At 71.0% G+C, this 55,627-nt stretch carries 51 protein-coding genes and 3 tRNA genes (2 of these 54 cut by a window edge); 26 read left to right on the top strand and 28 right to left on the bottom strand.

Features of this window, described 5'->3' with window-relative positions:
• The 5 genes from trpS to ACGFIE_RS05405 all read left to right on the top strand — a co-directional run.
• A protein-coding gene (gene trpS / locus ACGFIE_RS05425) for a tryptophan--tRNA ligase (RefSeq protein WP_393291202.1) crosses the window boundary here: on the top strand, positions 1–242 show its end. Its footprint begins 817 nt before the window's first position; the window shows 242 of its 1,059 coding nt (coding positions 818–1,059); its start codon lies off the left edge, out of view; the stop codon is at positions 240–242.
• Positions 243–319: 77 nt separating this feature from the next.
• A complete protein-coding gene (locus ACGFIE_RS05420) occupies positions 320–1,522 on the top strand; it encodes a low temperature requirement protein A (RefSeq protein ID WP_393291199.1) in 1,203 nt (400 codons plus the stop codon).
• Between the two features lie 104 nt (positions 1,523–1,626).
• Positions 1,627–1,971, top strand: a complete 345-nt coding sequence (locus tag ACGFIE_RS05415; protein WP_393291315.1) for a YciI family protein — start codon at positions 1,627–1,629, stop codon at positions 1,969–1,971.
• 2 nt (positions 1,972–1,973) lie between these two features.
• Positions 1,974–3,227, top strand: coding sequence for an RNA polymerase sigma factor (locus ACGFIE_RS05410; RefSeq protein ID WP_393291197.1), 1,254 nt, complete (start codon positions 1,974–1,976; stop codon positions 3,225–3,227).
• A gap of 26 nt (positions 3,228–3,253) precedes the next feature.
• Positions 3,254–3,844, top strand: coding sequence for an HAD family hydrolase (locus ACGFIE_RS05405; RefSeq protein WP_393291195.1), 591 nt, complete (start codon positions 3,254–3,256; stop codon positions 3,842–3,844).
• Positions 3,845–3,848: 4 nt separating this feature from the next.
• Here the strand turns inward: ACGFIE_RS05405 and ACGFIE_RS05400 are convergent, their stop codons facing one another.
• The 4 genes from ACGFIE_RS05400 to ACGFIE_RS05385 form a co-directional block, all read right to left on the bottom strand.
• On the bottom strand, positions 3,849–4,820 hold the full coding sequence (locus ACGFIE_RS05400; protein WP_393291192.1) for a zinc-binding alcohol dehydrogenase family protein: 972 nt from the start codon (positions 4,818–4,820) through the stop codon (positions 3,849–3,851).
• Between the two features lie 176 nt (positions 4,821–4,996).
• On the bottom strand, positions 4,997–6,064 hold the full coding sequence (locus ACGFIE_RS05395; protein ID WP_393291190.1) for a WxL protein peptidoglycan domain-containing protein: 1,068 nt from the start codon (positions 6,062–6,064) through the stop codon (positions 4,997–4,999).
• 54 nt (positions 6,065–6,118) lie between these two features.
• A complete protein-coding gene (locus ACGFIE_RS05390; protein ID WP_393291187.1) occupies positions 6,119–8,092 on the bottom strand; it encodes a fibronectin type III domain-containing protein in 1,974 nt (657 codons plus the stop codon).
• 143 nt (positions 8,093–8,235) lie between these two features.
• Entirely contained in the window at positions 8,236–9,453 is a 1,218-nt protein-coding gene (locus tag ACGFIE_RS05385) for a HupE/UreJ family protein (protein ID WP_393291185.1), read from the bottom strand.
• 181 nt (positions 9,454–9,634) lie between these two features.
• On the opposite strand from ACGFIE_RS05385, the gene ACGFIE_RS05380 reads away from it, so the two are divergent.
• The gene (locus ACGFIE_RS05380; RefSeq protein ID WP_393291183.1) at positions 9,635–10,297 is read left to right on the top strand and encodes a hypothetical protein; all 663 of its coding nucleotides are present in this window, start codon (positions 9,635–9,637) and stop codon (positions 10,295–10,297) included.
• Between the two features lie 271 nt (positions 10,298–10,568).
• A complete protein-coding gene (locus ACGFIE_RS05375; RefSeq protein WP_393291180.1) occupies positions 10,569–12,017 on the top strand; it encodes a non-reducing end alpha-L-arabinofuranosidase family hydrolase in 1,449 nt (482 codons plus the stop codon).
• A gap of 117 nt (positions 12,018–12,134) precedes the next feature.
• On the opposite strand, the gene ACGFIE_RS05370 is transcribed toward ACGFIE_RS05375, so the two are convergent.
• The gene (locus ACGFIE_RS05370; protein WP_363680555.1) at positions 12,135–12,791 is read right to left on the bottom strand and encodes a response regulator transcription factor; all 657 of its coding nucleotides are present in this window, start codon (positions 12,789–12,791) and stop codon (positions 12,135–12,137) included.
• Positions 12,779–14,005, bottom strand: coding sequence for a sensor histidine kinase (locus ACGFIE_RS05365; RefSeq protein ID WP_393291178.1), 1,227 nt, complete (start codon positions 14,003–14,005; stop codon positions 12,779–12,781). Before ACGFIE_RS05365 ends, ACGFIE_RS05370 begins: the two co-directional genes overlap by 13 nt.
• Before the next feature lie 170 nt (positions 14,006–14,175).
• Between ACGFIE_RS05365 and ACGFIE_RS05360 the strand changes: the two genes are divergently transcribed.
• Positions 14,176–14,394 carry a hypothetical protein gene (locus ACGFIE_RS05360; protein ID WP_393291176.1) on the top strand — a complete coding sequence of 73 codons (219 nt, stop codon included), beginning with the start codon at positions 14,176–14,178 and terminating at the stop codon, positions 14,392–14,394.
• Between the two features lie 17 nt (positions 14,395–14,411).
• Here ACGFIE_RS05360 and ACGFIE_RS05355 read toward each other — a convergent pair whose 3' ends face one another.
• Positions 14,412–14,987 carry a DUF3455 domain-containing protein gene (locus ACGFIE_RS05355; RefSeq protein WP_393291174.1) on the bottom strand — a complete coding sequence of 192 codons (576 nt, stop codon included), beginning with the start codon at positions 14,985–14,987 and terminating at the stop codon, positions 14,412–14,414.
• A 199-nt stretch (positions 14,988–15,186) separates the two neighbouring features.
• On the opposite strand from ACGFIE_RS05355, the gene ACGFIE_RS05350 reads away from it, so the two are divergent.
• Positions 15,187–16,680, top strand: a complete 1,494-nt coding sequence (locus ACGFIE_RS05350; RefSeq protein ID WP_393291171.1) for a sulfatase — start codon at positions 15,187–15,189, stop codon at positions 16,678–16,680.
• A gap of 73 nt (positions 16,681–16,753) precedes the next feature.
• On the opposite strand, the gene ACGFIE_RS05345 is transcribed toward ACGFIE_RS05350, so the two are convergent.
• Positions 16,754–17,584 (bottom strand): AraC family transcriptional regulator, encoded by an 831-nt coding sequence (locus ACGFIE_RS05345; RefSeq protein ID WP_393291168.1) that lies wholly within the window; start codon positions 17,582–17,584, stop codon positions 16,754–16,756.
• A gap of 96 nt (positions 17,585–17,680) precedes the next feature.
• Between ACGFIE_RS05345 and ACGFIE_RS05340 the strand changes: the two genes are divergently transcribed.
• On the top strand, positions 17,681–18,364 hold the full coding sequence (locus ACGFIE_RS05340; RefSeq protein ID WP_393291165.1) for an alpha/beta fold hydrolase: 684 nt from the start codon (positions 17,681–17,683) through the stop codon (positions 18,362–18,364).
• A gap of 26 nt (positions 18,365–18,390) precedes the next feature.
• Here ACGFIE_RS05340 and ACGFIE_RS05335 read toward each other — a convergent pair whose 3' ends face one another.
• A complete protein-coding gene (locus ACGFIE_RS05335; RefSeq protein ID WP_393291162.1) occupies positions 18,391–19,998 on the bottom strand; it encodes a serine/threonine protein kinase in 1,608 nt (535 codons plus the stop codon).
• 268 nt (positions 19,999–20,266) lie between these two features.
• Positions 20,267–21,202, bottom strand: coding sequence for a hydroxymethylbilane synthase (gene hemC / locus ACGFIE_RS05330; protein ID WP_393291160.1), 936 nt, complete (start codon positions 21,200–21,202; stop codon positions 20,267–20,269).
• A gap of 130 nt (positions 21,203–21,332) precedes the next feature.
• On the opposite strand from hemC, the gene ACGFIE_RS05325 reads away from it, so the two are divergent.
• The 6 genes from ACGFIE_RS05325 to ACGFIE_RS05300 all read left to right on the top strand — a co-directional run bounded on the left by ACGFIE_RS05325 (position 21,333) and on the right by ACGFIE_RS05300 (position 27,648).
• Positions 21,333–21,911: a hypothetical protein gene (locus tag ACGFIE_RS05325; RefSeq protein WP_393291159.1), complete on the top strand. Its 579-nt coding sequence runs from the start codon at positions 21,333–21,335 to the stop codon at positions 21,909–21,911.
• A gap of 6 nt (positions 21,912–21,917) precedes the next feature.
• Positions 21,918–23,123, top strand: a complete 1,206-nt coding sequence (locus tag ACGFIE_RS05320; RefSeq protein ID WP_393291157.1) for an efflux RND transporter periplasmic adaptor subunit — start codon at positions 21,918–21,920, stop codon at positions 23,121–23,123.
• Positions 23,120–23,809, top strand: coding sequence for an ABC transporter ATP-binding protein (locus ACGFIE_RS05315; RefSeq protein ID WP_393291154.1), 690 nt, complete (start codon positions 23,120–23,122; stop codon positions 23,807–23,809). The genes ACGFIE_RS05320 and ACGFIE_RS05315 overlap by 4 nt, the downstream gene beginning before the upstream one ends.
• Positions 23,806–25,035, top strand: a complete 1,230-nt coding sequence (locus ACGFIE_RS05310; protein ID WP_393291152.1) for an ABC transporter permease — start codon at positions 23,806–23,808, stop codon at positions 25,033–25,035. Before ACGFIE_RS05315 ends, ACGFIE_RS05310 begins: the two co-directional genes overlap by 4 nt.
• A 73-nt stretch (positions 25,036–25,108) precedes the next feature.
• On the top strand, positions 25,109–25,807 hold the full coding sequence (locus tag ACGFIE_RS05305) for a response regulator (RefSeq protein ID WP_393291150.1): 699 nt from the start codon (positions 25,109–25,111) through the stop codon (positions 25,805–25,807).
• Positions 25,804–27,648 carry a sensor histidine kinase gene (locus tag ACGFIE_RS05300; RefSeq protein ID WP_393291148.1) on the top strand — a complete coding sequence of 615 codons (1,845 nt, stop codon included), beginning with the start codon at positions 25,804–25,806 and terminating at the stop codon, positions 27,646–27,648. Before ACGFIE_RS05305 ends, ACGFIE_RS05300 begins: the two co-directional genes overlap by 4 nt.
• A gap of 37 nt (positions 27,649–27,685) precedes the next feature.
• Here ACGFIE_RS05300 and ACGFIE_RS05295 read toward each other — a convergent pair whose 3' ends face one another.
• The 5 genes from ACGFIE_RS05295 to ACGFIE_RS05275 all read right to left on the bottom strand — a co-directional run bounded on the left by ACGFIE_RS05295 (position 27,686) and on the right by ACGFIE_RS05275 (position 33,722).
• Positions 27,686–28,249: a dihydrofolate reductase family protein gene (locus ACGFIE_RS05295; RefSeq protein ID WP_393291145.1), complete on the bottom strand. Its 564-nt coding sequence runs from the start codon at positions 28,247–28,249 to the stop codon at positions 27,686–27,688.
• Positions 28,250–28,253: 4 nt separating this feature from the next.
• Positions 28,254–28,736 (bottom strand): SRPBCC domain-containing protein, encoded by a 483-nt coding sequence (locus ACGFIE_RS05290; protein ID WP_393291143.1) that lies wholly within the window; start codon positions 28,734–28,736, stop codon positions 28,254–28,256.
• Positions 28,733–29,107 carry an ArsR/SmtB family transcription factor gene (locus ACGFIE_RS05285; protein WP_393291140.1) on the bottom strand — a complete coding sequence of 125 codons (375 nt, stop codon included), beginning with the start codon at positions 29,105–29,107 and terminating at the stop codon, positions 28,733–28,735. The genes ACGFIE_RS05290 and ACGFIE_RS05285 overlap by 4 nt, the downstream gene beginning before the upstream one ends.
• Positions 29,108–29,255: 148 nt before the next feature.
• Positions 29,256–30,824 (bottom strand): alpha/beta hydrolase, encoded by a 1,569-nt coding sequence (locus ACGFIE_RS05280; RefSeq protein WP_393291137.1) that lies wholly within the window; start codon positions 30,822–30,824, stop codon positions 29,256–29,258.
• A 69-nt stretch (positions 30,825–30,893) separates the two neighbouring features.
• Positions 30,894–33,722, bottom strand: coding sequence for a BTAD domain-containing putative transcriptional regulator (locus tag ACGFIE_RS05275; RefSeq protein WP_393291135.1), 2,829 nt, complete (start codon positions 33,720–33,722; stop codon positions 30,894–30,896).
• A gap of 157 nt (positions 33,723–33,879) precedes the next feature.
• Here ACGFIE_RS05275 and ACGFIE_RS05270 point away from each other — a divergent pair, with 157 nt between their 5' ends.
• A complete protein-coding gene (locus ACGFIE_RS05270) occupies positions 33,880–34,017 on the top strand; it encodes a hypothetical protein (protein WP_393291132.1) in 138 nt (45 codons plus the stop codon).
• A 188-nt stretch (positions 34,018–34,205) separates the two neighbouring features.
• On the opposite strand, the gene ACGFIE_RS05265 is transcribed toward ACGFIE_RS05270, so the two are convergent.
• Positions 34,206–34,841, bottom strand: coding sequence for a response regulator (locus tag ACGFIE_RS05265; RefSeq protein ID WP_393291129.1), 636 nt, complete (start codon positions 34,839–34,841; stop codon positions 34,206–34,208).
• Positions 34,842–35,043: 202 nt separating this feature from the next.
• On the opposite strand from ACGFIE_RS05265, the gene ACGFIE_RS05260 reads away from it, so the two are divergent.
• Both ACGFIE_RS05260 and ACGFIE_RS05255 read left to right on the top strand, forming a co-directional pair.
• A complete protein-coding gene (locus ACGFIE_RS05260) occupies positions 35,044–36,333 on the top strand; it encodes a sensor histidine kinase (RefSeq protein ID WP_393291126.1) in 1,290 nt (429 codons plus the stop codon).
• 162 nt (positions 36,334–36,495) lie between these two features.
• Positions 36,496–38,655, top strand: a complete 2,160-nt coding sequence (locus ACGFIE_RS05255; RefSeq protein ID WP_393291124.1) for an MMPL family transporter — start codon at positions 36,496–36,498, stop codon at positions 38,653–38,655.
• A gap of 297 nt (positions 38,656–38,952) precedes the next feature.
• Here the strand turns inward: ACGFIE_RS05255 and ACGFIE_RS05250 are convergent, their stop codons facing one another.
• The 4 genes from ACGFIE_RS05250 to ACGFIE_RS05235 all read right to left on the bottom strand — a co-directional run bounded on the left by ACGFIE_RS05250 (position 38,953) and on the right by ACGFIE_RS05235 (position 40,267).
• A complete protein-coding gene (locus tag ACGFIE_RS05250; RefSeq protein ID WP_393291122.1) occupies positions 38,953–39,294 on the bottom strand; it encodes a hypothetical protein in 342 nt (113 codons plus the stop codon).
• Positions 39,295–39,316: 22 nt separating this feature from the next.
• Positions 39,317–39,646, bottom strand: a complete 330-nt coding sequence (locus ACGFIE_RS05245; protein ID WP_393291120.1) for a hypothetical protein — start codon at positions 39,644–39,646, stop codon at positions 39,317–39,319.
• Between the two features lie 422 nt (positions 39,647–40,068).
• Positions 40,069–40,141: transfer RNA gene (locus ACGFIE_RS05240), tRNA-Arg, on the bottom strand.
• A gap of 35 nt (positions 40,142–40,176) precedes the next feature.
• A tRNA-Ser gene (locus ACGFIE_RS05235) sits at positions 40,177–40,267 on the bottom strand.
• A gap of 538 nt (positions 40,268–40,805) precedes the next feature.
• On the opposite strand from ACGFIE_RS05235, the gene ACGFIE_RS05230 reads away from it, so the two are divergent.
• A complete protein-coding gene (locus ACGFIE_RS05230) occupies positions 40,806–42,020 on the top strand; it encodes a hypothetical protein (protein ID WP_393291118.1) in 1,215 nt (404 codons plus the stop codon).
• 4 nt (positions 42,021–42,024) lie between these two features.
• On the opposite strand, the gene ACGFIE_RS05225 is transcribed toward ACGFIE_RS05230, so the two are convergent.
• Positions 42,025–42,795 (bottom strand): CPBP family intramembrane glutamic endopeptidase, encoded by a 771-nt coding sequence (locus tag ACGFIE_RS05225; protein ID WP_393291116.1) that lies wholly within the window; start codon positions 42,793–42,795, stop codon positions 42,025–42,027.
• Between the two features lie 144 nt (positions 42,796–42,939).
• Between ACGFIE_RS05225 and ACGFIE_RS05220 the strand changes: the two genes are divergently transcribed.
• Positions 42,940–44,055, top strand: a complete 1,116-nt coding sequence (locus ACGFIE_RS05220; protein WP_393291113.1) for a globin domain-containing protein — start codon at positions 42,940–42,942, stop codon at positions 44,053–44,055.
• Positions 44,056–44,125: 70 nt separating this feature from the next.
• Here ACGFIE_RS05220 and ACGFIE_RS05215 read toward each other — a convergent pair whose 3' ends face one another.
• Positions 44,126–45,655, bottom strand: coding sequence for a peptide deformylase (locus ACGFIE_RS05215; protein ID WP_393291111.1), 1,530 nt, complete (start codon positions 45,653–45,655; stop codon positions 44,126–44,128).
• 332 nt (positions 45,656–45,987) lie between these two features.
• Here ACGFIE_RS05215 and ACGFIE_RS05210 point away from each other — a divergent pair, with 332 nt between their 5' ends.
• Positions 45,988–46,764 (top strand): IucA/IucC family C-terminal-domain containing protein, encoded by a 777-nt coding sequence (locus tag ACGFIE_RS05210; protein ID WP_393291313.1) that lies wholly within the window; start codon positions 45,988–45,990, stop codon positions 46,762–46,764.
• 86 nt (positions 46,765–46,850) lie between these two features.
• On the opposite strand, the gene ACGFIE_RS05205 is transcribed toward ACGFIE_RS05210, so the two are convergent.
• Entirely contained in the window at positions 46,851–48,680 is a 1,830-nt protein-coding gene (locus tag ACGFIE_RS05205) for a hypothetical protein (RefSeq protein ID WP_393291109.1), read from the bottom strand.
• A 211-nt stretch (positions 48,681–48,891) separates the two neighbouring features.
• Here ACGFIE_RS05205 and ACGFIE_RS05200 point away from each other — a divergent pair, with 211 nt between their 5' ends.
• Complete coding sequence (locus ACGFIE_RS05200) at positions 48,892–49,602, top strand: class I SAM-dependent methyltransferase (RefSeq protein ID WP_358097835.1); 711 nt, start codon at positions 48,892–48,894, stop codon at positions 49,600–49,602.
• 68 nt (positions 49,603–49,670) lie between these two features.
• On the opposite strand, the gene ACGFIE_RS05195 is transcribed toward ACGFIE_RS05200, so the two are convergent.
• Positions 49,671–50,213, bottom strand: a complete 543-nt coding sequence (locus ACGFIE_RS05195) for a YbhB/YbcL family Raf kinase inhibitor-like protein (RefSeq protein ID WP_363680605.1) — start codon at positions 50,211–50,213, stop codon at positions 49,671–49,673.
• 143 nt (positions 50,214–50,356) lie between these two features.
• Here ACGFIE_RS05195 and ACGFIE_RS05190 point away from each other — a divergent pair, with 143 nt between their 5' ends.
• Entirely contained in the window at positions 50,357–50,512 is a 156-nt protein-coding gene (locus ACGFIE_RS05190) for a hypothetical protein (protein WP_393291107.1), read from the top strand.
• Between the two features lie 3 nt (positions 50,513–50,515).
• Here ACGFIE_RS05190 and ACGFIE_RS05185 read toward each other — a convergent pair.
• A tRNA-Ser gene (locus tag ACGFIE_RS05185) sits at positions 50,516–50,605 on the bottom strand.
• 293 nt (positions 50,606–50,898) lie between these two features.
• Here ACGFIE_RS05185 and ACGFIE_RS05180 point away from each other — a divergent pair.
• The gene (locus tag ACGFIE_RS05180; protein WP_393291104.1) at positions 50,899–51,876 is read left to right on the top strand and encodes an NAD(P)H-quinone oxidoreductase; all 978 of its coding nucleotides are present in this window, start codon (positions 50,899–50,901) and stop codon (positions 51,874–51,876) included.
• On the opposite strand, the gene soxR is transcribed toward ACGFIE_RS05180, so the two are convergent.
• Both soxR and ACGFIE_RS05170 read right to left on the bottom strand, forming a co-directional pair.
• Complete coding sequence (gene soxR, locus ACGFIE_RS05175; protein ID WP_363680611.1) at positions 51,859–52,314, bottom strand: redox-sensitive transcriptional activator SoxR; 456 nt, start codon at positions 52,312–52,314, stop codon at positions 51,859–51,861. The genes ACGFIE_RS05180 and soxR overlap by 18 nt on opposite strands.
• Before the next feature lie 48 nt (positions 52,315–52,362).
• On the bottom strand, positions 52,363–53,070 hold the full coding sequence (locus ACGFIE_RS05170; RefSeq protein WP_393291101.1) for a glycosyltransferase family 2 protein: 708 nt from the start codon (positions 53,068–53,070) through the stop codon (positions 52,363–52,365).
• A 124-nt stretch (positions 53,071–53,194) separates the two neighbouring features.
• Here ACGFIE_RS05170 and ACGFIE_RS05165 point away from each other — a divergent pair, with 124 nt between their 5' ends.
• Positions 53,195–55,393 (top strand): glycosyltransferase family 39 protein, encoded by a 2,199-nt coding sequence (locus ACGFIE_RS05165; protein WP_393291099.1) that lies wholly within the window; start codon positions 53,195–53,197, stop codon positions 55,391–55,393.
• Positions 55,394–55,540: 147 nt separating this feature from the next.
• On the opposite strand, the gene ACGFIE_RS05160 is transcribed toward ACGFIE_RS05165, so the two are convergent.
• Positions 55,541–55,627, bottom strand: the final stretch of a protein-coding gene (locus ACGFIE_RS05160; protein WP_393291097.1) for a hypothetical protein. Its footprint extends 519 nt past the window's final position; the window shows 87 of its 606 coding nt (coding positions 520–606); the start codon falls outside the window, past its right edge; the stop codon is at positions 55,541–55,543.

Below are 55,627 nucleotides of genomic sequence, written 5' to 3'. Positions count from 1 at the left end.
TCAAGGAGCGGCTGGTCGTCGCGCTGGAGACGTTCCTGGCGCCGATTCGGGAGCGTCGGGCCGCGATCGAGGCCGACCGGGGCCTTGTCGACCGGCTGATCGTCGAGGGCACCGAGCGGACCCGGCAGGAGGTGCGCCAGACCCTGGCGGAGGTGCGCCGGGCCATGGGGCTGACCGGGGCGTACCAGCAGATACGGCGACGGGCCGAGCGGAGCCGGCGGCGGACGGACGCGCCGGCCTGAGGCACGCGGCCACGATCGGGTCTCCCCATCCGGATGGGGAGACCCGACGTGTCCTCCGGAGGGCGCAGAATGCCAGGATGAGGGGGATTCGTCCGGTGCCGGCCGGTGACGCGCACCGGACGACGATGTTCGAGATCTTCTTCGACCTGGTCTTCGTGTTCGCGCTCACCCGGGTCATCACGTTCATGGCGCAGCCTCCGACCGCGCTCACCCTGGCCCAGGGGCTGCTCCTCCTCCTGTTGTTGATCTACTCCTGGGGCCCGTACCTCTGGTTGGGAAACCTGGTCCGCGCGGACGTCGGCCCGGCCCGGGCGGCCACCCTGCTGGCGATGGCCGCGATATTCCTGGCCGCGCTGGTGCTGCCGGACGCCTGGCGGCAACGCCCGGGCCTCTTCGACCCGCCGCTCACCCTCGCGCTGGCCTACCTCGTCACCCGGGCGGTGCAGCTCGTGGTGCTGCTCTGGGCGAGCGCCGATGATCCACAATTGCGCTCGACCCTGCGGTTCTTCGTCGTGCCAGTCACCGCGGCCTGGCTTCCGCTCGTCGTCGGCGCGCTGCTCGGTGGCGTCGCCCAGACCGTGCTCTGGACGGTCGCCTTCCTGGTCGACATCGGCGGTTCCCGAGTGGCCTCCGTCTACCGTCCCTGGCCACTGCGCAGCCTGGACCACTTCACCGAACGGTTCGGTCTGGTGCTCATCATCGCGCTCGGCGAGGCGTTGATCGCCGCGGGCACCGGGCCGAGGACGATGGCGCCGACCGGGGCCGCCCTGGTCGCGGCGCTGCTCGGCCTCGTCGTCACGATCTGCCTGTGGTGGCTCTACTTCGACCGGCTGGCACCCGCCGCCCGGCAGTCCGTCATGCGCGTTCCCGCTGAACGGCGATCCCACGTCGCCGGCGACGCGTACGGCCTCGCGCACGCCCCCCTGATCATCGGCACCATCTACGTCGCGCTCGGCATCGAGCAGGTCCTCGGCCAGCTCACCGAGGAGCCGGCGCACACCGCCCGGTTGAGTTGGCCCTCCGCCGCCGCCCTCTACGGGGGCGCCACCCTCTACCTGCTCGGACGGCTGGTCTTCCGCCGGCTCACCCTCCGTGCCGTACACCCGGGGCAGGGGGTCGCCGCGCTGCTGCCGCTGCTCCTGCTGCCGGTCGCGCGGTCGCTGCCCGCGCTTGCCGAACTGGCCCTGCTGACCCTGCTGCTGATCGCCGTAACCTGGTACGAGCGGCGGATCGACAGGCGTGGCGAGCTGGTCGAACCGGCGCGACAGGTGCGCCCCTGAGCCTCGGAAAAGTTCCAGCTGCCGTGTCGACATCCCGGGCTCTCGTTCGTCGTCATGCTGTACGGCGATCCCGCCGCACCGAGAGGAGCCGAGACGTGAAGTACATGCTGCTGTTCATGAGCCCCGCGAGCGCCGGGGAGGCCGGCAACGGGTGCACCTTCGAGGACTGGATCCGCTACGACCGGGAGATGAAGGACGCCGGGATCTGGGTCTCCGGGCACCCGTTGCAGGACCTGACCACCTGCACGACGGTGCAGGTCGGCCCGGACGGCGAACGCACGATCACCGACGGGCCGTTCGCCGAGACCCGCGAGGTGCTCGGCGGGTACGACATCATCGACGTGCCGAATCTCGACGTCGCGCTGGAGTGGGCGGCCCGCAGCCCCGGTGCCATCGCCAGCGGATCGGTGCAGGTGCGCCCGGTCGCCGAGATCGAGGTCGAGGGCTGACCGTGGCGGGCGCGGAGGCGGCAGCCGGGTCCGTGGAGGCGGTGTTCCGGGAGGAGCACGGCCGGCTGCTCGCCTCGCTCGTACACCGCTTCGGCGACCTCGACCTGGCCGAGGAGGTCGCCTCCGAGGCGATCGAGGCGGCGTTGACGCACTGGCCGGTCGACGGCGTCCCGAGCCGGCCCGGCGCGTGGCTGCTCACCACGGCCCGCCGCCGCGCCGTCGACCGGTTGCGCCGCGACCGCGTGCTGGCCACCCGGCTGGCCGTACTCCAGGCGGAGGCCGAGCGGGCCGACCCCGCGCCGCCCGCCGACGCGGACCCGGACCTGCCCGACGACCGGTTGGCGCTCTTCTTCACCTGCGCCCACCCGGCCCTGCCCGCGCAGGACCGCGGGGCGCTCACCCTGCGCTTCCTCGCCGGGCTCACCACGGCGGAGGTCGCGCGGGCCTTCCTGGTGCCGCACGCGACGATGGCCCAGCGGCTCGTCCGCGCCAAACGGAAGATCCGCGACGCCCGCATCCCGTTCCGGGTGCCCGGCGCGGACGAACTGCCCGGACGCCTACCCACGGTGCTCCAGGCCGTCTACTCGGTCTTCACCGAGGGGTACGCCGCCAGCTCCGGCCCCGAACTCCAGCGGACCGACCTCGCCGAGGAGGCCATCCGGTTGGCCCGGATCCTGCGCCGGCTGCTGCCCGGCGAGCGGGAGGTCGCCGGGTTGCTCGGACTGCTGCTGCTGGTCCACGCGCGGCGTGCCGCTCGGACCGGGCCGGACGGCGCGGTGGTCCTCCTCGACGACCAGGACCGCGCACTGTGGGACCACGAGATGATCGACGAGGGGCGCGCGCTGGTGCTCGTCGCGTTGACCGGCCCGACGCCCGGGCCGTACGGCGTGCAGGCTGCCATCGCCGCCCTGCACGACGAAGCGGCCGACGTGGCCAGCACCGACTGGCCCCAGGTGGTGGCGCTCTACGACGTGCTGCTCGGCATGGTCCCCTCGCCTGTGGTGGCGCTGAACCGGGCCGCCGCCGTGGCGATGCGGGACGGGCCGGACGCCGGGCTCGCCCTGCTGGACGGGTTGGCCGACGACCCACGTCTGCGCGGCTATCACCTGTACCCCGCGACCAGGGCGGACCTGCTGCGCCGGCTGGGCCGCCTGGACGAGGCCGCGACGGCGTACCGGGAGGCGTTGGCGCTTGTCGGCACCGAGCCGGAACGGGTGCACCTGCTGCGCTGGTTGGCATCCGTCACCGAGGACTGAGCGGACGCCCGCTGTACCCTTCCCCGATGACTCTGCCTCTGCCGCCCGGTGAGTTCGCCGCGTACCTGTTCGACTGCGACGGCACCATCGTCGACTCGATGCCGCTGCACTACCTGGCGTGGCAGCGGGCGCTCGACGAGTGGGGCTGCGAGTTCCCGGAGGACCTCTTCTACGCGTGGGGTGGCCGGCCGACCGCCGACATCATCGTCGCGCTGAACGAGCGGCACGGTCTCGCGATGCCGGTGGCGACAGTCGTCGAGAACCGCGAGCGCATCTTCCAGGAGTTGCTTCCGCAGGTCACCGCCGTGCCCGAGGTCGTGGCGCACATCCACGACGCCCACCGCCGGGTGCCGTTCGCCGTCGTCTCCGGCAGCACCCGCGCCACGGTCACCGCCTCCCTCGACGCGCTCGATCTGCTGGACCGCTTCGACGTGCTGGTGTGCGCCGAGGACTACACGCGGGCCAAGCCCGACCCGGAGGCGTTCCTGCTCGCGGCCCGGCAGCTCGGCGTACCCCCGGGCTCCTGCCTGGTCTTCGAGGACACCGACCTGGGCATCCAGGCCGCGACGGCGGCCGGCATGGCGTCGGTACGCGTGCCGCAGCAGCGCGTCGGCTGACGTCTCAGGCGATCGTCAGCAGCAGCTTGCCCAGGTAGGAGGTCTCCAGGCGCTTGTGCGCCTGGTGCACCTTGCCCAGCGGGAACTTCTCGGCGACGTGCACCACGAACGGCCCGGCCTCGATGAGCTCGTTGAGGCGCTGCAACTGTTGGCGGTTGGCCACACCGTCGTACGCCCGGACCGTCACACCGGACCGTTCGCGCGGTTCCGGCCGCACCCCATGGGCGTACGCGACGACCGCGCCGTCGGAAAGCGTCTCGGTGAGCCGGTCCAGCGTCTTGCCGCCGGCCATCGCCAGGATGCCGCCCACCCCGCCCGGGGCGGCGTCCCGGATCGTCGCGAGCACCTCGGCGGGGTCGGCGTGCCCGTCGAGAGACACGTCGGCGCCGAGGCGGGTCACCAGCGCCACCCCGTCCGGGCCGGAGGCCACCGCTATGACGTTGAGGCCCTGCCGCTTGGCCAACTGCACGGCCAGGTGGCCCTGCCCACCGCTCGCACCGAAGATCAGCAGCCAGGCGCCGCCCGGCAGGCTGAGGGTGTCCAGCCCGGTCAGCGCGGTCAGCGCGTCGGTGGACATGGCACCGGCGTGCTCGGCCGGCACACCCTCGGGCACCTTCGCGACGTACTCGGCCTTGACGGCCGCGTACTCGGCGTAGAACCCGCCCTTCGGTCGGGTGGTGGCCGAGACGTAGACCAGGTCGCCCACCGCGAGATCGGTCACCTGGCTGCCGGCCGCGATGACGGTTCCGGCGCCGTCCGAGCCGGGCACGATCGGAAACTCGGTGCCCTCGGGCACCAGCACGCCCTGTCGCTCGTACACGTCCCACACCCCGACGCCGGCGCTCAGGACCCTGATCAGCACCTCGTCGGCGGCGGCCTCCGGCACCGGAAGTTTCCGCAGGGTGATCACCTCCGGCCCGCCGAACTCGTCCAGGGCCGCAGCCTGCATCCGCTCTGGCACGTCCGCGTCAACCATGTGGGCTTCCTCTCCGGGCCGGCGTCACCGTCGCAGCATGCCGGGTCGACGGCCGACCCGACCCGGTGCTGAGTGCCGTTCACCCACAAGGGCGACCGTGGTGGTGGCGGGTCGCCGTCGACCTGATCCGACGCGCGGTCCCGGCCGCCGGAGGTGGCGGCGCTGGGAAGAGGCGCTCAGGACGTCTTCGGCTCCCGACCGCCGAGGGCCTGCGCGACCGCGTCGCGCACCCGGGCGTCCTCGCGCGCCCGGCGCTGCGTACGGCTGCGGCGGCGGTACAGGTACGCCCCGACGACCAGGGCGATCAGCACGACGAGCGCCAGGACGACAGTCCACGGCAGGGCCCAGCCGTGTGCCGTTGCCTCCACCGTCTTGAGCGAGGTGGTGGAGCCCGACGCGTCGGTGAGCAGCGGAGTGACGGTGGCGGTCGCCGCGAGCCGGACGGCGGGAGCGACACCGCGTACGGGCACCGTCACGTCCCAGCTCTCACCCGGGAGCAGCTGCGGCGGCGCGGCGATGTCACCGGCTCGGGCGCGCAGTACGCCGAACGGACCCGAAACCGAGACTGCCTGCTTCCCGGACAGGGCCGCGTTGCCGGTGTTGTGGATCGTGTAGGCGACTGTGGCGTCGCCCTTGGCGAGCGGGTTGGACGACCCGTCGTACGTCACGTGGAGGTTCTCGATCGCGAGGTTCGGCTTCAACTCGCCGCCGACCCGCAGCGTGATCCGGATGCCGAGGCGGCGGTCCACGTTGATGCCCTCGGCCTGGTCGGGCTGGGTCAGCGTGGTGAGGATGCCGCCGACGTGGTCGCCGGGCGTGGCATTGGCGGGGACGTTGATCGTGAAGGGGACCTGCGCGGTCTTTCCGGGCTGGACCACGACGCTGCCGGCGCTGGCCTTGACCCAGGCGCCGACCGCCACGGACTTCTTGTCCCTGGTGAGCAGGTCGAGCTGCCCGGCGTCGGTGGTGAAGCCGTCGGCGGCGTACACGGCGAGGGTAAGCGGCGCCGGGCCGCGGTTGGCCACCACCATGGCGTCCTCGACGGTCCCACCGGGGTTGACGTTGTAGCTGTAGCTGGACCGGGCTTCGCCGTAGCTGTTCGAGGCAGTCCGAACCGTCCAGGCGACGTTGCCGTCGGCCGCTCGGGCGGGACCGATGCCGACGCCGGCTGCCGCGACGACGGCGAACAGGGACAGCGCGGTGGTACGAGCGAGTGTCTTCCAGCGCGTTACGGACGGTTGCATGTCGGATCCTTGAGGTGATCTTGGGAGTGGGCTAACCGGTGGAAAAGGTTCTTCTCAGCTGCTCAGCGCAGTGATCGTGAGGGTGGTGCGGTAGCTGCCCTTGGCGATGCTGTCCGGGATCTTCAGGTCCAGGTCGGCACCGAGCTTGGCGCCGCCGCGGGGGTGACCCTGAACGGCCGCGCCGAGCCCGCTGGAGGCCGAGAGGCCCTTGCCCTGGTCGTCGAGGGACGACAGGACGGCGGCACCGGCCTGAGCGCCCGCGCCGGCGTCCAGGACGTACGGGGTCCAGCCCAGGTACGAGCCGGAGAACGTCTTGTCGGCGTCGGAGAAGTCGCCGACGCTTGCCGAGATCGACCACGGGGCGAGCGAGCGGCGGCTGTCCGACACCACGATCGGGTTGATCTTGCCGGTCGCCTCGAAGTAGGTGCCGTCGCGCTCCTGCGCGGTGCCCAGGTCGACAAGACCGTTGTAGCCGTCGATCGTCCAGCCGAACTCGCCCGGCGCCGCGTTGGGAACGTTCACCTGGATGGCCTGGCCGTCACCGTGGTACGGGTGCACCGTGACCTTGTCGACGATCGAGCCGACCGGCTGACCCTCAGGCGTGTTGACGCAGGAGAGGCCGTTCTCGACTGCCGCGTTCGGGGCCGCGCAGGTGCCGCTGCGGACGTTCGCCAGGACCAGCTTGTCGCCGCGCACCTGCACCTTGACGTAGCTGCGGACGTGCTCCTGGTTCTGCACCGAGTTGTACCAGTACTTGTTCGGGTCCAGCGGGTCCGCGCCGTTGCCACGGATGCCCGTGCCGGTGTCGTCGGGCTTCTTGATGTCGTAGTACTTCGAGCCGGACGCCGAGTTGGCGGTCACGTAGATGACGCCACCCGGGCCGGGGTAGACCTCGGGCGCACCGGGCTTCTCAGCCGGGTTCTCCTTCTGGCCGTTCTTGATCGAGTAGCTGCGCGAGTAGCTGTGGTCGTGACCCTGGAGCACCATGTCGACGCCGAGGTTGGAGAAGGCGGTGGTGAAGTCTTCCCGCCGCTGCTTGTTGTCGGTGTCGGTCGCGTGGCTGGCCGGGGAGTAGATGGAGTGGTGGTAGACCAGCACCTTCCACTTGGCCTCGGAGCCGTGCTTCTTGATGACGTCGGTGACGTACGCGACGTGCGCCGCGTCGCCGCCGGCCGAGCCGTCCGCCGGGTTGGCGTAGCTGTTGCTGTTCAGGTCGATGAACAGCACGTCCTTGTGGATGAACCAGTAGTCGCCACCGGACCGGGTCGCCTGGTCCCCGTTGTAGTACTGGGCCGAGCGGTCGGTGTTCGGGGTGAAGTGGTGCTGCTCGTAGGCCTTGCCACCGACGTCGTGGTTACCGATGGTGGCGACGAGGGGGACCTGACGCAGCTGGTCGGAGGCCAGGAACGAGGTCCACTGGCCCTCGTCGTTGGCGCTCTCCACGTGGTCACCGGCGGAGACCAGCAGCTCGGCGTTCGGGTTCGCGCCGGTGGCGACCTTCAGGGTCTCCTCCCAGCCGGCCTGGTCCTTGAGCCGGTCACCGGAGGAGCCGATCTGCGGGTCACCGAAGAACAGGAAGTCGTAGTCGCCCTCGAAGTCCTGGGTCTTGAAGGCGTACGCGGGCGACCAGCTGCCCTCGGCGCCGACCCGGTACGAGTACGCCGTGTTCTCGCGCAGGTTGCTGATCGTGGCGTGGCGGTTGAAGCCGGTCGTGGAGGTGTTCGCCGCGCCGACCGCGTCGAAGCTCACGGCGCTCGCCGGGAACTCGCCGTTGACGATCTCGGCGGTCGGGGCGAGCTGGATCTTCTGGGCGGTGTCGGCGGAGGAGTACCAGGACACGATGCGCTGGGTCTCGTTGGCGCCGACGCCGAGGACGACGCCGGACACCGTGGTGGGGTCGGCGGCGCTGGCGGCGGTCAGCAGGCCGCTACCGAGGGCCGCGCCCATTCCCAGGAATCCGGCTACGACCCCGGCGACAACGCGTCGCCGCACGGGCCCGGGGACCCGTGTCGAGGTGCTCAATGTCATCGACATTGTTCCCTTTTCGAATAGAGAAATGGATTGTTCTTCACCCGACGCCGGGGAAGCAGATCAAAACTTTCTGCGGCCGATGAACCCGCCATGAACGTGATCTTGCGAATGGCTGCACTTCACAAAGTGGTTAGCCGTACTCAGGATCCGGTGACGCGCTGAACAAACCAGATCAGCCCCATGATGGACACCGCCGCCGAAACAGCACCGGTCACCCAGAGGCCGGCTTTCGGCGCACGACGACGCAGCACGAACAGCAACGGGAAGACCGCGGCGATAATCGTCAACTGGACGACCTCGATACCGACGTTGAACACCAGCAGCGACCACAGCAGGGTCCACGACCACGCCTCGTCGATGCCCAGCGCGCCCGCGAAGCCCAACCCGTGCACGAGCCCGAAGCAGAAGACGACCCCGAGGCGGATCCAGCCCCGGCGGTCCAGGCTGAGATGACCGCGCCCGGCCGTCTCCAGATCGCCCGCGTGGTCACCGCGCCGCCAGATCCCCCACAGGTGCCAGCCGGCCACGATGGCGATCGACAGCGCGATGACCGGCTCCACGACCCGCGCCGGCACCTCGACCAGGCCGAGGGCGGCGAGTAGGAACGTCACCGAGTGCGCCAGGGTGAAGCTGGTGGCCGCGAGCACGATCTCCCGTAGACGCCGCGACCCGGCGATGAGCGCCAGCAGGAAGAGGATGTGGTCGATGCCGGACAGCAGGTGCTCGGCGCCCAGCAGGAAGAACTCGCCGAACCGCTGGTAGGCGGTCTGGGCCGTCGAGAAGGACGGATTGGCGGCGTCGAGCGCGGCGCTGCCGGAGCGGCCGTCGATCTCGTAGGTGACGATCGTCTTGGTGCCCTTGACGTACGCCTCGTCGTCCGGGAAGAGACCGCTGCGCACCTCGTGCTCGTCGGCGCGCTCGGCGCAGGTCCAGTCCAGCAGCAGGTCCGCGTACGGCACCCCCTCGCGCGCGCCGATCGTGGCGTCGCGCACCTGGGTCGGCCGGCAGGCCGTGCCCCGCGCGGTCACCGAGAGGCGGTCGGCGACATACCGCAGGACCGTCGGGGCGTGCGCCTTCAGGGCGGCGGCCTGCGCTGCGGAGTCGCCCGCCTCGAAGGCGGCGGTTCCCACCCGAAAGAGCGGATCGTCGTCACCGGAATCGGCTGCCGACACGACCAGGAGGTCGTATTCGAGCTCCACCTCGGAGCGAATGTGACCCTCGTCTCCGGCGGTAATTTTCGCGTACACGGTCGACGAGAAGCCGTGCGCGGACGCCGGTCCGCCGCCCAAAAACGGGAGCACCGTCGCAAGAAATGCGACAACGGCGACGACAACGGTACGGCGGATGTGCACCAGCATGCGACTCCCTCGGTTGGCCAGTGCACGCTGCACCCCGCGGGTGAACACCAACCCGCCCGCCGACGAACCGATGGCGAACAAACAGCCGGGGCAACCGTCCACGGATTGTCGGCGTTCGGATCTGGGATAGGAATACGAGGCGTACGCGCACCTCCCACCGCCACCCGAAAGGACGATCACCTTGCGCCCCCCGCTTCGGGCCGTCGCCCTGTTGGCCGCGACCGCCGCGCTCCTCGCCGCCTGCACCTCCGGTGGCGACTGGTCACAACCGCGCCCCGCGCCCAGTGCCGTCGGCTCGCTCGGCCCCGGATTCGTCGACCCCTCGACGCCGCCCGCCCCGGAGGCGACCATCACGCCGCGGCCCGGATCGTGGGCCGACGTCCACCCGTCGAAGGACTACCGGGTGGTGCTGCTGACCGCCGGCACGGACGCCCCGACCAAGGCCCTCGTGACGGCGGTGCGGGACTGGGCCGACGACGAGCACATCGACCTGAGGACAGTCGTCGTCGACAACGCGCACGATGCCGTCCCCAGCATCAGCAAGGCCATGGAGATGGGCCCGGACCTCATCGTCAGCGCGGGCAACGAGCTCATCGACGCCCTCGCGCTGGTCACCCCCAACCATCTGGACGAGAAGTTTCTGGTGATCGGCGCGGAACTGGCCGAGCCCACCCACAACGTCACAGCCGTCGACTGGGACGGAGCCTCGTACCGTGGCGAGGGGCTCGGCATGTCCTCGTCGTACGACGCCGGCTCGTTCACGGCCGGGCGCTGCGCGGACGCCATCCGGGCGGGCGTGGCCGCCGTGCTCAACGACCTGACCGGGATCGTCGTCTGGCTCTGACGCTGTCTCGGCCATTGGTCGATGACTATGTTATCGATAACCCTCGTCCCTCCCGACGAGCGCGACGGTCGCCGGGGTGACCTGGCGCAGCGCACCGGGCCGACCCCACTGACGTGCCCGAACGGCCGCGCGGCTGCGCCCGTCCGCCTTCAAGGCATCGAGGTTGATGGTTTGGGAGCGCTCCCGTAACATGGCCGACGCGGCTGTTAACGCTCACCTAACAATGACACCCACGAATGTGGAGGCCGCCGTCCCGTCAGGAGGGTGCTTGATGACCATATTCAGACCAACCAATGTGGGCCTCGTCTCGGCCGGTGTCGCGTTGCTGGCGTCGGCCACTGTCGTCGTGGCAATGCCGGCCGGTGCCGCCGCCGCCGGCTGCTCGGTGAACTACGCCGTGTCGTCGCAGTGGCAGGGCGGGTTCGGCGCCAGTGTGACGATCACCAACCTGGGCGATCCGTTGAGCAGTTGGGCACTGACGTGGTCGTACGGCGCCGGGCAGACGGTCACACAGTCGTGGAACACGGCGTTGACGCAGAGCGGTGCCGCGGTGACCGCGCGCAACGCGAGCTACAACGGATCGGTCGCGACCAACGGCACTGTGTCGTTCGGCTTCAACGGGTCGTGGACGAGCAGCAACCCGGACCCGACGAGCTTCGCCCTGAACGGCGTGACCTGCAACGGTGGGACCACGCCGACGCCACCGGTGACCGACACGCCCGCACCGCCGACGAGCCCACCGCCCACCAGCGCGCCGCCCACGACCCCACCGCCCACGACGCCACCGCCCACGACGCCGCCACCCACCACGTGTGACCTGCCGTCGTCGTACCGGTGGTCGTCGACAGGCGCGCTGGCGCAGCCGAAGTCCGGCTGGGTGTCGCTGAAGGACTTCACCGTCGCCCCGTACAACGGCCGCCAGCTCGTCTACGCCACCACCCACGACTTCGGCAGCCGGTGGGGCTCGATGAACTTCGGCCTGTTCACCAACTGGTCCGACATGGCCTCGGCCAGCCAGAACACCATGAACAGCGGCACCGTGGCGCCCACCCTGTTCTACTTCGCCCCCCGCAACATCTGGGTCCTGGCCTACCAGTGGGGCGGCACCGCCTTCTCCTACCGCACCTCCACCGACCCCACCAACCCCAACGGCTGGTCCGCCGCGCAGACCCTGTTCACCGGCAGCATCTCCGGCTCCGGCACCGGCCCCATCGACCAGACCCTCATCGCCGACAGCACCAACATGTACCTGTTCTTCGCCGGCGACAACGGCAAGATCTACCGCGCCAGCATGCCGATCGGGAACTTCCCCGGCAGCTTCGGCAGCAACTACACCACCATCATGAGCGACTCCACCAACAACCTGTTCGAAGCCGTGCAGGTCTACAAGCTGCAGGGCCAGAACCGCTACCTCATGCTCGTCGAGGCCATCGGCTCCCAGGGCCGCTACTTCCGCTCCTTCACCGCCACCAGCCTCGGCGGCACCTGGACCCCCCAGGCCGCCACCGAGAGCAACCCCTTCGCCGGCAAGGCCAACAGCGGCGCCACCTGGACCAACGACATCAGCCACGGCGAGTTGATCCGCACCAGCGCCGACCAGACCTTCACCGTCGACCCCTGCAACCTGCAACTGCTCTACCAGGGCCGATCCCCCAGCTCCAACGGCGTCGACTACGGCCTGCTGCCGTACCGCCCCGGCCTGCTCACCCTGCGCCGCTGACGCTCCACCACCAATGACTCGGGGCGGGTCCGGCACCATGCCGAACCCGCCCCGGGTCGCGTGCCGGGCCGTTCGTCCCCGGCGGCCGCGACCTGCTTGGGCAAGCGTCGACGGGTGCTACCGCTGGCCGCCGTCCAGGTAGCGCAGCACGGCGGTGACCCGGCGGTCGGCACTGTCGTCCGGCGGCAGCTGGAGCTTCGCGAAGATGCTCCGGATGTGCTTGTGCACCGCACCGTCGGTGACGAACAGCCGCTCGGCGATCGCCGTGTTGCCGAGCCCTTCGGCCATCAGCCCCAGGACCTCACGCTCGCGCGGCGACAACTCGCCCAGCGCCGTGTCCGGCCGGCGGTTGCGGGCGAGCAACTGCGCCACCACCTCCGGATCGATCACGCTGCCGCCGTCCGCCACCCGACGCAGGGCGGCGAGGAACTCCTCGACCCGGCCCACCCGCTCCTTCAACAGGTAACCGAGCCCGGCGGCGCCGACCGAGAACAGTTCGGTGGCGAACGCCTGCTCCACGTACGCCGACAGGACCAGCACCGCGAGGCCGGGCCGGCGTCGCCGGGCCTCCACCGCGGCCACGATGCCCTCGTCGGTGTGGGTCGGCGGCATCCGTACGTCCACGATCGCCACGTCCGGCGCGTGCTCGTCGACCGCGACCAGGAATTCGCCCGGGGTGCCCGCCGTGGCCACCACATCCAGCTCCTCCGCCCGCAGCAGCAGCGCCAACCCCTCGCGCAGCAGCGGGTCGTCCTCGGCGATCACGATCCGCATGGCAGCTCCACGTGCATCCTCGTCGGCCCTCCCGTTGGGCTGGTCAGCGCCATCCGCCCGTCGTACGCCTCGACCCGCCGGCGGATGCCGGTGAGCCCGGATCCACGTGCCTCGTCGGCGTCGCCGCGCCCGTCGTCCTCGATGGTGACCAGCAGCCGGCCGTGCTCGCGGCGCACTGTGACATCCACCCGGCTCGCCCCGCTGTGTCGCACCACGTTCGTCAGCGCCTCGGCCACCACGAAGTACGCCGTGGCCTCGACCGACGCCGCGCAGCGGACGGCCACGTCCACCGCGAGCCGGCACGGCACCGCGCAACTGCCGGCCAGACCCGTGAGCGCCCCGGCGAGGCCCCGGTCGTCCAGCACCGGCGGCAGGATGCCGCGCACCACCGTCCGCAGTTCGCCGAGCGCCTGCTCCGCCGCGTCCTGGGCCTGCCCGAGGATCTCGTCGGCCCGGTCCGGGTCACGCCGTACCGCCCGGCGCGCGGCCCCCAGCAGCACGTTCACCGCGACCAGCCGATTCTGCGTACCGTCGTGCAGCGAGCGTTCGATGCGGCGCAACTCCACGGCGTGGGCGTCCAGCGCCGCGGCCCGGGTCGCGGTCAGCGCGGCGACCCGCAGCGACAGGTCGACCCCCGGCGGCGGGGACAGCAGCCACCGGCCCGGCCAGGACTGGAAGCGGGCCAGCGCCGGGCCGAACCCGATCGCGGCGAACAGCCAGCCCACCCCGAGCACGCCGACCACGAGCGCCTCGGAGAGCCCGTCGATGCGCCACCAGAAGAACCCCGGTGCGCCGTCCTCGGGCCGAGCCAGCCGGTACCACAGCGGGAACGTGATGTCCTGGAGGGCGTAGAGCGGCAGGGCGATGCCGACCAGTCCGGACACCAGGCCGGTGATCGAGTGGAGCGTGACCCAGCCGAGCTCCCGGCGGACGAACGGGTCGCGTACCGCCTCCCGTAGCTCCTCCGGCACCGGCCCGGGCGTCGGGATCGGCGTGCCCCGACGGGACAGCCTGGCGCGCTCCCGGTCGGCCACCGAGCGCACCGCCCGCAACGCGCCGGGCGCCAGCCGCAGGCCCACCCCCACCAGGCAGGTCACTGCCACGACCACCGCCCAGAACAACGCGCCCAACGCCAGCAACGCGGTGCCCAGCCCGCCGACGAGGTGTTCGACGGCGTCCACCGACGCGCGCATCCGGCCCCGCACGTACGCCATCGCCGCCCACCTCCCGGGCCAACATAGGCCAGGGCGAGCACGGCCGGCAGCGTCCGCGGCGGAAAGTACAGCCTGCTGTACCTGGGTCGTCGAGCTGGCGGGATCGTCCCCGCCGCTGTCACCCGCCTAGCGTCAGTGGTGTCGTCGAAACGTCATCGAGGGAGACAGTCATGACCGATCCGTACCGCAGCACCGAGGCCCCGGCCGCCGCGCCGGAGCGGCCCGGCGGCCTGCTACGCCCGCTGCTGTGGCTGGTGCTCTTTCTGGCCGCGGCCACCAACGCCGTGTTCTCGACAGTCGTGGACAACCCGTGGATCGGCTCGGTGTTCGGCCTGGTCGCGGTGCTCTGCGCGGCGGCGCTGATCGTCCACCACCGCCGCAGCAGATGACAGACCGGTCGGCGCGGCTACCGCTTGGCGGCCCAGAAGACGTACAACGCGCCGTACGGCACTGCCGTCGTCGCGCCGTCGACGCAGGCGCCCGCCGGGGCGATGCCACCCGAGGTCAACAGACGGCTGACGTACGCGACGTTGCCGAGAATGCCACTGCCGGCGTGGGTGTCCACAGTCAGCAGCAGCTCGGGGATCGTCCCCGAGCGCGGGCTCTCCGCCGTCTTCTTCGCCGTGATCAGCGAGCCGTCGCGCTCGGACTGCCAGCTCGGCCCCTTGAAGTGGTGGACCCGGCCACCGGTGCCGATGAGCTGGGCCTCCGGCACGGACGCGCCGGTGAACACGCCACCGGCGCACGTGTAGGTCTGCGTTCCGCGAGTAACGACGTACGCGCCTACCGGACGGGATCCCGCCGGCGGCTTGATCGACGAGGCGATGCGCGGGATGTCGACCCGGGCGTTGGCGCTCATGGTGGCGCCCTCGGCGACCTCGGCCGCGGACGCCTGCCGGGTCACCGGGCCGATCGCCGCCAGGACACCGGCCATCCCGATGACCGCGAGCGCTCGGACCCGGGAACGAGACGTGCTGATCATGCGATTCCTCCGATCGAGGCAGGCGCATCCGCGCCCACATGAGTCCTCACGGAGAGAATGCGCAACGCGATCAATTTCGCGCCGAACTTGAACGGTCACTCACCTGATCGAGGTGACGGCGGCTCCGACGAACGGCATTTGATCGGATCATCACCACCTGTTCAATAGATGCTGACAAATTTCGATAAGCCTTGGTGGCATGGCTATCACCAAGCGCCGCCTCCTCGCCACCGCACTCGCAACAGGGCTGGCCCTGCTCGCCGCGTGGGCACCGGCACGCGCAGCGGAACCCACCCCGACACCCACCGCCACCTCGCCCAACATCATCTTCGTCCTCGTGGACGACCTCGCGTGGAACCTCGTGCAGTACCTGCCGCAGGTCAGACAGCTGCAGAGCGAGGGAGCCACCTTCACCAACTACACCGTCACCGACTCGCTGTGCTGCCCGTCGCGCTCGTCGATCCTCACCGGTCAGTTCCCGCACGACACAGGCGTGTTCACCAACGGCGGAGCCGACGGCGGGTTCGCCGTCTTCAAGGGCCGAGGCAACGAGAACCGGACGTTCGCGACTGTGTTGCAGGGCAAGGGCTACCGGACCGGCTTCCTGGGCAAGTACCTCAACGGCTACCTGCCCGCGGACACGCAGGGAGGCGCGCTGCCGTACGTCCCGCCGGGCTGGTCGGAGTGGTACGTGGCCGGCAACGGGTACCCGGAGTACAACTACGACCTCAACGAGAACCACACGGTCGTCCACTACGGCAGCCAACCGGCCGACTATCTGACAAACGTCCTGTCCCGCAAGGGCAAGGACTTCATCCAGCGCTCGGCGGCCGCCAACACGCCCTTCCTGCTGGAGGTCTCGACCTTCGCCCCGCACAGCCCGTTCACCCCGGCCAACCAGGACCTCGACGACTTCCCCGGGCTCACCGCCCCGCGCACCGCGGCGTACGACCGGCTGCCCACCAACCCGCCGTCCTGGCTGGCCGACAACGGACCGCTCACCGCGCAGGAGAAGAGCACCCTGGACACGAACTTCCGCAAGCGCGCCCAGTCCGTGCAGGCGGTCGATCGGCTGATCGGCAACCTGCGCGCGCAGCTCACGACCAGCGGCATCGCCGACAACACCTACGTCGTGTTCAGCTCCGACAACGGCTTCCACATGGGCGAGTACCGGTTGACAGGCGGCAAGCAGACCGCCTTCGACACCGATGTGCGGGTCCCCCTCGTCGTGGCCGGGCCGGGCGTCGTACCCGGATCGCAGCGCGCCGAGATCGTGCAGAACATCGACCTGGCGCCGACCTTCCAACGCATCGGCGCGGCCGACGTCGGCACGCACGTGGACGGGCGCAACCTGCTGCCGCTCGCGCAGGGCGAGGCGGCAACGAACTGGCGTACCGGGGCGCTGATCGAGCACCACGGCCCCAACCAGGCCGCGGACGATCCCGACGCCCAGGACCGCCGCAACGGCAGCCCGATCACCTACGAGGCTCTGCGGACCGCGACCTACACCTACGTCGAGTACTCCAACGGCGAACGGGAGTACTACGACCGGACCGTCGACCCACACCAGCTCAGCAACATCGCCGGCGGGCTTTCGGCCACGCGGCGGGCCGCGCTGCACGATGCCCTGGCGGCGTACGTCGCCTGCCACAGCCACTCGGCGTGCTGGACGGCCGGTCACGTGCCGGCCTGACGACGGACTCAGTGGGGCCGCTCGTCCGACGAGCGGCCCCACCGCCGCGCGCGGGCCTGCTGGCGGGCCGACATCACCCCACTGACGTGGCCCCCGGCCGGGGTGGAGCTGAGCGACCGGCTCGGTAACGGCCCGGCGTCGTGCCGACGATCGCGGTGAACGCCGCGATGAAGCTGCTCGGGTTGGCCCACCCGCAGGCGTGGGCGGTCCGGGTGGTGTCCCGGCCGTCGGCAAGCAGCACTAGTGCGTGGTAGACGCGTAGCTGCGTGCGCCACTCGTAGAACGTCATGCCGAGTTCGGTGCGGAACAGTCGGCTGAGGGTGCGGGGGCTCGCTCCGATCGCCTTCCCGAGTTCGGCAAGCGTCGCGTTTTCCGCCGGCGTCTCGTACAGCATCCGGGCGATGGCCCGCAGGCGGTCGTCGCGCGGCTCCGGCAGGTGCAGTGGCTGTTCGTGTGCCTCGCGGAGTTCGTCGACGAGTACGCGAAGCAGGCGAGAGCGCGCGGGCCGGCTGTAGCCGGGCGTCGCGTCGTCGTAGTTGCCGGGGCCGGTCAGGGCGAGCAGGACCTCGCGGGCGAGGGCCGAGGTCAGGAACACGGCGGGGCGTTCCGGCAGCAGCCGGGCGAGGGACGGCGCGAGGAACACGATCCGCATGTCGGTGTCGCCGTGCGCCCGGTGGTCGTGGATGAACTCGGCGGGGGTCCAGGCGACCCGGTTGGCGGGAACGATCGACGTGCCGCGCTCGGTGTGCACGGCCAGGATGCCGCTGGCCGCGTACACCAGGTGTCCTTGCTTGTGGGTCTGCGCGGCGCTTGCCCCGCCGGAGGGCCAGAGGTGGCGGCCGCCCGAGGGCCAGAGGTGCGACGTCACTCCGGCGGCCGGACGAGCTTGGCGGGGAACGGGCATGCGATGGCTTCCTGTCGGTGGTAAGCCACTCCCTGACCTGGCGACACTACCTCCGTGCGGTGACTCCCGCCGCCGAGTCCGGAGCGAGGAAGAACCATGACGACGTACGTGCTCGTGCCCGGCGCCTGGAAGGGTTCCTGGTCGTTCGAGGCGGTGGTGCCGCTGCTGGAACGCGCGGGGCACACTGTGCACGCGCTGACCCTGACGGGTCTGCGTCCGGGCGACGACGACGCGACTGTCGCGACCGCCAACCTCGACACGCATGCCGACGACGTGCTGCGGCTCCTCGATCGCGCTCACATCACCGACGCGACCCTTGTCGGCCACAGCTACGCCGGGATGGTGATCACCGCCGCCGCGGACCGCGCCGACGGCCGGGTCTCACGCCTGGTGCATCTCGACGCCTACGTGCCGCGCGACGGGGATTCGTGCTGGTCCGCAACGAACGAGCACTTCCGGAAGGTGTTCGCCGAAGGTGCGGCGGAAACCGGCCACTCCGTCCGACCGCCCGAGGGCGGCGATCCCCGCCGCCGTCCCCATCCCCTCGCCTCGTTCCTGCAGACGATCCGGCTCACCGGGGCCGCGGCCCAGGTTTCGCGACGCGAATTCGTCTACTGCTCGGGATGGGAGGACCGGACGCCGTTCGCCGCACTCCGCGCCCGGCTCGACGCCGATCCCGAGTGGCAGGTCCACGACCTCCCCACCGGCCACGACGCCATGCACGAGGCCCCGGAGGCGGTCGCCGCACTGCTGCTCGACGAACGCGGACCATCGCGGTGACGGCGAGTTGACCGGAGGGACGAGGGTCAGACCGCGCCCCGGTCGACCAGGCTGAACGTGGTGTCGATCGGGGCGTCACCGAGAAACTCCAGGTAGATGTGCTTCCTGGTCGGGCTCCACTGCACCACGCCGTACTCGTCGTTGCTGATGACGTAGGAGGTGCGCCCCTTGTCGTCCTTACCCTCACTGGAGATCGCGAAAAGAGTCGCCGCGGTGGGCCGGCAGTCGGTTCCCACAAGCAACTTGTTCTCCTTGGCATCGAGCTTGACGCCGAGGCACGGCCGGTGGGCGATCTCCGGGTTCACCGATTTGATCATGTAGTCGACACCTACCGGTTCGAGCACGAAGAGCGCATCCTTGCCCGTTCCGTCGCCGGTTGCGAGCTCCCCGTCCGACGGCAGCGACAGGTCGCGGTCGACCTCCACCACGTGGAGCAGGATCCGTCGCTGCCCGGCCAGGATGGCCCGGCTGGGATCCCCGCTGGCCGACGGCGACCTGGTCGGCGTACCCGAGCTGGGTGTTGGCGTGGACGCGGTGGCCGCGGGCCCGGTGGGCCCCGGGCCGCCGGCCGCCGTCGAGTCGGTGGGGTCCGGTTTGGACCCGTCGTTCAGCAGCTTCGGAACGAAGACGATGGCGAGTGCCAGCACCACGATCACCGCGGAGATCGCACTCAGCCCGGCGAGCCAGCCACGCCGGCCCGAGCCCTCACGACCGGCCGCGGACACACCCGGCGGCATCGGCGGCCGGCCCTGGCCACCACCACCGGCAGCTGGCGTCGCTCCCAGAAGTTGGACCGGCCTGGCGGCAACCCCCCGATCCGCCGCGGTCAACAACCCGTCGAGCAGTTCCCGGGCGGTCGGCCGGGCGGCGGGATCCTTCTCCAACGCCCGGCCGACCAACTCCCGCAGCGCCCCGCCGAGGCCGGTCAGGTCCGGCGGTTGGGTGAGAATCCGCATGGCGGTGGCGGTCGGGGAGTCGCCCCCGAACGGGTTACGGCCGGTCGCGGCATGTGCGACGACGGCACCCCAGGCAAAGATGTCCGCAGCCGGGCCGACCGGATGGCCGGACGTCGTGTCGAACCGCTCCGGTGCCATGTACGAGACGGTCCCGACCACCTGGTTGGTCCGGGTGTGCTGGCTCGTCACCTCGAACGCCCGGGCGATGCCGAAGTCGATGACCTTGATCCCACCCGGCGCGACCAGCACGTTCGCCGGCTTCAGGTCCCGGTGGATCACTCCGGCGCCGTGGATGGCGGTGAGCGCGGTAGCCACCCCGACCGCGATGCTGTGCACCTGCGCAGCCCCCAGCGGCCCCCGTTCCCGGATCACCTGGGCAAGGCTGGGTCCCTCGACGTACTCCACGACCAGGTACGGCGGGTCGTGGTCCGGGTCGGCGTCCAGGACCTCGGCGGTGCAGAACGGTGGCACCTGGCGGGCGCGGTTCACCTCACTGCGGAACCGACCACGGAACTCCTCGTCGTGCGAGAACTCCGAGCGGACGACCTTGACCGCGACCGGCCGTCCCTGCGGCGACCGGGCCAGGAAGACACTGCCCATACCGCCGTCGCCGAGCCGGTCGAGCACCTCGTAGGCGCCGAGCCGGACCGGGTCACCGGGGCGCAACCCGTTGCTCACGCCGAACGCCCGCAGACCGTGACCACCGCGCGAGCCGATCCGCCTATCACACGTTCCCCTTAGGTCACTCGGACGCCGCCCCGCAGCCTATCGTCCGCTCACCCAACCCCGTCGATGCCGTCGCCCGTGGGGTGGACCCACCACCCGAGGGTGTCTTCCAGCGCGGCCGCGACGGGTTGTCTCTGTGGTGGGCGCTGGTCCGCTGGCTCACCCGGGTCGTCGAGTCACAGGCGTCGCGGCCCGCCCGTCAGCGTGTAGACGGTTGTACCTACCCGTAGGCGGGCAGGTCGAGCAGGTCGCGGGCGCCCTGGCGCAGCAGGGCAGCGGCCACGGAAGTCCCGAGGGTGATGGGATCCGCCGCCCACTCGTGCACGTCGAGCACTGTCTTGCCGTCGAGGCTGAGCACCCTCGCCCGCAGACCGAGACGCCCGTCGGGCTCGGTGCGCGCGAGCGCGGCGATCGGTGAGTGGCAGTTGCCCTGGAGGATGTGCAGCAAGGTCCGCTCCGCCACGGTCTCCCGCGCGGTCCGCGGATCGCCGAGGACCGCGACAAGGTCGCGGATGGCGGTGTCGTCGTCGCGGCACTGCAGGACCAGGGTTCCGGAGCCGACCGCCGGGACCATCGTGTCGACGTCGATCGGGTGGGTGATCCGGTCGGCCCGCCCGATCCGTTCGAGGCCGGAGACCGCGAGGAGGAGCGCGTCGTACGTGTCGCCGGCGTCGAGCTTCGCCAGCCGGCTGTTCGCGTTGCCGCGCACGGCCACCGGCACCAGGTGCGGCCAGTGCAGGGCCAGCTGCGCGATCCGCCGGACCGCCGAGGTGCCGATCCGGCTGCCCGCGGGCAACTGCTCGATGCGCAGTCCGCCCGGGTGTACCAGGCAGTCCCGGACGTCGTCCCGAGCGAGATAGGCGGCCATCACCGTGCCAGCCGGCACCGGCCGGTCCCCCGGTACGTCCTTGACACAGTGCACCACCACGTCGACATCCCCGGCTAGCAGGGCGGCGTCCACCTCCTTGGTGAACGCTCCCTTGCCACCCAACGCGGCCAGGTCGCCGAGCCACCGATCCCCGCTTGTCGACATCGACACCACATCGACCGCGACCTCGGGGTGCCGGTCGGCGAGCATCTTGCGGACCCGCTCGACCTGAGCCAGCGCCATCGGGGAGTTGCGGGTACCGATGCGCAGCAGCCGAGAGTCGGACATGTCGGCGAGGGTAGACCGTTGCGGGTAGGCGGCGACAGCCAGCCCGATGGTGCGGGGCTCTGGACGGCACATTCGAAGACGGCGTGCGAACCTAACGAATAGCTCACATGCCGCGACCAGGCTGGCCGGTATGCGAAACACGATTGTGAAGATCGTCGGTCTGGGGGCCCTGCTGCTGTCGCTCCAGGCTTGCGGCGGTCAGTCGAACGAGTCGGAGCCGCAGGTAGCCGCGATCCCGGGCGCGACGACGTCGGCAAGCACCGGACCGGCCGCTTCGAGCGGCGGCGCCGATCGTCAGCTTCCCCTCGGCGCGACCAAGCAGGAGATCGACCGTGTCTACGACGCCTACTACGCCTGCTGGACGCAGCACGGCGTGCCGTCGGCGCCGGGCGAGAACGGCGGTCCGCTTCTCAGCTACAAGATGGACAGCGAGAAGTATCAGCCGGCCGTGGACGCGTGCGCCGACAAGGAGCCGCTGGGCGCTCCGGAGCTCGACCCCCAGCAGAACCCGAACTTCGCCGACGACCTCCGCGAGCAGCTGAAGTGCGTCCAGAGCCACGGCCTGTCGATGGAGATCCGGCAAGCGGGAAGTGGCAACGCCAGCCTCTGGGTCGCGCCGGAGACCAAGGCCAATCTCGAGAAGGCGAACAGCGACGAGGGCAGGGAGATCCAGCGTCAGTGCGAGATCTCGGCCTTCACCGAGAAGTAGCCGATCGTGCGGACGAAAATCCTCGCCATCATCGTCGCCGGTGCGCTCGCGCTGGGCGGCGCGGTGTACGCCGTCCACGCCAGCGCGGGCGACGACTCTCCGGCCACCCAGCCGGCGTCGGCCAAGGTGGCGACGGCCGAGGTCGTGCGGACCGACCTCTCCGACTACTGGACCGAGAGCGGCACTGTCGGCTATCGCAAGCAGCGCACCCTGCGTGGCGTCGCTGCCGGTGTGCTCACCTGGCTACCGAAGCCGGGCAGCGTCATCGCGCGGGGCGACACCCTGTATCGGGTCGGCGACCGGCCGGTGACGCTGTTCTTCGGCTCGTCGCCGATGTTCCGCGACATCGACGTGGTCGGCACCGTCGGTCGCGACGTCAAGGTGCTGGCCGACAACCTGCGGGGGCTCGGCTACCGGATCGGGCACCAACCAGCCCCAGGGACACGGGTCACCGTCCAGGGTGCTCCCCCGCCGGCCGCGGGCGCGGATACCGACAAGGGCACGGACAAGACCACCGACCGGGACGCGGCCACCGCCGCATCCGGAACGTCGTCGTACCAGACCGTCGTGACCAGCCAGGATGCGGTCTTCACCCCATCACTCAGGGACGCGGTGAAACGCTGGCAGGCGGCCAAGGGGGTACGACCGGCCACCGGCACGGTGACCCTCGGCGACATCCTGGTGTTGCCCGGCGCGGTACGGGTGGGCGCGGCCTCGGCGCAGTTGGGCGACGACGCCACAGGCAACCTGATGGCGATCAGCGATCAGGCCAAGGCGGTGTTGGTGGAGATCGACGCCAGTCGGGCCGACGACCTCCGGGCTGGGCAGAAGGTGCAGATCGCCCTTCCGGACAGCTCGCACACCAGCGGCACCATCAACTCGGTGAGCAGCAACGTCCAGGCCGGGCCGTCGGACGGCGGAGACCCAGGCTCGGAGGGCCCGAAGGTGCAGGTAGTCATCACTGTGGACAGGGCCGCGGCGATCCAGAACATCAGCTCGGCCGCCGTCGAGGTCCGGTTCACCGGCACCACCGAGCAGGACGTCCTCGCCGTCCCGGTCGGCGCGCTGCTCGCGCTCAGCGGCGGCGGCTACGGCGTCCAGATCTCCGATGGCGCCCTGACCGCGGTGAAGGTGGGCCTGTTCGCCGACGGCATGGTGGAGATCACCGGTGCGGGCATCACCGCCGGCACCCGGGTGGTGACGACGTCGTGACCACGGTGCTGGAGATCGAGAGTGCCAGCCGGCGCTACGGCGAGGCCGTGACCGCGCTGCGCGACGTCTCACTGCGGATCGACGCGGGCGAGTTCGTGGCCATCCTGGGACCCTCCGGGTCGGGAAAGTCCACCCTGCTCAACATCATGGGCACGCTGGACCGGCCCACCGAGGGCCGGGTGCTGATCGGCGGACGTGACGTCACCACCATGTCCGACCGGCAGCTGTCCAGCCTGCGCGGTCGCTGGCTGGGCTTCGTGTTCCAACAGTTCCACCTCACCGATGGGCTGACCGCGACCGAGAACGTCTCGACCGGCCTGCTCTACGCCGGCGTGCACCGCCGTCACCGGCGGGCGCTGGCCCTGGCGGCGCTGGAGCGGGTCGGCCTGGCCCACCGCGCCGACCACCACCCGCAGGCGCTCTCGGGCGGCGAACGCCAACGGGTGGCGATCGCCCGGGCGCTTGTCAACCGACCCGCGCTGGTGCTGGCCGACGAGCCGACCGGGGCGCTCGACATGGCCACCGGCTCGGCGGTGCTCGACCTGCTGACCGAGCTGAACCGCGACGGGACCACCATCGCGCTCATCACTCACGACCACGAGGTGGCCGCCCGGGTGCCTCGACAGATCCGCATCCTGGACGGCCGGCTGGTGTCCGACTCCGCGGTGAGCGGTGCGCCGGCATGAGGCGTACCGATGATGCGGCGCGAGTGGACCGGGACGCCGCACCGGTCCGTCTGGCCCCGGCCGACCTGGTTGGTCTGGGCCTGCTCGGCCTCCGCACGCGCACGGCGCGGGCCGCGCTGTCGGCGCTCGGCATCGCTATCGGCATCGCCACCCTGGTCCTGGTCACGGGGATTCCCGCGTCGAGTCAGCGGGCACTCGAGGAGAAGCTGGCCGTCCTGGGCACCAACCGTCTGCAGGTCACACCGGCGCCCAACCGCGAGCCACCGGTCAAGCTGCCCGTCGAGTCGGTGGACATGGTGTCCCGGATCGCGCCGGTGACGGTGGCGAGCGCGACCGCAGACTTCGGGCTGAACGTCGCCCGCTCCGATCGGACCGGCCCTGGCGACTACAACGCGATCGCGGTTGTCGCCACCAGGACGAATTTGCTCGCGGCGATCGACGGCCGGGTACGCTCCGGCCGCTTCCTGGATCCCGCGATGGAGCGCCTGCCGACAGTGGTCCTCGGCTCGATCGCCGCCCAGCGGCTCGGCTTCACCACCGTCGACCTCTCCCAGCCGATCCAGGTCCACCTTGGCGGGCAGCGGTTCAGCGTGATCGGCATCCTCGACCCGGTGCCACTCGCGCCCGAGATCGACCGCTCAGCGATGATCGGCTGGGAGGCGGCCAGCAACTGGTTGCGCTTCGACGGGCACCCGACCCGGATCTACGTACAGACCACCGACGCCCAGGTGGTGGCGGTGCGCTCGGTCCTGGCCGCCACCGCCAACCCGGAGCATCCGAGCGACGTACTGGTCAGTCGCCCCTCGGACGGGCTCGCCGCCAAACAGGCGGTACGGCAGACCTTCAACTCGCTGCTGCTCGGGCTGGCCGGGATCGCGTTGCTCGTCGGCGGCATCGGGGTGGCGAACACGATGTACATCTCGGTGCTGGAGCGGCGTCGCGAGATCGGCCTACGCCGGGCCCTGGGCGCGAACCGGGGCCAGATCCGCATCCAGTTCGTGACCGAGTCGATCGTGCTGTCGGCGCTCGGCGGTGCGGCCGGGGTGCTGACCGGCGCCGTGGCCGTCGCCGGCTACGCCACCCTTCAGCACTGGCCGGTGACCATCCCACCGGTGGCGGCCGCCACCGGGCTGGGAGGCGCCCTGGCCATCGGCGTGCTGGCGGGGGTCTATCCGGCGATGCGGGCGGCCTCGCTCGATCCGACCGAGGCACTTGCCAGCGTCTGAGCTGCCGTTAGGAATCTGTCAGGTCGGGCTGGAAATCGGTCAGGTGCCGTACGGGCGGCCTATCATCGCCGGCATGTGTGCGATGGTCCTGGTCGCTGACGACGACCTGCGGCACGCGGAGGGGATCCGTCGCTACCTCGTCGCCGCCGGCCACGAAACGATAGTGGTGCACGACGGGCGGGCGGCGCTCGAGGCCGCCCGCCGGGACCGGCCCGACCTGCTGATCCTGGACGTGATGATGCCGGGACTGAACGGCTTGCAGGTGTGCCGCACTCTGCGGCAGGAGTCGGACGTGCTGGTGCTCATGCTCACCGCCCGCCGCACCGAGAGTGACCTGCTTCTCGGACTGGAACTCGGTGCCGACGACTACCTGACCAAGCCGTTCAGCCCACGCGAACTGGTGGCCCGAATCCGTACCCTGCTGCGCCGGGTGTCCCGGAGCGCTCCCGAGCACAGCGCCCGGGCCATCCGGCAGATCGGTCAGCTCAGCATCGATCCGGTCGGGCACCACGTGACTGTCAACGGCGAGCGGATCGAGTGCACCCGTGGCGAGTTCGCGATCCTGGCCGCCATGTCCGAGCAGCCGGACAGGGTCTTCACCCGGGCACAACTGCTGCACCACACCCGTGGCCTCGACCGCAGCTCGACCGAGCGCACCATCGACGTACACGTGATGAACCTACGCCGCAAGATCGAAGTCGACCCGAGACGTCCCGAACAGTTGCTCACCGTGCACGGTGTGGGCTACAAGCTGGCTGTGGGCCCGCCGTGAGCAAGGGTCAGGTGCCGCTGCGGCACAGTCTGGTGACCCGGTTGCTGGTCTCCTCGATGGTGATCGCGCTGGCCGCGATCTCGGCCACCGCCTGGCTGGCGGCGACGACCACCACCCGGGCGATCAACTACGAGCAGGGCGGCGCGGTCGCCGACCAGAGGGCCGTCTACCAGGCGCTGGTCGGCTACGCGGCCACCCACCACGACTGGTCCGGGGCCGCCGCCATGGTTCAGTCGCGTGCCGCCAAGCTGGGTCGTCGCATCACGCTGACCACCGACGACCACGAGATCATCCTCGACTCGCAGGCGGGACCGGCGCTGCGGAACACCCGTCCGGCGGCTGTGGTGGATCCGCTCCACGTCGACCTGGGTCTGACCGGCGGCACCGAGCACATCGACGAGCGCGCCACCGGCCCCTACGTGGTGCCGGACGAAGACCGGTACGTGTTGGGCGAGGTGGCCCAGAACACCCTGACCTGCTTCAACAAGATGGGCTACGACGGTGTCATCGAAACCGCGAACACCGGTCGCCCGAGCGTCGTTCTCACCACCGTCCGCCCCGACGCCGAGCGGCCACTCACCGGGCCCGTGACCGAGAGCTGCGGGTTCGAGCTCGACAGCCTGGTCAGCCCGGCCGAGAAGAAGGCGCTCCAGACGCTTACCACCCTGACCGCCCGCTGTCTCAGCCTCGGCGACCGCGCCTCCCAGTTGCGCATCACGCCGACCTTCAGCGCATATCTGGGCGGGTCAGCGATTGTCCGGACCGCGCACGAGGACATCAAGTTGACGCCGCCGTCGCTGCTCAAGCCGGCCGGACCGGTAGGCGTCGTGCAGGGCTGCATCGAATCCGGGCGCAGGACCCAACTCCGGCCGTACGTGGCACCCCGCGCGCTGCTGTTCGTCACCGCGCCGGGCAGCGGCCGCACCACGCTGAGCCTGTCCGGCGGCAGCATCGGTCGAATCGTGGCGGTCACCGGCGCTGTCCTGCTCGCCACCGTCGCGGCGACAGTGCTGATCGGCAGACGTCTCGTGCGGCCGCTGCGCAACCTCGCCGAGGCGGCCGAACTGCGCGTGCCCGCCCCGGTGTCCACCCGGGACGAGATCGGCCGGCTCGCGCGCGCCCTGAACGACTCCGCGGAACGCCGGGAACGGGCCGAGACGCAGCGACGCACCATGGTCAACGATGTGGCACACGAACTGCGTACCCCGCTCAGCAACATCCGCACCTGGTTGGAGGCGGCCCAGGACGACCTCGCTCCGACCGACGCCCAACTGCTGGCGCTGCTGCACGAGGAGGCTCTGCTGCTCCAGCACGTCATCGACGACCTCGGCGACCTGGCGGCGGCCGACGCGGGCACGCTGCGGATCAACCCGGAACCGACAGACCTGCGGCACGTCCTCGCGCACGTGGTCGACAGCCACCGGGGCAGCGCGTTCGCGGCCGGGGTACGCCTGGAACTCAGCGCCGTGGGCGATCCGGTGGTGCGAGCCGATCAGGTGCGCCTGCGGCAGGTGGTCGGAAACCTCATCTCGAACGCCATCCGCCACACCCCTTCCGGCGGCTCGGTCACTGTCGGCGTGAACGGCACGACCATCTCCGTACGGGACACCGGCGACGGCATCGCCCCGGCCGACCTGCCGAGGGTCTTCGACCGTTTCTGGCGGGCCGACGAGTCGCGCAGCCGGGTGACGGGCGGCAGCGGGCTCGGCCTGGCGATCGCGCGCCACCTCACCGAGGCACACGGCGGCACGATCGACGTGCAGAGCGAGCCGGGCCGGGGCACGCTCTTCACCGTCCGACTGCCGGGCTCCGACTCACCTTTTCCCCACCGGCGTCAATGAGACTGTTCCCTGTCGGCGAACCGGACGGGGCCGTCGTTCACTCTCCGCGAGTGCGGTAGCGGAGCTGTACGACGCCGTTGCGGAACCGGCGCTCATCGAGGAGCTCGAGGTCGGCGCCCATGCCTGTCGGCAACCCCGGCTTGCCGGCGCCGACGACGACGGGCCAGATGAACAGCTGGCACTCGTCGACCAGCCCGGCCTGGAAAGCCCGCGCCGCGAGGTTGGCACCTCCCACGGTGAGATCGCTGCTGGCCGCGGCCTTCAGCTCGCGTACCGCGGCGGGCTCGAAGCGGCGTTCGATCCGGGTGTCGGCGGTCGACACCGCCGCGAGGGTCGTGGAATACACGACTTTGCTCGCCGCCTGCCAGACGCTCGCGAAGTCGGCCATGAGGTCGGACTTCGCGGCCAGCGCGGGCTCGGTCTCCCAGACGGCCATCGCCTCGTACAGGCGCCGCCCGTAGAGAAACGTGCCCACCGACCGCAGAAGGTCGGTGTGGACCGCGAACAGCTCGTCATCGGCTGGACCGAAGTTGAAATCGCCGCGTTCGTCCTCGATGTAGCCGTCAAGCGACACGTTCGTCGCGTAAATCAGCTTTGCCATACCTCTACCTCTCAGCCGTAGCAGGCTGGACGGTCGCCAGCGCGGCGTCCAGCTTGGTGAACGCCTGACGCCAACCCTCGTCGCTGGGGTGCGCCAGATGTTCGGGGAGCCACTGGCGGATCTCCAGTCGCGTCCGCCCGTCAGGCTCGTCGTGGAACTCGACCCGCAGTCTCGTCTCGAACGGCTCGATGCCCTCCTGCAGCCGGCCACCGACGTGCATGACGCCGTCGAGCAGTTCGCCGTCGGCGACGTCGGTGAGGTCGATCTGGATGTGCACCCGAAGGCCGGGTTGGGTGGGATTGACCTCCGTCCACCGTTGGAAGCCGCCGGGGCGCACGTCGAACTCGATCTCGTCGCGCGGCAGCGAGTTGCCGATCGGGCCCCACCACGCCGCCAGGTGGTCGGGATCGGTGAAGGCTCGGTAGACGAGTTCCCGGGGCGCGTCGAAGACACGCGAGATGACGAGCTGCGGAGTTTCGGTGTTCATTCGAGCTCCCTGGGGTCGTCGGCCATCTGGTCCGTTGCTGCTCCGGCGGCCTGCACCGCGGCGAGGTGGGCATCGAGCCGGGTGAGCGACGAGTCCCAGAGCCGCCGGTAGCGCTCGATCCAGTCGGCCGCCTCCCGCAGCGGGCCGGCCTCAAGGTGACTCGCGCGCCACTTGCCCGACCGCGACCTCGAGATGAGCGCGGCGCGCTCGAGCACCTTGAGGTGCCGTGACACCGCCGGCATCGAGATCGACAGAGGAGCGGTGAGCTCGGTGACCGTGGCGTCGCGTGCGGCCAACTCGGCGATGATGGCCCGTCGGGTGGGGTCGGACAGCGCCGAGAACACCGCGCTGAGCTGATCGGTGCCCGTCATCGGAAGCTCCCCTCACTTAACCACTCTGTTAAGCGTATTGGGGTACGAGCCACGTAGTCAACGAACTGGGGGGCGGAACAGCAGTCCACCCCCCAGCACGAAGAACGATCGCCGCCGGCCCGGGCCGTCTCCGGCCTGAGCCGCGCCGTCAGGCGGGTGCGGCTGGGCAGCTCGCCCCGACCGGCGGTACGGCTCTCTCGAGGAGGTACCGCTCCACGTAGGTCCGGGTGCATGCTGTCCGCGGGTAGCTCGCGTGGCCCGACCCCTGGTAGGTGACGAGCGCGCCCCACCTCCCGAGCTGGTCCACCACCCGCAGGGCCCCGTCGTACGGGGTGGCCGGGTCGTACCGTCCGTTGAGCACCAGAAGCGGTGCTCTGGTCTCCACCCGCAGCCGATGCTGGGGGTTGACCGCCGTCCAGCCCAGGCAGATCGCGGCGAACCTGACGGTCAGTGGGGAGGCCCTCAGGTGCGGTGCCGCAGCGCGGGACAGTTCGAGATAGCGGTTCCAGTCGGCGAAGCTGTCGACCGGCAGCGACCAGTCCTGGCAGAACGCCGGCAGCGCGTACTCGGTCAGCTCCTGACTGGTGTCGACCGGCACCATCGGGGACGCGAGCGAGGCCGGCTCGCCCCGCTCCAGTGCGAGAAGCATTGTCGCGAGGTCGGCCCAGGTCGCGTCGAAGAAGTTCACGAAGGTCGCGAACCCCAGCTCGAACCAGCTCAGCGTGGCGCCGGTGGACGCGTCGACGAGCGTGCCGGCATCCGCGCGGCGCATCAGCCGGTCGAACAGCGCCGGTACGTCGCGTCCGTGCAGTGCACAGCTGGGGGTCCGCTCGCACCAGGTGACGAACTCGTGGAACAGGGCCTCGTTACTGGCCGCCCCGCTGCGGAAGAACCCCCCGACCCCCTGGCTGTGGTCCATCACGCTGTCCATGACCAGTGCGCGGACGCGGTCGGGAAACATTTCGGCGTAGGACTGCCCGATCAGGGTGCCGTAGGACCACTGGTAGAAGCTGAGTTGCCGCTCGCCGAGCGCCGCCCGGATGGCGTCGGTGTCACGTGCGACGCTCGCACTGTCGATGTGGTCGAACAGTGGCCCACTGCGCGCGCGGCAGTCGTCGCGCAACTGGCGGTTGTAGGTGCGAAGTCCCTCGAACTCCGCAGCGTTGGTGGGCGTCAGGGAGGGGTGCCGGGCCAGCAACGCCGATGAGCAGCGCACCGGTGCGCTACGGACGGTACCCCGAGGATCGAAGCTGACGAGGTCGAAGCGACGCAGCACATCCGGCCCGAGTTGGCTGGGCGCCGTCAGCACCGTGTCCACCCCGGACAGGCCGGGGCCGCCGGGGTTGAAGACCAGGACGCCGATGCGGGCGGCCGGGTCGGTGGCGGTACGCCGGGCCAGGGCCAGCGGGAAGGTTGCCCCTCCCGGCCGGGCCCAGTCGACGGGCAGGCGCAGGGTGCCGCAACGCGTGCCCGGATCGTCGGGCCGCTCCGGGCACGCCTGCCAGTCGATGCGGCCGTCCCAACCGCCGGTGGCGTCGTCGGCGGCCGAACCGTTGCCGTCGGCGGCCGCCGACGAGATGCCCGCAAACGACGGCGGGGCGGTGAGCGACAGGGCGACGAGGACGGCGAGGACGGTCCAGAGGCTGCGGAGGAGCCGCCGGCGTCGACGATCGACCCCGCTGGGATGCCAGGAGGTGGTTCTCTTCGTGGTCAGCATTCGCCCAGCCTGCCGACGCCCGGTCCACGTCGGATCCATGCCGGCCCTCTGGCGGTCGGCGCAGGGCGTTCAGCGGTACGACGCCAGCCGCTCGGACAGCACCGTGGCCTGCGGATGACCGATCCGATCGAGGATCGCCAACGCTTGCCGCCACAGGTCGACCGAGGTGTCGTGGTCACCCGCCGCCTGATGGGTGTCGCCGAGGTGGACGAGCGTGTCCGCCCTTCCGCACGGGTTCTCGACTTCGGCATAGAGCGCGAGAGCGCGTCGGTAGCAGTCGGCCGCGGTCGGGTGCGCCCCGAGGCCGTGGTAGGCGAAGCCGAGACTGTCCCAGGTGTTGGCCGCGCCCAGCCGATCCTCGGCCTCCTCATAGAGCGCGAGCGCCCGTTCGCAGTAGGCGATGGCGCGTTCGTACTCGTCCAGTCGAGCATGGCCCCAGCCGAGCCCGTTGAGCGCCGCCGCCATGCCGCGCCGGTCACCGGTGCTGCTGGCCAGCGTCAGCGCCTGCCTGGCATGCGGCAGGGCTGCGCGGGGGTCGCCCTCGGTGTCGAACAGCCAGGCGAGGTGCAGGTGTGCGCTGGCCTGTCCCGGGCGGTCGCCGACCTGGTCGCACCGGGACAGGGAGCGCCGAAGGTGATGGTGGGCCGCACGGAACCGGCGGAGCTGGATGTACGCCAACGCGAGGTCCCGGTGCGCCAGCGCCTCGACCAGTGGATGACCGCGGCGTTGCGCGACCGTGACCGCGGTGGCCTGCACGGCGGCCAGGTCGTGCCACTGTGCGAGCTGGCTGAGCAGGGGAGTGAGGGCCTGGGCGAGCTGTCCGGCGTGCGCGTCGAAGCCACGGGCGGCCGCTTCGTCGACGGCGGCCAGCAGTATCCGCTGTTCACTGCCGAACCAGGCGAGCGCAGCCCGGTGATCGGCAAATGCCGGGGATGACGCGTCGGGGGGCACGGGCAGCGGGTCGACCGGCTGCCAACCGGCGTCGACAAGCCTCGCCGCGTCACGGGCGACACGCAGGTAGTGGTCGAGCAGGCGCTTCCGGGCGGCTTCACGGTCGGCCGCCGAGTCGTGCGCGTCGGTCATCTCCTCCCCGAAGGCGCGGAGAAGGTCGTGACAGTGGAATCGGTTGGGGGACCGCTCGGCCAGCATGTTCGCCCGGGTCAACTCGTCGAGCGCCGGCCGGATCAGGCGTGGCGACGCGCCGGCGAGGCTGGCCGCCGCCGCAGCGCTGATGTCCGCCGCCGGGTGCAGGCTGAGCTGCCGGAACAACCGGCCCGCGGCCGGGCTCAGCAGGCGGTACGACCAGGAGAGCACGGTACGCAGGTCGGTGGCGGCGTCGTCGGTGACCAGGGCGGCGAGCCCGCCGCGACTCGCCGCCAGGTCGTCCGCGATGGCCTGGAGCGGGAATGTGGGCCGGGCGGCGGCGCGCGCCGCCACGATGGACAGGGCGAGGGGCAACCGTGCGGTACGGCGGACCAGCTCGTCCACCGCCGCCGGCTGGGCGGCGGCCCGCTGCGTTCCCAACCGGCGTACGAGCAGTTGGTGTGCTTCGGCGGTGCTGGGCAGGTCCAGTGCGACCGGATGGGCGCCTTCGGCGGCGACCAGCCCGGGCAGTGTGTGGCGACTCGTCACGAGCACGGCACAGCGGGTCGACCCGGGAAGCAGCGGCCGCACCTGTTCGGCGTCGCGCGCGTTGTCGAGCAGGACGAGCAGCCGTCGGTTCGCCGTCAGGCTGCGGTACAGGGCGAACTGGGCCGCCGGTTCGGCGGGGATCTCCAGCGGCTTGACGCCCAGGGCGGGAAGGAGTGAGCGTACGACGACTGCCGACGGTGACGCCTCCTGCGCGGAGCTGCCGAAACCGCCCAGGTCGACGTGGAGTTGCCCGTCGGGGAAGTGGCGCAGGTTGTCGTGCGCCCAGCGCAGAGCCAGCCAGGTCTTCCCGACGCCGCCGGTGCCGGTGACGACCACGGTGCCCGCTGGAGCCGCGTCGCCGAGCAGCAGCGTCGTGAGTCGAGCCAGCTCGCGGGCCCGGCCGGTGAACAGCGTCGGCGGGGCCGGCAACTGCCGGGGGACGACCTGAGGCGTGGGTTTCTCCGCCGGCCGCGTCCCGGGCGTCAACAGCTCCCGGTCGGCCCGCAGGATGCGGGTGTGCAGGTGTTGGAGATCGGGACCGGGCTCGACCCCCACCTCGTCGGCGAGCAGCCGATGGAGCTTGCGGTACGTCGTCAGCGCGTCGGCGCGCCGGCCGGCCCGGGCCAGGGCCACCATCAGCTGCCCCCACGGACGTTCACGCAGCGGGTCCCCGTCGATCTGCGTCCGGAGCGGCTCGATCAGCTCGTTGTGCCGTCCGATCCGCAGCTGGAGGTCGGCAACCTCCTCCAGCAGACTCGCCCGCTGCTCCTGGAGCCGTGTTCGGACGGAGAGCAGCACCCCACAACCGGGGAGGCCCGCGAACGGCTCGCCACGCCACAGCGCCAGCGCTGCCTCGAACGCCCGCAGAGCATCGAAGCAGCGGTCCTGGCGCAACGCGTGGTACCCGCGCTGGGTGAGGTCGTCGAAGGCCGCGCTGTCCAACGCCTGTGCGTCGAGGACGAGACGGTAGCCGGTGGCCCCGGCGCGGATGGCCGGGTCGGGGTCGCCGGCGGAGTGCAGCACCCGGCGCAGCGCCCAGATGTAGGTCTTCACGTTGCCGGCCGCCGTCTTCGGCGGGCGTCCCTGCCACAGCTCGTCGACGAGCTTGTCGATTGACCACGCGGTGCCCGGCTGCGCCATCAGGATGGCCAGCAGGCGCACCCGCAACGGCGTGCCGAGGGCCAGCGGCGCCCCGCCCGGGGACCGCACCTCCACCGGCCCGAGTAGGTGGTACCGCATCGCCGAAGTCCCCTGCGCAGGGTCCATCACCTCATCGTAGGGACCCGACCCGCCCCGCCCTCATCGGCCAGGCGGCTGGTGGCCCACGGTCGTACTTTCTTGCGGTTCTGGAGGTTGGCGGGCCTGATTGTCGACGTCGTTAGCCTCAGGAGGGAACCTCGGCAGGTTGAAGACGGAGGGGGCCATGGCGTTGCGGTTCGAGCATCGTGACACCGAGATCGAGGTGAACCTCGTCGACCGCGTGTGGCGCACCCGCTCTGACGCGGAGGAGACGATGACGTCCGCAGCACGCGCGTACTGCCCGACGGCGTCGTCTCGCTGACCCTCACCCCCACGAGCCTCGGCGCGATCTCCGCAGGCGCGTACACGATCGACGACGGGCGCTCGACGACGGTCCTCGACTGACAACGGTGCCCGACCGGCTTCGAGTCCCTGATCTCCCGGCCAGGGCCCGTGTCGACGTCGGTCACGACCTGCGCGGAGTCTCGTCACCGCGTTCGCCGGCCGGGTTCACTGGCCCAGGTAGGCGAGCACCGCCATCACGCGCCGGTTGTCGTCGTTGGACGGCGGTAGCTGCAACTTGGCCAGGATGCTGTTGATGTTCTTGGCGATCGCCTTCTCGGTCACGAACATGGCGGCCGCGATCGCCGCGTTGGACCGGCCCTGCGCGACCAGCGCCAGCGTCTCCAGCTCCCGGGCGGTCAGCTGGGCCAGATGGTCGCTGCGGCGCACCATGCCGGAGACCACGTCCTCGTCCATCACCGTCCCGCCGCCGGCCACCGTCCGCAGCGCCGAGATGAACTGCTCGCCGTCGAACACCCGGTCCTTGAGGAGATAGCCGACGCCGCCCGCGCCGTCGGCGAGCAACTCGGTGGCGTAGAGCTGCTCGACGTACTGCGAGAGCAGCAGCACCGGCAGGCCGGGACGCAGCCGCCGGCCCTCGATCGCGGCCTGCAGTCCCTCGTCGGTGAACGTGGGCGGCAGCCGGATGTCGATCAGGGCGAGGTCGAAATCCTCCGTGGTCAGGGCGTCGCGCAGTTCGGGCCCGCTAGTCACCGCGGTGACCACCTCGTCGCCGTGCGCCTCGAGTAGCTTGACCAGGCCCGCACGTAGCAGGAACTGGTCCTCCGCGAGTATCAGGCGCACCGATGTGTCCCCCCGTGTCGTCGGCGGCACTCCTCCGCCGGGCCTGCCGAAGATTGTGCACCCGCGACCATAAGGAGCGGTGACCCTCCGCTTCGCTACACGCGCGGGGGCCGGCACCGCGATTGTGGTCCTACGACCACTGTCCTCGAGGGTCTCGATCGGCATACTTGAGGCAACACAGAAAAAGACGGGGGAGCCCGGAATGGCTGCCGACAAAGGCCAGAACGAAGTGACCAATCCCAATTTCGGTACGGCTCTGCTGCGCGGTGCCGCACTGACCGGCCTGGCGATTACCGAGGCCCTGCAGTTGCTCTGGATCAGCCTCTGCGTGTGCCTGACCGTGGTCGGCATCGGGGTGCCGCTGCTGCCCCGGGCGATCAACGGAGCCCGCTCGCTGACAGCCCTGCAGCGCCGGCTGGCCCGCCGATGGACCGGCGTCACCGCCGAGGAGGAGTACCTCCCCCTGCCGGACCGCCCCGGCTTCGTCGGCGACCTGCATCGGGCCTGGACCATGCTGGGCGACCGCTCCACCTGGCGCGACCTGCGCTGGCTGCTGGTCAACCCGTTCGTCGGCCCGGTGCTCGGCTTCCTGCCGGTCGTCGCGATCGTCGAGGGTCTCTGGGGCCTGACCCTCCCGTTCACCTGGGAAATGCTCGAGAAGGACTGGGGCTGGGACAACATCTGGTTCGCCTTCATCCCGCTGAACAGCCAGACCACCGCGTGGCTGGCCGCCGGCCTCGGCCTGGTCGAGATCGTCGTCGGCGTGATCCTGGCCCGGGTTCTGCAGCGGGTGCACGGCCGCTGGGCCGGCGCCATGCTCGACGGCCGCAGCCGCGCCGAACTGACCCGGCGGGTGCAGCACCTGGCCGTCACCCGGTCGGACGCGGTGAGCCAGCAGGCCGCCGAGATCAAGCGGATCGAGCGTGACCTGCACGACGGCGCCCAGGCTCGGCTGGTCTCGATGGGCATGACCCTGGCCACCGTCGAGACGCTGCTGCAGAAGGACCCGGAGCAGGCCCTGGCCATGGTCACCGACGCCAAGAACAGCTCGGCGACCGCGCTGCGGGAGCTGCGCGACCTGGTACGCGGCATCCACCCGCCGGTGCTGGCCGACCGCGGTCTGGTCGACGCGGTGCGAGCCCTGGCCATGTCACTGCCGCTGAGGGTCGAGGTCACCGCGGACGTGCCCGGCCGGGTGACACCGCCGGTCGAGTCCGCCGTCTACTTCGTGGTCTCCGAACTCCTGAACAACGTCATCAAGCACGCCCACGCCACCCACGCCACCGTCGACATGCGTTACATCGACGGCAAGCTGCGGGTCACCGTGCACGACAACGGCGTGGGCGGCACCGACCCCGAGCGCGGCACCGGCCTCAAGGGCATCGAGCGCCGGCTGCTCCCCTTCGACGGCTTCGTCACGGTGTTCAGCCCGGTGGGCGGCACCACCGACGTCGCGGTCGAGGTGCCCACCGAAATCGTCACCGCCGATTGATCCTGCCGGCACAACAATCCCCGGCGTACCGCCGGATAAATCGAATGTGAATCGCTCTGCGCCGCTCCGCAAATCGGAGCGCGGGCCGGGCTGCGCAGAGAGAGGCTTGAAATGTCGGGAAAGAGAACGGCGGTCGCGACCAGGGTAGCCACCTGGAGTGCAATGAATCCGTGGAAGGCGACCATTGTCTGGGTGGTGTTCGTGGTGGCGGCCGTGCTCGCCGGCGGCGCCACCGAGACCCGCCAGGCCATCGAGGCCGAACTACAGGTCGGCGAGGCCGCCACGGCCGCCCGGATCATCGACGACGGCGGCCTGCAGGACCCGGCCGTGGAAAACATTCTGATCACCAGGACCGGCGGCGGCCGGCTCGACGCCTCGGTGGCCGCCCGGGCCACCGACGAGCTCACCCGCCGCCTGAGCGCCCTCCCCGAGGTGGAGTCGGTCGCCAAGTCGGTGCCCGCCGAGAGCGGTGCGGCGGTCCTGCTGCAGGTCACCATGAAGGGTGACTCCGACACCGCCGGCGAGCGGGTGGCCCCGCTGCAGAAGGTCACCACGGAGGTGCAGGGCGCCCACCCGGACCTACTGGTCGAGCAGGCCGGATCGGCCTCGATCAACAGCCAGTTCGAGGAGTGGATCGACAAGGACATCGCGAAGGCCACCGCGTTCAGCGTGCCGGTGACCCTGATCATCCTGGTGGTGGCGTTCGGCTCGCTGCTGATGGCCGCCGTCCCGGTGCTGCTCGCGCTCTCCGCGGTGCTGTCGGTGCTGGGTCTGTGGGCGCTCGCCTCGCAGGTAGTGCCGGACCCGGGCATGGTGCCCGACATCATCGTGCTGATGGGCATGGCGGTCGGCGTCGACTACTCGCTGTTCTACCTGCGCCGCTACCGCGAGGAGCGCCGCGCCGGGCGGGAGAACGTCGCCGCCGTGGAGATCGCCGCGGCCACCTCCGGGCACGCGGTGCTGGTCTCCGGCGTCGCCGCGATCCTGTCGATGGGCGCCCTCTACCTCGCCGGCGACGCCGTCTTCGCGGCCATCAGCACCGGCGCCATCCTGGTCATCGCGGTCGCCATGCTGGCCTCGATCACCGTGCTGCCGGCCCTGCTGGCCAAGTTCGGCCCCCGGATGATGCGGCCGCGTCGCCGCTGGCTGCGCCGGCTGCCCGACAGCAACACCTCGACCCGCGGCCCACGGCTGTGGAACGCCCTGCTCGGCCCGGTTCTGCGGCACCCGGTCATCGCACTGGTCCTCTCGGTCGGCGCCCTGGTGGCGCTGGCGGTGCCGGCCGCGAGCACGGACCTCAAGTCGACCCAGATCAGTGACTTCCCGCGCAGCCTGTCCACGATGACCACCTACGACCGGGTGACCGAGAACTTCCCGTCGTCTGGAAACACCATCCAGGTCGCCGCCGAGATCTCCTCTGGTGGCGTCGCCGCGCTGCGGACCCGGTTCGACCAGCTGGCCGAGCGGGCGCAGCAGGACGAGGCGTTCCGCTCCGGGCTGGCACCGCAGATCCGCTACTCCCCGGACGGCCGGGTCGGTGTGCTCGAGCTGAACACCCCGTACAAGGCGGACTCGGACCAGGCCCACGACGCGGTCGACCGGCTGCGGGACACGATCGTGCCGGCCACCGTCGGCGGCCTGTCCGGCGCCGAGGTCGCGGTCGGCGGCGAGGCCGCCTCGGACATGGACTACACCGCCAACCTCAACGAGAAGCTGCCGTGGGTGGTCGCCGCGGTGCTACTGCTGACCTTCCTGGTGATGCTGCTGGCGTTCCGCTCGGTCGTGATCGGCCTGACCACGGTCTTCCTCAACCTGCTCTCGGCCGCAGCCTCGTTCGGCGTGCTCGCGCTGGTCTTCCAAGGCACCTGGGCCGAGGGCCTGCTCGGCTTCACCTCGACCGGCCACGTGGTTTCCTGGGTGCCGATGCTGCTGTTCGTGGTTCTGTCCGGGCTGTCGCTCGACTACCACGTCTTCGTGGTCACCCGGATCCGCGAGGAGGTGGCGTCCGGGATGACCACCCGCAACGCGATCGCCTCCGGTATCACGCGCACCGCGGGCGTGGTGACGAGCGCGGCGATCGTCATGGTGGCGGTCTTCTCGATCTTCGGCACGCTCAGCTTCATCGAGCTCAAGCAGATCGGTGTCGGCCTAGCCGTCGCGATCGTGCTCGACGCCACAATCATCCGGGTGGTCGTCCTGCCGGCGCTGATGGCGCTGCTGGGACACGCCAACTGGTGGCCCGGCCTGCGCCGCAGGGCGGCCGTTCCGGCGCAGACCAGCGTCGAAAGCGCGGCACCGGAGGTGTTCACCCCCGCGCGCTGATGATCAAATTCAGTCCAACAAAGATTCTGTTGAGAACGACCCAGACCCTCGGAGCCTGGGCCGTTTTCGCACCTCGAGTCGATCAGCAGGACGTCACAGCCGACTCGCCGACCCGCGGCCGCGCCGACGGGGAGGTGGCGGCGCCAGTGAGTGCTCGGAGGACGGCAAGCCGACCCACACGAAGAAGAAAGGGGCATCCCCCTGAGGGGACGCCCTTTTCCTTCACCCCGCCGGGTCGGCGGACCCGGCGGGGTGGCATCACTCAATCAATGACCGATCATGTGACGCGAGGACACATCACAAGAAACGAGGAAGCCGAACCGCCTTGTCCACCGTCCGGCAGAGGCCACGGTAGAACTCGACCATCTTCTCGTCTGTCGGCTCCTGCTCCTGCGTCTCCTCCAGGGCCCGGCGGGCGCCCACGGACAGCGCACGCACGAGCCGCTTGACAGCCTCCGGATCTTCGATCTTCCGGATGTCCAGATATCCCATTGCCCGGCCGGGGCTGAGCCACTCGTCGAACTCGTCGACTGCGGCCACGTCGGCGGGAACCAGCCTCATGACGTGCGACAACACCCTGCCCTGGATCCACCACTCCAGGTCGTCGTCGAACAGCACAGCCAACACCAGTACCCCCATGCCGAGCAACAGAACTGGAACATCAGAAGCCCGGATAGCCCGTCATGTCGACGACCGTGAAGTCGTTTCCCTTGATGAGGTGAGGGTCGAATGACGCGAGCAACTCATCGAGCTTCTGGTTCTTCACAGAGGAGTCGCCCGTCGCATCGTACGTACGGTTCCACTGGTCGGTCCAGCCGTAGTTCGCGTTGGCCGGCGCCGGCTTGAAGACCGCCTCCCTGACTCTCGACACCACCGAGAGCCGCTCGGCCGTCACGCGCTCGGAGATGTGGTCGATGGTCTTCCACAGCGCCCGGTCGACGGCGGTGGGGACCCGCTCGAGTTCCCTGAACAGGTCGTGCAGCCGCTTCATGCGGCCACGGAACCCGCGATCGGAATCAGGGTCCCCGCGGCTCCAGCATCGTGGTCACGGCCGACACCTACACCAGCGTCCTGCCGCAGATCCAACGCCGCTGCGCCGACGCCACCGCCCAACTGGTCCTCAACGCCGCCCGCCGCACCCGCAGAAAGATCAAAGCCAGCGCCCGCAAGAACCGGCCCCACCGCGGCCCCACAACCGGCACCCCGACGCCGACCAAACCGAAAACAGGTGCTCCGGCCCCACCGAAGCGCAAGCAGGCCGCAAAGCCGCAGGTCACGTCCCGACAAGCCCGTGAGAACGGTGTCTCCGGGCTGCACTCACATCGCACCCACGTGACACCCACCGTCCACGCAGGCCAGACAGCAAGAAGGGCCTGACCCGCGTTTCCGCAGTTCAGACCCCTCATGATCTTGTGCGCCCGAAGGGACTCGAACCCCTAACCTTCTGATCCGTAGTCAGATGCTCTATCCATTGAGCTACGGGCGCTCGTGCTCAGCCAGTGTACACACCCGGCTTTCGCGCGGAGACTCCGGGATTCGAACCCGGGAGGGGCTTTAAGACCCCAACCGCATTAGCAGTGCGGCGCCATAGACCAGACTAGGCGAAGTCTCCCTGGTGGCCCGTAGACCACCGCGCCCGAGGATACAGGTCGTCACCCACCGGGAGCAAAACGACTTCCGGGGTGCGCCCACCACGGCCCTCGGTCCCCGTGTTTCACCCCTGTGCGGTGGCGTGATCGCGACTACGCTCCATCGATATGCAGGAGCAGCCGCCGAGCGAGCCGACCCGTCGAGAGCCTGCTGAAAGAGCGCGTCGGCGCTCTCCGCGGCCCACCTTCACGCCGCCTACCGCCGCCGAGCAGCCCGAGGAGACGGCAGCCCCGCCGGCAGCCGCTCCGGTGAGCCCGCGTCCTCGACGGGCCAAGGCCGCCCCGGCCGTGCTGTTCCAACCACCGGAACCGGAGCGTCCCCTGCCCCGGCAGCCGGTCCGCTCGTCTCCGGCACCGAGCGTCCCACCCGCCGTCGACCAGGCGAGCCCGCCACCGGACGCCCCACCGGCGGACCAGACCGGCCCCCCAACTGACGCCCCACCGGCGGACCAGGCTCCCCCACGGGAGCGCACCCCAGCACGCGACCAGGCCAGCCCGCCGATGAACACCCCAGCCAAAGGCCAGGCCAGCCCGCCGACGGACACCTCGGCCAAGACCCAGGCCGGTTCGCCGGAAAATACCCCGGTCACCAGCCAGGCCAGCCCCCCGACGCCCGCCCCGGCCAGCCCCGTCGACGGCATCCAGGGATCGGGCGTGGACCAGCCCGGCAACAGGCGGGCGACCCCCAGCAAGAAGGCCCTTCCCGCGAAGAAAGCTCTCCCGGCCAAGAAGGCCACCGCCACCCCCGCCAGGGACGCCACCCCGCCCAACGAGGCCATCCCCGCCACAGCAGCCGCCCCGGCCAGCGCGGTAACCCCGGCCAGGGACGCCGCGCCGCCCAACGCGGTCACCCCGGCCAGGGACGCCGCCCCGGCCAGCGAGGTAACCCCGGCCAGGGAAGCCGCCCCGCCCAACGCGGTCACCCCGGCCAGGAAGGTCACCCGTGCCAAGAAGGCCGCCCCGGCGACCAAGCGCGCCGCGGCCCCGCGCGCGAACGCCACGCCCGCCGAGATCACCTCGGCGCCGCAGCCCTCGACCGCGCTGGCCGGAGCAGACGGCCCGGCGCCGGCTTCGGGGCGTACCCCGGAATCGGATGTGCGGGCGGTTGTCGCCCGCCTGCGCGACCACCCGGGCTTCGCGCCGGAGTTGCTGGCGGTGGAGGCGGTCCGGGCGCTCGGTCCGGGCGCCGCGGAGTGGGCCGCGCGGCTGCGGGCCCGGTATCCGGACGCTCCGGCGGACGGCCTGGCCCGGCTGGCGACCCGGCGGTACGTGCGGGCGGCGGGCGCGGGAGGGGCGGCGGCCGCGCTGGCCGGGCTCTTCGCACCGCTGGCGGAGTTGGTGTCGGTGCTCTGGACCCAGTCGAACCTGGTGCTGCACCTGGCGGCGGCGTACGGGCGGGATCCGGCACATTCCGACCGGGTCGCGGAGCTGCTGGTGTTGACCCAGGTGCATCCGGACGCGGCGAGCGCGCGGGAGGCGTTGGCCGGTGCGCGGGAGGCGGGCGATCCGGTCGAGGGGACGTGGCCGAGGGCGGCGGAGGCCGCGTGGCGGCTGGCGGCGCCGCTCACCGCCCAGGCGGGCGGCTGGGTGGCGTTGCGGTTGGCGTCCCGCCTGTTGCCGGGTGCGGCGGTTGTCGCCGCCACGTTGGGTGACGCGGCGGCGGCCGATCGGTTGGCCGCGCGGGCGGTGGCCGCCTACCGGCCGGGGCGGCGCTGACCGGTCACAGCCAGGTGAACCAGTCGCGGGGCAGCAGCGCGTAGCCGACGAAGGCGACCACGTCGAGCACTGTGTGCGCGATGACCAGCGGCAGCACCCGACGGGTCCGCAGGTAGAAGAGGCTGAACACGACGCCCATGATCGCGTTGCCGACGAACGCGCCGAAGCCCTGGTAGAGGTGGTAGCTGCCGCGGAGCAGCGCGCTGGCCGCGATGATCGCGGCGAGCCGCCACTGGAGCTGGCGCAGCCGGGTGACCAGATAGCCGACCACGATCACCTCCTCCAGCACGGCGTTCTGCACGGCGGAGAGGATCAGCACCGGAACCGCCCACCAGACGTGCGGCAGGGCGGCCGGCACCAGCGTGGCGTTGATGCCGAGGTGCGCCGCCGCCCAGAACAGGGCCAGGCCGGGCAGGCCGATGAGCGCGGCCAGGCCGGCGCCCCGGGCCAGGTCCTGGCCGGGCCGCCGCGCGTCCAGACCGAGGGTCCGTGCCGGGTCGCCGGGGTCACGGCTGAGCAGGTGTACGGCGAGCAGCACGGGCAGCAGCGCGAAGGCGATGCCGAGGAGCTGGTACGTCAGGTCCAGCCAGGGGCGGGCCGACGCGGAGGTGTTCAGCGAGGCGGTCTGCTTGGAGAGCGGGCCCTCGGCGGTCAGCTTCGCGATGATCGAGACCACCGCGTAGACCGCGGACTGGCCGAGGGACAGGCCCAGGACCAGCAGCGTTTCGGTCCCCAGTAGTCGGCGGGACACCGGTCGGGTCAGCTCAACGGTCACCGCCCCACTGTGCCCGACGGACGGCCTGGCGGGCACGCCTGATCGGCCGGCGTGAACCGATCGCACATTCTGTGCGACCAGTGTGCACGCTCCGTGGAGATTCTATGAGCGCCCGATCCGCTGCCGTCTGGAGAAGGAGCACCGGTGGACAACGTCGCACGGTTGCTGAAGGAGAGCTGGACCCTCGTCGAGGAGGACCGGGACCGGCTGAGCGGGCACTTCTACGCTCGGCTGTTCCTGCTCGACCCCGCCCTGCGGCAGCTCTTCCCGGTGCAGATGACCGGCCAGGGTGACCGGCTGCTGGAAGCGATCATCACGGCGATCCACACCCTGGACGATCCGGAGGGCTTCGACGAGTTCCTCCGGGGGCTGGGCCGCGACCACCGCAAGTACCACGTGGCCGACCGGAACTACGCGACGGTGGGGGTGGCCCTGCTGGACGCGCTGCGCAGCACCGCCGGCAGCGGCTGGAACCTGGAGTACGACCAGGCGTGGCGGGACGCCTACGCGGCGATCGCGGCGCGGATGATGGCCGGGGCGGGCGACGACGACAACCCGCCGTTCTGGCACGCCGAGGTGCTGACCCACGAGCGGCACGGCTCGGACATCGCCGTGCTGACCTGCCGGGCCCTGCAACATCCGCTGCCCTGGCGGGCGGGCCAGTACGTCAGTCTGGAGCTGCCCCGCTTCCACCCGAGGGTGTGGCGGAACTACTCGGTGGCGAACGCCCCGAACGACGACAACGTGCTGGAGTTCCACGTACGCAGCCCCGGCGCGGGATGGGTGTCCGGGGCGCTGGTCCGCCGGGTGCAACCCGGGCACCTGCTGCGCCTGGCGGCACCGATGGGGTCGATGACCCTGGACCGCGCCTCCGAGAGGGACATCCTCTGTGTGGCCGGCGGCGTCGGGCTGGCCCCGGTCAAGGCGCTGGTGGAGGAGTTGATCACCTACAACCGGACGCGCTGGGTGCACGTGTTCTACGGCGCTCGGCACGCAGGGGACCTGTACGGGCTGGACGGCCTGCGGGAGCTGGTGTCCGCGTACCCGTGGTTGTCGATCACCGCGGCGTGCAGCGACGACCCCGACTTCGACGGCGAGGTGGGCGACATCCCCGACGTGGTGGCCCGGTACGGCCCGTGGACGACGCACGACTGCTACGTCTCCGGTTCGGCGCAGATGGTCCGGTCGACGCTGCGGGTGCTGGCCGCGGACGAGGTGCCGCCGCCGAACATCCGCTACGACACGTTCGGCGAAATCTAGACGTTCCTCCCCCCACACCGGGGCGCGTGCCCCTGCCCCCTGGGGCACGCGCCCCGGTCCCCCTCGTCGCTCAGTAGCGCCAGGGTTGGCCCGTCTCCCGGTATTCCTCGACCGGCACCAGCGGCACGCCGGGCGCCATCCGGTCGACGTAGAGCCGCCCCTCCAGGTGGTCGATCTCGTGCGCGACGAGCCGGGCCATGCCGAACTCGAACGAGGTGATGATCCGGCTGCCGTCCCACTGGGCGTGTTCCACGTCGAGTCGCAGCGGTCGGGGCACCAGGCCCCGGTGGTCGAAGAAGGAGAGGCACCCTTCGTACTGCTCGTCGGTCTCCGGGTCGGCGTCGACCACCCGGGGGTTGAGCAGGACGACCGGTTCGGCCGACCGGTCGGGGGGTCGGACCACGGCGGCGGCGCGGCCGATGCCGAGCTGCGGGGCGGCGATGCCCACCCCCTTGCTGAACTGGTGCAGCTCGTCGAGCCGGGACAGCGCCGTGGTGAGCCGGTCCACGACGTCCCGGGCCACCTGTTCCTCGCCGGGCAGGTCGAACTGCCGGACCTGCTGGCGGAGGAGGTCCGCGCCGCGCTGGACGATGCCGATCCCGCGCATCCGCTCGCTGGGGCGGACCCGGGTGCCGCCGGAGCCGACGTCCGGGTCGGTTTCCGGCCGCGCCCGAAAGCGCCACTGCATCCGGTAGCGGGCGTTGAGCGGTGGGGCGTCGGTCTGCCAGTCGTAGATCGCCCGGTCGCCCTCGTCGCGGCGCTGCGGCGCCGTCCGCAGCGGGCCCTCCTCGGCGGAGAGCGAGGTCTCCGCGCCCCAGACCTGCGGGTCGAGTGCCGCCGGCAGATCCAGGCGTACGGCGAGGTGCCGGGTGGGCAGCCGGACGGCCCGCTGGAACCAGGGGCCCCACTTCTCGTGCCCGACGCTGTACGCGTACTCGATGATCGCCCGGTCGCCGGGGTAGAGCGGGAATCGCCGTTCGCCGTTCTCGAAGAGCAGCCAGATCTCCTTGAACGCGTCCCGGTCGTGCTTCGCCCGCCAGTGCATCGGCTCCGGGTCGCCGACGCCGTCGTCGCGGCGGGCCTGGAGTTGCAGTTCGGCGAAGCTGAGCGGGTGTTCCCGGTGGTGCCGGTTGGAGCGCCCGGGGTCGTTGGGGTAGCGGTCCACCGCGACGCGGACGAGGTAACGGGTGACCGGTTCGGTGCCGGCGTTGTAAAGCTCGCGGTGGATGACGCACCGGTAGGCGTCGTCGGTGTGGGTGAGGGTGGCCAGTTCCCGTTCCACGACGAGGCCGGTACCGGGAGGCAGCCACTGGCCGGGAAGCGAGGGCTCGCGGTGCGGTTGGCCGGTGCGGGCGTGCCGGAGATCGTCGTACTCCCGGAAGCGTTGCCAGATCGCGCCGCTGGCCTCCAGGACGGCCTCGGCGCGGCGGGCGAAGTCCTCGGTCGGGCGGTGTCGGCGACCCTCGACGTGGCTGACGTAGGACGGGTCGAACCCCATCAGGATGGCCAGTTGCTTCTTGGACAGGCCCCGCCCGGCACGGTGGCGGGCGAGCTCGGCCGCGAAGGAGTCGGCAGCCCGTTCGAGGGGTGACGTCGTCATCGGCTTCCTCGTGGCCGGGAGTATTAGTTTCACGTTCCGTGGCGAAGCGCACACGCATCTGCCACCTTGTCGACACAACTCTTGACAATCCACCGGCGGTGATCGATCCTGCTGCGGCGTTTTCGGAGGCCGGGCGCGGGTAGTACGCCGGAGGGCGGGGCAGTGCTCCCGCCGGGAGCCGGAGTGACCCGGGCCTCTCGATCCGACCGAGGCAAGGCTTCCCTTAGACCGACCGGCGTGGTTAGGCTAGCCTTAGCTCAGGACGGCGCTTGTCGTCCGCCGGGGCATTTTCCCCGGTCACGCGGACGGGGGATGACACGGTGACAGCGGTGATGCCGAGGCGGGACGTGACCGCCACGCCGCTCGCCCCCGTCACCGCCGCGCTGCGGGCCATGTTCGGCACCGACGACCTTCCCGGTCTCGCCCGGGGCCTGGTGGTCGACGACGAGTTCGGCTGGGCACCCGCCACCACCCTGATCGACGGCACCCGCCTGCCGGAGCTGCTGCACGCGGCAAGCGTCCGCTGGGGTGGCACTCCGCACGCCTGCGCCGCGTTGGCCTGGAAGTCGTACAGCTACTGGACGGCGCTGCCGGTCGTGCTCGGCTGGGCCTCGGCCCGCCGGGTGCCGCTGCTCGACCCCTCCGATGTGCTGATCCACTTCGAGGACCACAGGCCCCTGCTCACGCTGGGCCTGCGCCACGGCACAACCGTGGCGGTGCTGCCGAGCGACCCGCTGGCGCTCTCCGGCCTGCCGGAGGTGCGCGTCGTCGCCGGCGAGGTGGAGCTGCTGGCCGAGCTGCGCGCCTCCCTGCTCGACGCCCACCTGGCACCGCTTATCGCGGCGATCCAGGCGGAGGTGCGGGTGGGCACCCGTACGCTGCTCGGTTCGGTCGCCTCCGGCATCGCGCACGGCATCCTGCGGGCCGCGGACGCGCTGCCCGGCTCGACGGTGCAGAGCATCGACACCCTGCTCGGCGCGCTAGACCTGGCGGACCTGGTCGAGCTGGTGCCCGGCCCGACCGGTGAGCCGAGCGTGCAGCGACGCACCTGCTGCCTGGCCTTCACGCTGCCCAGCCCGAAGGTCTGCCAGGGCTGCTGCGTCCGCTAGGGCTGAGCCCGCGCATTCCGCCGGGCTGAGCCCCGCTCAGGCGGCCTTGGGCCGAGCCAGCTCAGTCGGGCCCGGCCCGAGCCCGCTCAGTCGGTAAGCGGTCGGACGTCCCACACCCACACCCCGCCGGTGAAGGTCGGCTGAATCCCGGTCAGCTCGGTCATGCCGCGGCGCAGTTCCGTCTCGTGCTCGTGCGGCCCGAGGATCACCACGCCGGCCCGCCAGTAACGCAGGTCGTCGACCGCCTTGACCCGACTCTGCGGGGTGATCGGCGGCACCGCGCCGGTCCGTCGGATGGTCGCGAAGAAGCTGCTGGTCGGCCGGGGCGGCGCGGTGAACAGCGCGACCTTCGGCGGCTCTGCGCCGGGGCGGGTGTCCGGTCCGAGGAAGTAGCCCCGGGCCAGCGGCATGTCCAGCCGGGTCGCGGCGGACCAGCGCAGCGGCTCCGCGTAGTTGGTGTCCGGCAGCGGCAACGTCACCACACTGCGCCCACCCGCCACGTACGGCCGCCACGCCCCGCTGGTCACGAAGGTGGGGACCGGGTCCAGTTGGACCACGGGCAGCGGGGTGGGCAGGATCGGCAGCAGAGCCATCGTCAGCACGGTCGCGGTGGCGAAGCGGATCTGCGGACGGGCGGCCGGCCGCGCGCGGGCCAACTCGCGGGCACGCTCGGCGCCGTAGGCGAGCAGCACCCCGACGATCGGGGTGATCGCCAGCGCCCACCGGGTCGGCACCACCGAGTGCAGGATCGGCAGGTTCTCCAGCGCGGCCCAGGGCCCCGGCACGCCGGTGCCGTGACCGGCGAAGCGGATCTCCCGCCCGAGGGAGAGGACCGCGAAGAGCAGCCCGAGCCCGGCCAGCGCGAGCACCACCGCCGACCGTCGTAGCCACCAGACCAGGGCGACCACCAGCACGAGCAGGGACCAACCGAAGAAGCTGTTCTCCTCGGTCGGGTTCTTGGCCAGCCCGGCGGCGGTGCGCGGGCTGCCGGCCAGCGACTCCCGGGAGTACGCGACGAACGAGGCCAGGTCGCTGGAGTACCCGCGGATCAGGGTGGACAGCCCGGAGTAGGCGCCGGGTCCGAAGAACTGGACATACAGCGGGTACGCCAGCAGCAGGCCCGCGACCACTGCGGCGACGGCGAGCCCGGCGAGGAAGGATCGGGCCCGTGACCGCAGGGCGGGGCGGCCGATGGCCAGCGCGCCGACGATCACGCCGAGACCGATCGCGGTCATCAGCAGGATCTCCAGGTTGAGAAACGCCTGCCAGACGATCACCAGTGCGAGCAGCACCCCGTTGCGCAGCCAGCGGCCAGGGTCGGCGAGCCGCAGCGTACGCCAGATGATCAACGGGACGACGAACTGCGAAACGATGTTCGGGTGCCCGTTGGCGTGCGACACCATGGCCGGCGCGAACGCGCAGAAGCCCGCGCCCAGCCAGGCCGACCCCCGGGCCAGGACCAGGACGCGGGAGAGCAGGAAGTACCAGGCCGTGGCGGTGGCGATCATTCCGAGGGTGAGGAAGAGCAGGAATGCCACCCGCGGACCGAACAAAAGGGTTATTGGCGTCATTGGCAGCGAAATGGATAATACGGACGTATTCGCCATGAGGTTGACGCCGTCCGGCACGTTCATCCGATCGGAATGGAACGGGTACGCGAAATGCGTGACCACCCGCGCACCGTGCGCCATCATCCATTCGAACTGCGACTGGTCCGAGCGGTTGTCCCGCACTCCGCTGCCCGGGTCCCACCAGAGGCGTCCGGTGATCCAGAAGCCGAGCGCCACGAAGCTCAGTACGGCGGCCAGGTCGGCCCACTTCCCGTTACGGCGCAACCGATCGCCGCCGCCGGCCTCCTCCACCGGCGACGCGGTGGCCGGGCCGTCGCCGGGCGCGTCCGGTTCGGGAGTAGTCATGACAATTCATAGGGTAGTCAGGCTATGGCGGTGCCGTGACATGTTTCGGGGTACTGCCGTACTATGTGCCGGGTTCGCCGACCGCCGATCACGTGCCCACCCACCGACCGCAATTCGGCCAACCGCTCCCCCGATTCTTCTGCCATCCAAGCGGATGATTCACTCTGTCGGTCCAGGCACGGGTCGAGTTCATATCGTGAGGAATCGACGCATGGCAGAAATCACTGGGGATCAGCGCGTCCAGTCCGAGGTGCTGGAGGGGCTGGCGACAGCCGTCAACCACCGTCGCTGGTTCGTCGAGCTGGCGGTGCCCTACCTCGGTGACGACCCCATCGAGATCGGCAGCGGCCTCGGTGACTACGCGCTGGAGTGGTCGCAGCGGCTGCCCCGGTTCACCGCCACGGAGGCCGACCCCGACCGGTTGGTGCAGCTCAAGGAGCGCCTCGCCGAACAGCCGGGCATCGACGTCCGACAGATGCTGCTGCCGCACAACGACCGGGGGAACTACAGCGCCGCCGTGTCGTACAACGTCCTGGAGCACATCGAGGACCACGTGGGCGCGCTGCGCAGCATGCGTGACCTGGTCCGCCCGGGCGGCGCGGTGATCATCATCGTGCCGGCGTTCCAGTTCGCCATGAGCCCGGCGGACATCGCCACCGGCCACGTCCGCCGGTACACGAAGAAGACGCTCGGTACGGCGATGACCGAAGCCGGCCTGACGGTGGAGAAGATCCACTACGCGAACGCGCTCGGGTTGATCGGCTACTTCATGGCCACCAAGGTCTTTCGGCTGATGCCGAAGGAGGGGCCGATGGTCAAGGTGTACGACACACTCGTCCTCCCCGCCACGAAGGCCGCCGAACAGGTCGTCCGACCCCCGTTCGGCCAGTCGGTCTTCGCGGTTGCCCGCGTCCCCGCCTGACCCGTTCCAGCCACCCCCGCGATCTTGCACTCGCCATGAGCGGAAAGCGCAAGATCGCGGGGTACGGGTCACTCCTTGATCTGGTACGTCGGGCGGATCACCGCTCGCGCCAGGGTGTGGAAGGTCAGGTTGAAGCCGACGTAGGCCGGGCTCGCGTCCGGGGTGAGGTCGAGCCGGTCGACGTCCAGGGCGTGCACCGCGAAGACGTACCGGTGCGGGCGGTCACCGGGCGGCGGCGCGGCACCGCCGTACCCCTGCTCGCCGTAGTCGTTGCGGACCGAGAAGGCCCCACCCAGGTCGGAGCCCGCCGCGCCACCCGCGCCGCTGGGCAGCTGCGTGACGCCGACCGGAACGTTCACCAGCACCCAGTGCCAGAAGCCGCTGCCGGTCGGGGCGTCGGGGTCGTAGCAGGTGACGGTGAAGCTCTTGGTCTCGGCGGGAAAGTCCGACCAGGTCAGCTGCGGGGAGACGTTCTCACCACCGGTGCTGCCGTGCGCGTGCCGGGCGTCCATCGGCTCGCCGTTCTGCACGTCGTCACTCGTCAGGGTGAACGAGGGCACGGTAGGCAGCAGCTCGTACGGGTCCGGGGCGATCGGTCGTTCGAGAGTCATCGGGACGGCGTCCTTCCGGTGTGGGCGGATACCTGCCCTTCATACCCCGTTCCGGGCCAACCAACGACCGGATGCGTCGGCTGTCCGGCGTCACCGGCCGGACGCTATGGTGGGCAGCCTGCAACGTTCCACGGGGGGAATACTTGCTAGGGATCTGGCGCGACTTCCTGGTCGCCGTCGCCACCGCGCTACGCAGACCGAACGAGCAGGCGCTCGCCGAGGAGCGCCGCCGCGCGATCGAGCGGCTGGCCGACGAGACGATCCGCGAGAGCCGGCGGACGGTCGACCCTTCGGAGTAGCGGTGGCGGAGGGTGTGGGATTCGAACCCACGAAGACATCGCTGCCTTACCGGTTTTCAAGACCAGCGCCATCGGCCACTAGGCGAACCCTCCCAGACCGGCACCCGCGGGTGTACGGCCGTGAACAGTCTGCCACGGCACCCGCCGGCCGGCTCGGCGTCCCTCCCCGAAGCGCCGGCCAGGCGGTGGCCACAGCGTCCACTGTGGCGCGGATCGGCGTCACCCGAGGCACGCGTCGCGGCGTCCAGCGGCGTGATCGACTCGGATTCCATGAAACCGGGGCGTCAGATCGCCCTGGATGCCCCGGTTTCAAGGAACCCGGGCCCGCAGGCCGCTCGACCGGGGTGCTCCTGCGGCCCACGGGCCCATCGGGTAAGACTGAGGCCATGCGAGCCATCACCGTTCCGCAGCCCGGTGGACCCGACGCGCTGGTCTGGGCCGAGGTCCCCGATCCGGAGCCCGCTCCGGGCGAGGTGATCGTCAGGGTGCGGGCCAGCGGCGTCAACCGCGCCGATCTGCTGCAACGGCAGGGGCACTATCCGCCGCCGCCGGGAGCGCCCGCGTACCTCGGGTTGGAGTGCTCCGGAGTGATCGACGCGATCGGCCCGGAGGTGACCGGGTGGTCCGTCGGCCAGGAGGTCTGCGCGCTGCTGGCCGGCGGCGGGTACGCCGAGCGCGTCGCCGTGCCCGCCGGGCAGTTGCTGCCGGTGCCGGCCGGTGTCGACCTGGTCGACGCCGCGGCGCTGCCGGAGGTGGCCTGCACGGTCTGGTCGAACGTGGTGGGGGTGGGTCGGCTCGGCTCGGGTGACGCGCTGCTGGTGCACGGTGGGGGCAGCGGGATCGGCACGTTCGCGATCCAGTTCGGGGCGGCTCTCGGCGCCACGGTCCTGGCGACCGCCCGCGCGGCCAAGCACCCTCGCCTGCGCGAGCTGGGCGCGGCGCACACGATCGACTACCGGGAGCAGGATTTCGTGGAGGAGGTCCGCAAGGTCACCGACGGCCACGGCGCGGACGTCATCCTCGACATCGTCGGCGCGTCCTACCTGGGCCGGAACGTCGCCGCGCTGGCGACCGGCGGCCGGCTCGTGGTGATCGGGATGCAGGGTGGTCGCAAGGCCGAGCTGGATCTCGGCGCTCTGCTGGCCAAGCGGGCCAGCGTCGCGGCGACCGCGCTGCGCTCCCGGCCGCTGGCCGAGAAGGCGGAGATCGTCCGGGGCGTACGCGATGAGGTGTGGCCGTTGGTCGAGGCCGGCGCGGTCCGCCCGGTGGTGGACCGGCGGCTGCCGATGGCCGAGGCTGCCGAGGCGCACCGGCTGGTCGAGTCGAGCGACCACGTCGGCAAGGTGCTACTCACCGTCGGGTGAGGTGCGGGGCAGCATGAGCCGGGCGCCGGGCCCCTCGCCGGCCAGCGCGTCCCCCGGGTTGTAGAGCGTGCAGCGTTGCAGGGACAGGCAGCCGCAGCCGATGCAGCCGTCCAGGTCGTCGCGGAGCTTGGTGAGCAGCCGGATCCTCTCGTCCAGCCGGCCGCGCCAGCTCGCGGAGAGTCGCTCCCAGTCCTGCGGGCTGGGGGTGCGGCCGCCGGGCAGCGACTCCAGCGCATCGCGGATCTCGTCCAGCGAGACGCCGACCTGCTGGGAGATCCGGATGAAGGCGACCCGCCGCAGTTCGGCGCGGGCGTAGCGGCGTTGGTTCCCGCCGGTGCGATCGGCGCGGATCAGACCGAGCCGCTCGTAGTAGCGCAGCGCCGATGGCGCGACGCCGGAGCGGACGGACAGCTCACCGATCGTCAACGCGTCCTGCATCACCGGTCCCTTGAATTGAAGTGGACTTCAACTCAAGGTTAGCGGCGATCAGCGCGCGGACGAGACCGCGGGACGACGGCGTGCGCGCTCGCGACCGAGGATCCAGATCGCCTCGACGCCGTCCTTCCAGGTGATCTTCTTGCCCTCTTCGCGGCCCCGCGCCCGGTAGCTGATCGGCACCTCGTACGGGCGGATCCGGCGGCGCAGCAGCTTGCCGGTCACCTCGGCCTCCATGCCGAAGCCCCGCGAGCGCACCTCCAGCGACCGGTAGAGCTCCACCGGCATCAGCTTGAAGCAGGTCTCCAGATCGCCGATGTACGAGTTGAACAGCACGTTGGCCGCCGTCGTGACGCCCTTGTTGCCCATCACGTACCAGAAGCTGTAGGCGCTGTGGCTGCCGAAGGTGCGATTGCCGTAGACCACCGTGGCCCGGCCGTCGAGCACCGGGTCGAGCAGCCTGGGGATGTCCTGCGGGTCGTACTCCAGGTCAGCGTCGAGGATGACCATGTAGTCGCCTTCGGCGCTGTCCACCGCCGTCTTGATGGCCGCGCCCTTACCGGCGTTGCGCTGGTGGGTGATGACCCGCAGGCGGGCGTCGTCGGTGCGACCGAGGATCTCGCCGGTGCCGTCCCGGCTGCCGTCGTCGACCACGAGCAACTCGATCTCGCAAGGGTAGTCAACCGCCAACGCCTGCTTGAGGGCGTCTGCGATGCGTTCTTCCTCGTTGTAGACCGGCATGAGGATCGAGAGCTTCACGGGAATCTCCACGGTGGCGACGACACGTCGGGCATAGCCTAGCCCGGCGTGTCGGGCTGACGGTTGCCGCCACCGTCGGTCATTGGGCGGGACGGGTCCAGCCGGATGGTGTTTACTTCCCGCCATGTCGGCTGCCGGCTCCCTGCTCGCGGTGCTTCCCGCCGCCTCGGTGCTCCTGCTCACGGTCGCGACGACACCGCGCGGGGTCGACCCGGTGGCGCCGTCTCGGCTCGCTGCGGTGCGCGCCGCCCTGGTCACCGGGGCGTACGCGGTGCTCGTCGTCGAGGTGCTCGGCGCGCTGCACGCGCTGACCCGGCCGGCGTTCGTCGCCGCCTGGCTGATCTACCTGCTCGCCACCGCGACGGCGGTGGGCCTGCGCTGGCACCGGGAGGCCCCGCCCGCCGACGTGCCCGCGACGCCCCGCCGGGTGCCGGTCGGCGCGGCGATGGCCGCCGGCGCCGGCCCGGAGACGTCCGCCCCGCTCGCCGAGCGTGGCCCGGAGGGCGGGCACGACGCCGCAACGGTCCAGACCGGTGGGGTACGCGCCGGTCTGCGCGCCAGGGCAGCCGAGATCTGGCGTACGACGAGTCGGGGCGAGCGGCTGCTCGCCGGCACCGTAGGCGGGCTGGTGCTGCTTGAGCTGCTTGTCGCTCTGCTGGCCGAGCCGAACAACTTCGACTCGCAGACGTACCACCTGCCCAAGGTCGAGCACTGGGTGGCCCAGGGTGACCTGGACTTCTGGCCCACCGCCATCCACCGGCAGGTGACCATTCCGCCCGGCGCGGAGTACCTGCTCCTGCACCTGCGCCTGCTCACCGGTTCAGACGTGCTGCACAACCTGGTGCAGTGGGCGGCCGGAGTGCTCTGCCTGCTGGTGGCCGCGCGGATCACCGCGCAGCTCGGCGGCGGCCGGCGTGCTCAGTTGATCACCGCGTTCGTGCTGGCGAGCACCCCGATGGTCGTACTCCAGGCGACCAGCACGCAGACCGACCTGGTCTGCGCGGCGTGGGTGGCGTGCGCGGCGACACTCGTCCTGGACGGGCTGCGCCGGCGGACCGGTTGGGGGACGCTGCTCGGTCTGGGTGCGGCCACCGGGTTGACGGCGCTGACCAAGACCAGTGGCCTCATCGCGGTGGGCCCACTGCTGGTGCTCTGGGGCCTGGCCCAGCTCCGGCTGGCCCGGGCCGCCCGAGCACCGGCCGCCGGTCGGATTCGGCCGGTCCGCGGGGTGGTCCGCGTCGCCGCTGGTTCGACGCTGATCCTGGTGGTCGCGGCGCTCGTGGTCGGCCCGTTCCTGGCCCGGGTGAGCGCCGAGTTCGGAAATCCGCTGGGCCCGCCGCGGCTGCGGGAGTCGATCCCGATGGAACGGCACGATCCGGCGTCGGTACTTGTCAACGCGCTGCGGATCGGGCACACGGCGTTCGACACACCGCTCGCGCCACTGCGCAGCGCCAGCGCGGACGCCATCATCGACGGCGCGGACGCGATAGGCGTCGACCCCCAGGACCGGGCGATCACCTTCGGTCGGGAGGTCTTTCCGGTGCCCGCCTGGTACCCGGACGAGGACCGGGTGGCGTTCCCGATCGCCGGGGCGGTGGCGTTGCTCGGCGCGTTGGTCGCGCTCGTCCGCCCGCGCCGGATCGACTCCGGGCAGGTGGGGCCGCTACGGGCGTACGCCGTCGTGGTGCTGGCCACCATGGTGCTGCACACCGCGCTGCTCAAGTGGCAGCCGTGGGGCAACCGACTGCTGCTCTACGCCCTGGTCCTCGCCGTGCCGCTCGCCGGATTGTGGCTGGACGCGCTCCTGCGCCGCCACGCCAGCCGTGCGACGAGCGCGGCCCCGACGACTGGCCGTGGGCGGCGATCGGTGGCCACTCTGGCGGTGGTCGCCGTGTTGGCCACCTCGGCGCTGGCTGGGGTGCTCGCACTGTCGTACGGCTTCCCGCGCCGGCTCGTCGGCTCCGGCTCGGTGTTCACCACCTCGGACTGGGACACCCGGTTCCTCCGCCGGCCGCAGTGGGCCGACGAGTTCCGGTGGGCAGCGGCGGCGGTCCGCGACAGTGGCGCCCGGCGGATCGGGCTGGTGGAGCAGAACGACAACTGGGAGTACCCGTGGTGGCTGCTGCTGCGCCAGCCGGACGGCCGCTCGCCGGACCTGGTGTCGTTGCAGTCGGTCCTGCCGGAACGGCCGCCGGCCGACCCGGCCTCGGTGGACGCGATCGTCTGCACCGGCAGTCAGCCGGCCTGCGCGAAGCTGGTGCCGGCCGGCTGGCGGTTGGAGTTCCGCGGCTACGTGGGCTACGCCCTGCCGCCCAGCCGCTGATCGCCGGGCGCTCAGGGCTCGTTTGATCAACACGGTTTCGGCGAAATCGGGGCATCGCATCGACCGGGACAAGCCCGATTCACCGAACCCGTGTTGATCACGCCTGAGCAGTGCGGGCCCCCGGGCGTACACCCGGGGGCCCATCGCTCACTTGTCGCGCGGGATGAGGATGAGCCGGGCGACGCCCTTGTCGCCGTCCTTGGCGCCGGCCACGCCGAGCTTCGCGCCGACCTT

Source organism: Micromonospora sp. NPDC049275, assembly GCF_043197115.1.
In the GTDB taxonomy this organism is placed as follows: Bacteria; Actinomycetota; Actinomycetes; order Mycobacteriales; family Micromonosporaceae; genus Micromonospora.
The sequence above is the reverse complement of the archived record's forward strand: the minus strand, read 5'-3'. Positions and strand labels throughout refer to the sequence as shown.

What these genes read in the sequence shown, in the direction of transcription:
- ACGFIE_RS05290 (WP_393291143.1), bottom strand. Translation starts at nt 28,736, where the DNA reads ATGAACACCGAAACTCCGCAGCTCGTCATCTCGCGTGTCTTCGACGCG.
- ACGFIE_RS05280 (WP_393291137.1), bottom strand. Translation starts at nt 30,824, where the DNA reads ATGCTGACCACGAAGAGAACCACCTCCTGGCATCCCAGCGGGGTCGAT.
- ACGFIE_RS05405 (WP_393291195.1), top strand. Translation starts at nt 3,254, where the DNA reads ATGACTCTGCCTCTGCCGCCCGGTGAGTTCGCCGCGTACCTGTTCGAC.
- ACGFIE_RS05355 (WP_393291174.1), bottom strand. Translation starts at nt 14,987, where the DNA reads ATGATCAGCACGTCTCGTTCCCGGGTCCGAGCGCTCGCGGTCATCGGG.
- ACGFIE_RS05400 (WP_393291192.1), bottom strand. Translation starts at nt 4,820, where the DNA reads ATGGTTGACGCGGACGTGCCAGAGCGGATGCAGGCTGCGGCCCTGGAC.
- ACGFIE_RS05310 (WP_393291152.1), top strand. Translation starts at nt 23,806, where the DNA reads ATGAGGCGTACCGATGATGCGGCGCGAGTGGACCGGGACGCCGCACCG.
- ACGFIE_RS05385 (WP_393291185.1), bottom strand. Translation starts at nt 9,453, where the DNA reads ATGCTGGTGCACATCCGCCGTACCGTTGTCGTCGCCGTTGTCGCATTT.
- ACGFIE_RS05345 (WP_393291168.1), bottom strand. Translation starts at nt 17,584, where the DNA reads ATGCCCGTTCCCCGCCAAGCTCGTCCGGCCGCCGGAGTGACGTCGCAC.
- soxR (WP_363680611.1), bottom strand. Translation starts at nt 52,314, where the DNA reads ATGCAGGACGCGTTGACGATCGGTGAGCTGTCCGTCCGCTCCGGCGTC.
- ACGFIE_RS05195 (WP_363680605.1), bottom strand. Translation starts at nt 50,213, where the DNA reads ATGACTCTCGAACGACCGATCGCCCCGGACCCGTACGAGCTGCTGCCT.
- ACGFIE_RS05340 (WP_393291165.1), top strand. Translation starts at nt 17,681, where the DNA reads ATGACGACGTACGTGCTCGTGCCCGGCGCCTGGAAGGGTTCCTGGTCG.
- ACGFIE_RS05395 (WP_393291190.1), bottom strand. Translation starts at nt 6,064, where the DNA reads ATGCAACCGTCCGTAACGCGCTGGAAGACACTCGCTCGTACCACCGCG.
- ACGFIE_RS05370 (WP_363680555.1), bottom strand. Translation starts at nt 12,791, where the DNA reads ATGCGGATCGTGATCGCCGAGGACGACCCGCTGCTGCGCGAGGGGTTG.
- ACGFIE_RS05350 (WP_393291171.1), top strand. Translation starts at nt 15,187, where the DNA reads ATGGCTATCACCAAGCGCCGCCTCCTCGCCACCGCACTCGCAACAGGG.
- ACGFIE_RS05305 (WP_393291150.1), top strand. Translation starts at nt 25,109, where the DNA reads ATGTGTGCGATGGTCCTGGTCGCTGACGACGACCTGCGGCACGCGGAG.
- ACGFIE_RS05360 (WP_393291176.1), top strand. Translation starts at nt 14,176, where the DNA reads ATGACCGATCCGTACCGCAGCACCGAGGCCCCGGCCGCCGCGCCGGAG.
- ACGFIE_RS05200 (WP_358097835.1), top strand. Translation starts at nt 48,892, where the DNA reads ATGGCAGAAATCACTGGGGATCAGCGCGTCCAGTCCGAGGTGCTGGAG.
- ACGFIE_RS05295 (WP_393291145.1), bottom strand. Translation starts at nt 28,249, where the DNA reads ATGGCAAAGCTGATTTACGCGACGAACGTGTCGCTTGACGGCTACATC.
- ACGFIE_RS05245 (WP_393291120.1), bottom strand. Translation starts at nt 39,646, where the DNA reads ATGAAGCGGCTGCACGACCTGTTCAGGGAACTCGAGCGGGTCCCCACC.
- ACGFIE_RS05180 (WP_393291104.1), top strand. Translation starts at nt 50,899, where the DNA reads ATGCGAGCCATCACCGTTCCGCAGCCCGGTGGACCCGACGCGCTGGTC.
- ACGFIE_RS05230 (WP_393291118.1), top strand. Translation starts at nt 40,806, where the DNA reads ATGAACACCCCAGCCAAAGGCCAGGCCAGCCCGCCGACGGACACCTCG.
- ACGFIE_RS05275 (WP_393291135.1), bottom strand. Translation starts at nt 33,722, where the DNA reads ATGGACCCTGCGCAGGGGACTTCGGCGATGCGGTACCACCTACTCGGG.
- ACGFIE_RS05205 (WP_393291109.1), bottom strand. Translation starts at nt 48,680, where the DNA reads ATGACTACTCCCGAACCGGACGCGCCCGGCGACGGCCCGGCCACCGCG.
- ACGFIE_RS05260 (WP_393291126.1), top strand. Translation starts at nt 35,044, where the DNA reads ATGGCTGCCGACAAAGGCCAGAACGAAGTGACCAATCCCAATTTCGGT.
- ACGFIE_RS05325 (WP_393291159.1), top strand. Translation starts at nt 21,333, where the DNA reads ATGCGAAACACGATTGTGAAGATCGTCGGTCTGGGGGCCCTGCTGCTG.
- ACGFIE_RS05390 (WP_393291187.1), bottom strand. Translation starts at nt 8,092, where the DNA reads ATGACATTGAGCACCTCGACACGGGTCCCCGGGCCCGTGCGGCGACGC.
- ACGFIE_RS05420 (WP_393291199.1), top strand. Translation starts at nt 320, where the DNA reads ATGAGGGGGATTCGTCCGGTGCCGGCCGGTGACGCGCACCGGACGACG.
- ACGFIE_RS05210 (WP_393291313.1), top strand. Translation starts at nt 45,988, where the DNA reads ATGCCGAGGCGGGACGTGACCGCCACGCCGCTCGCCCCCGTCACCGCC.
- hemC (WP_393291160.1), bottom strand. Translation starts at nt 21,202, where the DNA reads ATGTCCGACTCTCGGCTGCTGCGCATCGGTACCCGCAACTCCCCGATG.
- ACGFIE_RS05250 (WP_393291122.1), bottom strand. Translation starts at nt 39,294, where the DNA reads ATGGGGGTACTGGTGTTGGCTGTGCTGTTCGACGACGACCTGGAGTGG.
- ACGFIE_RS05415 (WP_393291315.1), top strand. Translation starts at nt 1,627, where the DNA reads ATGCTGCTGTTCATGAGCCCCGCGAGCGCCGGGGAGGCCGGCAACGGG.
- ACGFIE_RS05365 (WP_393291178.1), bottom strand. Translation starts at nt 14,005, where the DNA reads ATGGCGTACGTGCGGGGCCGGATGCGCGCGTCGGTGGACGCCGTCGAA.
- ACGFIE_RS05255 (WP_393291124.1), top strand. Translation starts at nt 36,496, where the DNA reads ATGAATCCGTGGAAGGCGACCATTGTCTGGGTGGTGTTCGTGGTGGCG.
- ACGFIE_RS05375 (WP_393291180.1), top strand. Translation starts at nt 10,569, where the DNA reads ATGACCATATTCAGACCAACCAATGTGGGCCTCGTCTCGGCCGGTGTC.
- ACGFIE_RS05285 (WP_393291140.1), bottom strand. Translation starts at nt 29,107, where the DNA reads ATGACGGGCACCGATCAGCTCAGCGCGGTGTTCTCGGCGCTGTCCGAC.
- ACGFIE_RS05215 (WP_393291111.1), bottom strand. Translation starts at nt 45,655, where the DNA reads ATGACGACGTCACCCCTCGAACGGGCTGCCGACTCCTTCGCGGCCGAG.
- ACGFIE_RS05165 (WP_393291099.1), top strand. Translation starts at nt 53,195, where the DNA reads ATGTCGGCTGCCGGCTCCCTGCTCGCGGTGCTTCCCGCCGCCTCGGTG.
- ACGFIE_RS05270 (WP_393291132.1), top strand. Translation starts at nt 33,880, where the DNA reads ATGGCGTTGCGGTTCGAGCATCGTGACACCGAGATCGAGGTGAACCTC.